39 protein-coding genes and 1 pseudogene (1 of these 40 running past the window's edge) are annotated in these 57,671 nt (G+C 55.9%); 21 read left to right on the top strand and 19 right to left on the bottom strand.

The window, feature by feature from the left end; genetic code table 11:
• From FHS27_RS28585 to FHS27_RS28575, 3 genes are all read right to left on the bottom strand, one after another.
• A protein-coding gene (locus tag FHS27_RS28585) for a hypothetical protein (RefSeq protein ID WP_184309480.1) crosses the window boundary here: on the bottom strand, nucleotides 1–350 show its 5' portion. Its footprint begins 901 nt before the window's first position; the window shows 350 of its 1,251 coding nt (coding positions 1–350); its start codon is at nucleotides 348–350; the stop codon falls past the left edge of the window.
• A gap of 288 nt (nucleotides 351–638) precedes the next feature.
• Nucleotides 639–1,397: a phytanoyl-CoA dioxygenase family protein gene (locus FHS27_RS28580; RefSeq protein ID WP_184309478.1), complete on the bottom strand. Its 759-nt coding sequence runs from the start codon at nucleotides 1,395–1,397 to the stop codon at nucleotides 639–641.
• 8 nt (nucleotides 1,398–1,405) lie between these two features.
• On the bottom strand, nucleotides 1,406–4,570 hold the full coding sequence (locus FHS27_RS28575) for an error-prone DNA polymerase (protein WP_184309476.1): 3,165 nt from the start codon (nucleotides 4,568–4,570) through the stop codon (nucleotides 1,406–1,408).
• Between the two features lie 229 nt (nucleotides 4,571–4,799).
• Here FHS27_RS28575 and FHS27_RS28570 point away from each other — a divergent pair, with 229 nt between their 5' ends.
• From FHS27_RS28570 to FHS27_RS28560, 3 genes are all read left to right on the top strand, one after another.
• Nucleotides 4,800–5,255 (top strand): NINE protein, encoded by a 456-nt coding sequence (locus FHS27_RS28570; RefSeq protein ID WP_184309474.1) that lies wholly within the window; start codon nucleotides 4,800–4,802, stop codon nucleotides 5,253–5,255.
• A gap of 159 nt (nucleotides 5,256–5,414) precedes the next feature.
• Nucleotides 5,415–6,200 (top strand): enoyl-CoA hydratase/isomerase family protein, encoded by a 786-nt coding sequence (locus FHS27_RS28565; protein WP_184309472.1) that lies wholly within the window; start codon nucleotides 5,415–5,417, stop codon nucleotides 6,198–6,200.
• A 114-nt stretch (nucleotides 6,201–6,314) separates the two neighbouring features.
• Complete coding sequence (locus tag FHS27_RS28560; protein WP_246421188.1) at nucleotides 6,315–7,400, top strand: extracellular solute-binding protein; 1,086 nt, start codon at nucleotides 6,315–6,317, stop codon at nucleotides 7,398–7,400.
• Between the two features lie 15 nt (nucleotides 7,401–7,415).
• Here the strand turns inward: FHS27_RS28560 and FHS27_RS28555 are convergent, their stop codons facing one another.
• The 4 genes from FHS27_RS28555 to FHS27_RS28540 form a co-directional block, all read right to left on the bottom strand.
• Nucleotides 7,416–7,829 carry a type IV pilus modification PilV family protein gene (locus FHS27_RS28555; RefSeq protein ID WP_009094613.1) on the bottom strand — a complete coding sequence of 138 codons (414 nt, stop codon included), beginning with the start codon at nucleotides 7,827–7,829 and terminating at the stop codon, nucleotides 7,416–7,418.
• Nucleotides 7,830–7,836: 7 nt separating this feature from the next.
• Complete coding sequence (locus FHS27_RS28550) at nucleotides 7,837–9,024, bottom strand: type II secretion system F family protein (RefSeq protein ID WP_246421186.1); 1,188 nt, start codon at nucleotides 9,022–9,024, stop codon at nucleotides 7,837–7,839.
• 56 nt (nucleotides 9,025–9,080) lie between these two features.
• On the bottom strand, nucleotides 9,081–10,850 hold the full coding sequence (locus FHS27_RS28545) for a GspE/PulE family protein (protein WP_184309469.1): 1,770 nt from the start codon (nucleotides 10,848–10,850) through the stop codon (nucleotides 9,081–9,083).
• A 64-nt stretch (nucleotides 10,851–10,914) separates the two neighbouring features.
• Nucleotides 10,915–11,316: a response regulator gene (locus FHS27_RS28540; RefSeq protein WP_184309467.1), complete on the bottom strand. Its 402-nt coding sequence runs from the start codon at nucleotides 11,314–11,316 to the stop codon at nucleotides 10,915–10,917.
• 346 nt (nucleotides 11,317–11,662) lie between these two features.
• Between FHS27_RS28540 and FHS27_RS28535 the strand changes: the two genes are divergently transcribed.
• Nucleotides 11,663–12,763 carry a sensor domain-containing diguanylate cyclase gene (locus FHS27_RS28535; protein WP_184309465.1) on the top strand — a complete coding sequence of 367 codons (1,101 nt, stop codon included), beginning with the start codon at nucleotides 11,663–11,665 and terminating at the stop codon, nucleotides 12,761–12,763.
• 92 nt (nucleotides 12,764–12,855) lie between these two features.
• Here FHS27_RS28535 and FHS27_RS28530 read toward each other — a convergent pair whose 3' ends face one another.
• Nucleotides 12,856–13,560, bottom strand: a complete 705-nt coding sequence (locus tag FHS27_RS28530; RefSeq protein ID WP_246421184.1) for a hypothetical protein — start codon at nucleotides 13,558–13,560, stop codon at nucleotides 12,856–12,858.
• Between the two features lie 106 nt (nucleotides 13,561–13,666).
• Here FHS27_RS28530 and FHS27_RS28525 point away from each other — a divergent pair, with 106 nt between their 5' ends.
• Nucleotides 13,667–14,734, top strand: coding sequence for a glycosyltransferase family 2 protein (locus tag FHS27_RS28525; RefSeq protein ID WP_184309463.1), 1,068 nt, complete (start codon nucleotides 13,667–13,669; stop codon nucleotides 14,732–14,734).
• 193 nt (nucleotides 14,735–14,927) lie between these two features.
• On the opposite strand, the gene FHS27_RS28520 is transcribed toward FHS27_RS28525, so the two are convergent.
• The gene (locus FHS27_RS28520) at nucleotides 14,928–15,803 is read right to left on the bottom strand and encodes a hypothetical protein (RefSeq protein WP_184309461.1); all 876 of its coding nucleotides are present in this window, start codon (nucleotides 15,801–15,803) and stop codon (nucleotides 14,928–14,930) included.
• A gap of 236 nt (nucleotides 15,804–16,039) precedes the next feature.
• On the bottom strand, nucleotides 16,040–16,462 hold the full coding sequence (locus tag FHS27_RS28515; RefSeq protein WP_246421182.1) for a hypothetical protein: 423 nt from the start codon (nucleotides 16,460–16,462) through the stop codon (nucleotides 16,040–16,042).
• Between the two features lie 270 nt (nucleotides 16,463–16,732).
• On the opposite strand from FHS27_RS28515, the gene FHS27_RS28510 reads away from it, so the two are divergent.
• Nucleotides 16,733–17,398, top strand: coding sequence for a hypothetical protein (locus FHS27_RS28510; protein ID WP_184309460.1), 666 nt, complete (start codon nucleotides 16,733–16,735; stop codon nucleotides 17,396–17,398).
• Between the two features lie 168 nt (nucleotides 17,399–17,566).
• A complete protein-coding gene (locus FHS27_RS28505) occupies nucleotides 17,567–18,748 on the top strand; it encodes a S1 family peptidase (protein ID WP_246421180.1) in 1,182 nt (393 codons plus the stop codon).
• A gap of 87 nt (nucleotides 18,749–18,835) precedes the next feature.
• On the opposite strand, the gene argH is transcribed toward FHS27_RS28505, so the two are convergent.
• Nucleotides 18,836–20,212, bottom strand: a complete 1,377-nt coding sequence (gene argH / locus FHS27_RS28500; protein WP_009094598.1) for an argininosuccinate lyase — start codon at nucleotides 20,210–20,212, stop codon at nucleotides 18,836–18,838.
• A gap of 146 nt (nucleotides 20,213–20,358) precedes the next feature.
• On the opposite strand from argH, the gene FHS27_RS28495 reads away from it, so the two are divergent.
• The gene (locus FHS27_RS28495) at nucleotides 20,359–23,265 is read left to right on the top strand and encodes a hypothetical protein (protein ID WP_246421178.1); all 2,907 of its coding nucleotides are present in this window, start codon (nucleotides 20,359–20,361) and stop codon (nucleotides 23,263–23,265) included.
• Nucleotides 23,266–23,297: 32 nt separating this feature from the next.
• Complete coding sequence (locus tag FHS27_RS28490; protein WP_184309453.1) at nucleotides 23,298–24,005, top strand: hypothetical protein; 708 nt, start codon at nucleotides 23,298–23,300, stop codon at nucleotides 24,003–24,005.
• A gap of 89 nt (nucleotides 24,006–24,094) precedes the next feature.
• Here FHS27_RS28490 and FHS27_RS28485 read toward each other — a convergent pair whose 3' ends face one another.
• Nucleotides 24,095–25,222, bottom strand: a complete 1,128-nt coding sequence (locus FHS27_RS28485) for an ABC transporter permease (protein ID WP_184309451.1) — start codon at nucleotides 25,220–25,222, stop codon at nucleotides 24,095–24,097.
• Between the two features lie 78 nt (nucleotides 25,223–25,300).
• Nucleotides 25,301–26,365, bottom strand: a complete 1,065-nt coding sequence (locus tag FHS27_RS28480; RefSeq protein ID WP_315854738.1) for an NAD-dependent epimerase/dehydratase family protein — start codon at nucleotides 26,363–26,365, stop codon at nucleotides 25,301–25,303.
• Nucleotides 26,366–26,859: 494 nt separating this feature from the next.
• Between FHS27_RS28480 and FHS27_RS28475 the strand changes: the two genes are divergently transcribed.
• The 5 genes from FHS27_RS28475 (at nucleotide 26,860) to FHS27_RS28455 (ending at nucleotide 46,435) form a co-directional block, all read left to right on the top strand.
• Nucleotides 26,860–36,798: a type I polyketide synthase gene (locus FHS27_RS28475; protein WP_184309447.1), complete on the top strand. Its 9,939-nt coding sequence runs from the start codon at nucleotides 26,860–26,862 to the stop codon at nucleotides 36,796–36,798.
• Nucleotides 36,795–40,130 carry a type I polyketide synthase gene (locus tag FHS27_RS28470; protein ID WP_184309445.1) on the top strand — a complete coding sequence of 1,112 codons (3,336 nt, stop codon included), beginning with the start codon at nucleotides 36,795–36,797 and terminating at the stop codon, nucleotides 40,128–40,130. Before FHS27_RS28475 ends, FHS27_RS28470 begins: the two co-directional genes overlap by 4 nt.
• Nucleotides 40,127–43,576, top strand: a complete 3,450-nt coding sequence (locus FHS27_RS28465; RefSeq protein WP_184309443.1) for a non-ribosomal peptide synthetase — start codon at nucleotides 40,127–40,129, stop codon at nucleotides 43,574–43,576. Before FHS27_RS28470 ends, FHS27_RS28465 begins: the two co-directional genes overlap by 4 nt.
• Nucleotides 43,573–45,636, top strand: coding sequence for a 3-oxoacyl-[acyl-carrier-protein] synthase III C-terminal domain-containing protein (locus tag FHS27_RS28460; protein WP_184309441.1), 2,064 nt, complete (start codon nucleotides 43,573–43,575; stop codon nucleotides 45,634–45,636). The genes FHS27_RS28465 and FHS27_RS28460 overlap by 4 nt, the downstream gene beginning before the upstream one ends.
• Before the next feature lie 94 nt (nucleotides 45,637–45,730).
• Entirely contained in the window at nucleotides 45,731–46,435 is a 705-nt protein-coding gene (locus tag FHS27_RS28455) for an ABC transporter ATP-binding protein (RefSeq protein ID WP_009094588.1), read from the top strand.
• A gap of 10 nt (nucleotides 46,436–46,445) precedes the next feature.
• On the opposite strand, the gene FHS27_RS28450 is transcribed toward FHS27_RS28455, so the two are convergent.
• The 5 genes from FHS27_RS28450 to FHS27_RS28430 all read right to left on the bottom strand — a co-directional run bounded on the left by FHS27_RS28450 (nucleotide 46,446) and on the right by FHS27_RS28430 (nucleotide 52,875).
• Nucleotides 46,446–47,519: a fatty acid desaturase family protein gene (locus tag FHS27_RS28450; RefSeq protein WP_184309439.1), complete on the bottom strand. Its 1,074-nt coding sequence runs from the start codon at nucleotides 47,517–47,519 to the stop codon at nucleotides 46,446–46,448.
• Nucleotides 47,520–47,570: 51 nt separating this feature from the next.
• Complete coding sequence (gene dusB, locus FHS27_RS28445; protein ID WP_044251394.1) at nucleotides 47,571–48,602, bottom strand: tRNA dihydrouridine synthase DusB; 1,032 nt, start codon at nucleotides 48,600–48,602, stop codon at nucleotides 47,571–47,573.
• Between the two features lie 23 nt (nucleotides 48,603–48,625).
• On the bottom strand, nucleotides 48,626–49,930 hold the full coding sequence (locus FHS27_RS28440) for a cytochrome-c peroxidase (protein WP_184309437.1): 1,305 nt from the start codon (nucleotides 49,928–49,930) through the stop codon (nucleotides 48,626–48,628).
• Between the two features lie 140 nt (nucleotides 49,931–50,070).
• A complete protein-coding gene (locus FHS27_RS28435) occupies nucleotides 50,071–51,084 on the bottom strand; it encodes a PP2C family protein-serine/threonine phosphatase (protein WP_184309435.1) in 1,014 nt (337 codons plus the stop codon).
• Nucleotides 51,085–51,609: 525 nt separating this feature from the next.
• Entirely contained in the window at nucleotides 51,610–52,875 is a 1,266-nt protein-coding gene (locus FHS27_RS28430) for a radical SAM protein (protein ID WP_184309494.1), read from the bottom strand.
• 272 nt (nucleotides 52,876–53,147) lie between these two features.
• Between FHS27_RS28430 and FHS27_RS28425 the strand changes: the two genes are divergently transcribed.
• The 7 genes from FHS27_RS28425 (at nucleotide 53,148) to FHS27_RS28400 (ending at nucleotide 57,191) form a co-directional block, all read left to right on the top strand.
• Nucleotides 53,148–54,545, top strand: a complete 1,398-nt coding sequence (locus FHS27_RS28425; RefSeq protein WP_184309433.1) for a Gfo/Idh/MocA family protein — start codon at nucleotides 53,148–53,150, stop codon at nucleotides 54,543–54,545.
• Between the two features lie 135 nt (nucleotides 54,546–54,680).
• Complete coding sequence (gene rplM, locus FHS27_RS28420; RefSeq protein ID WP_009094580.1) at nucleotides 54,681–55,136, top strand: 50S ribosomal protein L13; 456 nt, start codon at nucleotides 54,681–54,683, stop codon at nucleotides 55,134–55,136.
• Nucleotides 55,133–55,546, top strand: a complete 414-nt coding sequence (gene rpsI / locus FHS27_RS28415; protein WP_184309431.1) for a 30S ribosomal protein S9 — start codon at nucleotides 55,133–55,135, stop codon at nucleotides 55,544–55,546. The genes rplM and rpsI overlap by 4 nt, the downstream gene beginning before the upstream one ends.
• Nucleotides 55,547–55,559: 13 nt before the next feature.
• On the top strand, nucleotides 55,560–55,781 hold the full coding sequence (gene infA / locus FHS27_RS28410; protein ID WP_008681989.1) for a translation initiation factor IF-1: 222 nt from the start codon (nucleotides 55,560–55,562) through the stop codon (nucleotides 55,779–55,781).
• A 65-nt stretch (nucleotides 55,782–55,846) separates the two neighbouring features.
• Complete coding sequence (locus FHS27_RS31745) at nucleotides 55,847–55,945, top strand: 50S ribosomal protein bL37 (RefSeq protein ID WP_372894368.1); 99 nt, start codon at nucleotides 55,847–55,849, stop codon at nucleotides 55,943–55,945.
• A 6-nt stretch (nucleotides 55,946–55,951) separates the two neighbouring features.
• The gene (locus FHS27_RS28405; RefSeq protein WP_184309429.1) at nucleotides 55,952–56,488 is read left to right on the top strand and encodes a 3-hydroxyacyl-ACP dehydratase FabZ family protein; all 537 of its coding nucleotides are present in this window, start codon (nucleotides 55,952–55,954) and stop codon (nucleotides 56,486–56,488) included.
• A gap of 163 nt (nucleotides 56,489–56,651) precedes the next feature.
• Nucleotides 56,652–57,191 (top strand): GspH/FimT family pseudopilin, encoded by a 540-nt coding sequence (locus tag FHS27_RS28400; RefSeq protein WP_184309427.1) that lies wholly within the window; start codon nucleotides 56,652–56,654, stop codon nucleotides 57,189–57,191.
• Nucleotides 57,192–57,413: 222 nt separating this feature from the next.
• On the opposite strand, the pseudogene FHS27_RS28395 reads toward FHS27_RS28400, so the two are convergent.
• Nucleotides 57,414–57,671 (bottom strand): annotated as a pseudogene (locus FHS27_RS28395) (IS630 family transposase); the annotation flags it as partial.

Below are 57,671 nucleotides of genomic sequence, written 5' to 3'. Positions count from 1 at the left end.
GAAAGATCTCCGTAGACGGACTCCGTTTCACCGAACGAAGATGCGTCTACCTGTGCGTCATCAACCGTCTGCCACCGGACGGTGTCATCCATTTCATCGTCATCCATCTGATCCGACGAGTCACCCGATACAGGCAATGGCAACGGAGGAAGGTTCGACAACGTTCGCGATACGAGATCGCTCGGAGGCATCTCGTCGGGTTCATCGGCCTCTTCAAGCCGTTCGAGCAAACGTTCCAATTCCGCCAACTCACGCCGTGCGTCAGCGTCCTCTCGCAACCACTGCTCGACCCGACGCATCTCGTCAGGCTCGAGAGCTCCGAGCAAATAGCCGAGTAAATCTTCTTGCATCGGCAAGTCAACCTTTCAGCGGCGGGACAAAATCGGAAACTGCGGTAGGAACGTCATACCCATGATACCCGGACCTGTACGGCGATTCTCTCAAACCGGTTCGCTCGACAACGTTTTTCGCTCAAACCGACGTCCGCCGACATTTTCAATTCCCGCAAACGTGGTTGCCGACGGTCGGTGACACGGCGCCGACAGGGTGCTTTTCACCTGATAGAACCGAAGATTCCGATTCGCAAACACACTGACTTCTCCGCGGTTTAGGCGAAATATAAGGGTGGTCCGCCGCGTCTAACGACCCTCGTCGAGATTCAGCGACTTTGCCGAGTGCCACCGATACGGGGCAGGGAGGACGTCCTCGGGGGCGATTTCCAGGTGCAAAACCCTCCGGCGAAGCTGTGTGTGCGGATCTGTCGCATGCGACCCATGGCTCAGCAGCGGGCGCATCGCGAAAACATCACCCGCCCGGCAAAAAATCGTCTGGGGTTCTTCAGGAATAACCGGTTCCTCCGCGAGTTGCCTCGCCAAGTCCTCGTCCGCGATCGAGGCGGTCAGATGTGATCGTGGCACCACGAACAAGGCCCCGTTATCCGCCTTCATCGGATCCAAGTGCAGACGCAGCGTCAGCATTCGTGTCAACACTTCATCGGTCGCCTCGACATGCGACACTCCGGCTTTTCGAGTCGGTTTGGAAAACGGAGCAGGCGGATTGTGATGCTCTCGCACCGCAATCGTCCGGTCGCGGTGCAGCGCCAACGCCCAACCTTGCCCGGGAGGTTTGTCGAAAAAAAGAACACGTACGACACACGCGTTCGTTCCTACGTACTCGCGAATCATTTGAGTGATGCGTCGATCTGCTATCCAACGTTTCCACAACGATTCGTGCTCGATCAAGTTTCGTCCGCCCACGACGCCACCCTCGCGATTCTCGATCCGGTCCGTCGCGTTGGCCTGCAGAATGGATGCGATGTCGCTGCCGATCATTTCACAATCGTTTTCAGTGATGACATCACGAAGGATTCGGTAGCCATAACGTTCAATCAACTTCATGGATTTCCCTATCGAAAATCTCGAGTCTTGGTCGGCAGGTCTTGCATCATTTCGGTGAGGTCTTCGACGCGACCAACGATAACGTGAATCACTCCTTTTCGATTCTCCAGTTTGCCGTCGACGATCCATGCGTTGCTAGCACGAGCGATCTTAAAAAAGCGTTTCCATACAGCAGCAAACATTACCAAATTCATCGCACCTGTTTCGTCTTCAATGGTCACAAAGGTGATTCCTTTGGCGGTCGCCGGCCGTTGACGCATCAAAACGATGCCAGCCACACGAACATGTTGACCATCTCGGATCGCCGGCAAATCACTCGCGGCGCGACACCGAAGTTCATTGAGTTGCCTGCGAATAAACGAAACCGGATGTGCTTTTAGGCTCAGTCCCGTTGTCTGGTAGTCTCGATGAACCTCCTCCATCGGCGACATCGCAACGAGTTCGTCGGGAACGCTGTTGTCCGGTTCGAGCATTTGCAACAACGGCATTGACGTGGACGCTTCATCCGTCGCGAGAGACTGCCATACCGCCGCCCGGCGATCATTCGCGATCGACGCCAACGCATCTGCGTCCGCCAGCGTCGCGATGAACGAACGTGTCAATTCCGCACGTCGCGTCAAATCATTCAAATCGCGAAATGCACCTCCAGCCTCCCGAACCTGACAAATCCGCTCGGCCGTCGCCGAAGGCAGCCCGCGAATCATTTGCAGGCCTAACCGGATCGCAGGTCCCGGACGATTCGGGTCCTCAACCAATCGTGTTTTCACATTGCTGTGATTCACGTCCACACCGAGAACTCGCACCCCATGTTTCTTTGCATCACCGATTAATTGCGCCGGCGCATAGAAGCCCATCGGCTGGCTGTCCAGAATCGCAGCGCAAAAGGCCGCTGGATAATGACATTTCACATAACAGGACGCGTAAACCAACAACGCGAAGCTAGCCGCATGTGATTCGGGAAAGCCATACTCACCGAAGCCACGTATTTGGTGAAACACCTGTTCGGCGAATTCATCATTGAGACCGTTCGCTCGCATCCCCTCGAGCAACTTGACTCGGAACTTGTCAATCACTCCCGGCCTCCGCCACGCCGCCATCGCCCGTCGCAATTGATCCGCCTCGCCGGGTGTGAATCCTGCCGCGACAACGGCTAGACGCATCGCCTGTTCCTGGAAAATCGGGACACCCAATGTTTTTTCCAGCACCCGCCGCACCGCGTCGTTGGGATAGACGGCCGCGTCGGGATTTTCGCGAGCGGCGAGAAACGGGTGAACCATGTTCCCCTGAATCGGCCCCGGACGAACGATCGCGACTTCAATAACGAGGTCATAGAAACAGCGAGGTCGCAACCGTGGCAGCATGCTCATCTGAGCACGGCTTTCGATTTGAAAAACGCCCATCGTGTCGGCCGCACAAATCATGTCGTACGTCGCCTGATCATCCGCAGGCAAAGTCGACAACGTCAACTCGCGTCCATGATGCTCTCGCAACAGTTCAAAACATCGACGCAGGGCAGATAACATCCCCAACGCGAGAACATCGACTTTGAGAATTCCGAGTTCGTCAAGATCGTCCTTGTCCCACTGGATCACGCTGCGACCGGGCATTGCCGCGTTCTCGGTCACGCACAATTCGCACAAATTCCCGGCCGTCATCACCATCCCACCAACATGCTGCGACAGATGCCTGGGAAATCCGATTAGAGTTTCGGTAAGGAACAGGAATCTTTTTCCTAGTGGCGTGCCAGTGTCCATTCCTGCGTCACGGCACCGGGAAGGCAACTCTGGATCACGATCAAAACTGCCAGCGAGTTTGGCGACCGCGTCGATGATATCAGGTGATACGCCGAGTGCCTTGCCGACTTCGCGGATCGCACTCTTGGCTCGATACGTCGTGACCGTCGCGGTCATGCCTGCTCGATCGCGGCCGTACTTTTCGTAGAGGTATTGAAGGACTTCTTCGCGACGTTGGTGCTCGAAATCGACATCGATATCAGGTGCTTCGTTTCGCTCGCGACTAATGAATCGCTCGAACAACAGATCCGTTTGCGTCGGATCCACCGCTGTGATGCCGAGACAATAACAAACCGCTGAATTGGCTGCCGATCCGCGGCCCTGGCATAGGATGTTACGCGAACGTGCAAAACGAACCATGTCCCACACCGTCAGGAAATAGGCCTCGTAGTGCAACTCTTCAATCAAGGTGACCTCGTGCCGTAGCATGTCGATCACTCGCTGCGAAACTCCCTCAGGCCATCGCTGTTGAGCCCCCTCCCAGGTGAGCCGTTTGAGATGTTCGATTGGTGTCATGCCTTCAGGGGCAATTTCAACCGGGTACTCGTAGCGGAGATCATCGAGACTGAATTGGCAGCGAGATGCGATCTCCACGGTTCTCGCGATCGCGTCGGGAACGTCTCGATACAGTTCGCCGATCTCGTCGAGGGTACGCAAATGATGTTGGCTGTTTCGGAGCCGTTCGCCGGCGATCTCGTCAATCGTGCTGCCCGATGCAATTGCGGTCACACAATCATGCAACAGCATCCGTTGCGCGGTGTGATACCGCACGTCGCCACTGGCCACCAACGGGACATCGCACGCGAGCGAAAGGTCACGCAGCCACGCCGCCTTGCCACAATCGTCGACGCCACGATGAAACGACGCGAGCACGTAATTGCGACCATCGAAAACTTCGCGAAACGGTCCTCTCAGAAACGCACGGGTTTGGTTGATCACCCCGCCCCCACGTGTGTGGCCTGGAGGCCGAGACGACAAAGCAGAAGGCATCTGGTCGAGCCCCGAATCCACAATCGCCCCTGCCAAGATCCCTTCCGAAAATTGCGAAATGTCATCGAAAGTCAGCTCGCACCGGCCTTTCTCACATCGCATTCGCCCCGTCGACAACAACCGGCACATTCGTCCATACGCCGCCCGATCCGTCGGCCACAAAACCATCGGCGGCGCATCGACCGGGTGCACCTCGGTTCCAACGATATACTGCAAACCGGCTTCTTTGGCCGGTGCATGTCCCCGCACGACACCCGCGATCGACTCACGGTCCGTGATTGCGATTCCGGAATACCCCAACTCCGCAGCTCGCTGCACCAACTCATCTGGGTGCGATGCGGCTTCAAGAAAAGAGAAATTGCTGCGGCAGTGAAGTTCGACATATTGCATGAATGGCCGACATTATCCTCCCGGAACTGCCAAGATTGAAGGCGGGGGAGCGAATCCCACATGAGACGAAACGGCAACCAAATTATCACGAATTGACAAGAATTCGGCATACAAACTGCATCAATCCCCTCAACCGATGCAAAAACTGCCGCCCTGGTTCGCCTGATTTCTCGCCTGTCAGATAGACGATCTGCACGAACCACTCAATTTCGAATCATTTTTGAATCCAATGGCAACCTACGAATCCATGCACGCCGACCCCTACGCCAATCCGAGTCATTTCCACAATGATCCGTTCTTAGATCGCACGGAACCAACGCACCCCGCGCTTCTGGGTTACCTTTTTTGGGTAATCGGATTTACCGGGGCACACCGGTTTTACTTTGGGAAACCACTGACCGGTGCACTGTGGTTCTTTACCGGTGGGGTCTTCTTGATCGGATGGATCATCGACTTTTTCTTCATCCCCGCGATGTCAGAAGAAGCCGAACGGCGCTACCGACCACGAGCCACTGATTACAGCGTCGCTTGGGTGCTGCTGATTTTCCTCGGCATCTTTGGCGTTCACCGGTTTTACATGGGCAAAATTTTCACCGGGGTGATCTACCTGCTCACCGGCGGTCTGTTTGGCATCGGCTATATCTACGATATCTGCACACTCAACGAGCAGATCGACGCCGGCTGATCAACGCGATCGGAAGACCCTGTGATCGGACGGCTTTGTGATCGCGAAATGCTCACGAGAAGTCATACAAAGTGACGAGAAGTGCCTACGAGGCGTGATCGGGCAGCAAGCGTTAGAATGTGCGTTTTCTGCCCGACTCCCCACTGACGCACCTTCGACATGCAACATCTCGAATTGAAAACCGAGGGTTCCCTCGCAACGTTAGTCATCGACCGCCCCGAGAAACATGGTGCTCTGAATCCTCGTTTGATCGCCGATCTCCACGAGGGCCTCGACGAACTGCACCAAGAACCGCGAGTCCGAGCGGTCGTATTGGCTTCGGCCGGGCCGAGTTTCTGCAGCGGCGTGGACTTGTCTGTCTTGCAAGAGATTCGCAGCCTGCCCGAGCAAGAGCAACTGCAACAGTGGTTCGAGTATTGGCGACGCTTCTCTGAGCTGTGCGAGACCCTACTACGATTCCCCAAACCATTGATCGCGGCAGTCGGCGGGCCTGCGATGGGCGCGGGCTTCGCCCTCTCACTCTCCTGTGACATGATTGTTGCCTCCGAAGAGGCTACTTTCTCTGCCGGCGCAGTACGCCATGGACTCGTCGGAGGCATTACCTCGGCACTCCTCTCGTTTCGAGCAGGCACGTCGCTTTCGGCGAGAATAAGCCTAGCCGGGCATGCGATAACCGCCGACGATGCCAACCGTGTCGGGCTGCTGTGCCAACCGCCCGTTGCTCCCGATCAACTCGATTCCGCTGCGACATACTGGGCCAACGAATCCTCGCAAGGGTCTCCGCAGGCGATCCAGGCGACCAAACGTTTGATCAACGAAAGCATCGGCGAAACCATGCTGACGCAACTCGCCGCCGCTGCGGCCGACAGCGCCACCGCGTGCACGACGGAGTCCGCTGGCGAAGGAATCGACGCCTTCCTGAATAAAACAAACCCGACATGGTAGCCGCAACAGCGAACTTCAGTCGCCTGGCAAGCCGTAGGCGAGTAGTGAACTGCCAATGCGTGACATACCAAACCAAAAAACATCTCTGCCCCCTTCCGAATCAAACAAACCAACATGATGCTCATTCGATTCAATTCCAATCCATGCCCGACGGAAAGTCGCGTGGCGACACAGACGAGCGTCGGCTTCTGCCTCGGCGTGCTAGCGTCGGTCGTGATGATCGGTGGATGCGTTCCGCGAACGGAGGAGGATGTGGTCGTCTATTCGGCACTCGATGAAGAGTTCGCCTATCCGATCCTTGAGGCATTCGAACGTTCCGTCGACTACGAAACCTCGGTCGTTAGTAAGTTCGATGTTGAATCAACCAAAACCGTGGGACTGGTTAACCAAATTCTCGCTGAACAAAACACACCCCGTTGTGACGTGTTTTGGAACAACGAAATCTTGCATACCGTGCGTCTGCAAAAGCAGGGCTTACTCGCTCGACACGACTGGCCGGTACCGACCGACTGGCCACGTGACATGATCTCGAGTGATTCGACTTGGTGCGGATTTGCTGCTCGCGCTCGAGTCCTGCTCGTTAATACCAAACTGCTTGAGTCCGCCGATCAGTATCCTCAGAGTGTTGAAGAGTTGCTCGATCCAAAATGGAAAGACAATTGCGCGATGGCACGACCTCTCTTCGGAACCACCGCGACGCATTGGGCCGTCCTACGTGATCGAATCGGTCACGACGTCGCCCTCGAACAACTGCAAGCGATCGCGGACAACTCTCTGATTTTATCCGGCAACAAACAAGTCGCGCAGGCGGTTTCTGCGGGCCGTGTTGCCTGGGGTCTGACCGACACCGACGACGCCATGATCGAGAAAGAACTCGGTTATCCCGTCGAGATCGTTTTCCCCGATCAACAACCCGACCAACCGGGAACGCTCCGTATCCCCAACACCCTCGCAATTCTGAAAAACGCACCGCATCCCGTTGCCGCCCATCGGCTAGCGAATTACCTGATGACACCGCAGACCGAAGACCGCCTCGCCATGGGCCCCAGCAGCCAGATGCCGATCAGCAAAGAAAGCAAATTCCCACCCGCCGTCCTCCCCGACAAACCCATCCGCTGGATGCGAGTCGACTTCGAAACAGCCGCAGAAAACTGGGACACCTGGGCCGCCGAAGTCGCCCAGATCTATTCGCAAAAATGACTGCTGATTTGCAGTTCAACTGCCTGGGTGGTATTTGCAGATGACGTTGGTTCCGTCCCAGCGATAGTTTGTTTGAGTGTCGACGCTGTCATGCTTCGGGCATTGAGGCAATTGGGTGCCGCCGTAGTTGCCGTTTCGGATGGCTTCGAGTTTGGCGTCGGGTGCGCGTCCGGTTTCGCGGGCGTAAAGTTCGGCGTCTTGTTGCAATCGAGCCCGATGAGCCAAGCATGTGCGTTCAGCGGAAGTTTGGCCGTGATCCCGTACGAACATCAATCCCGTCATCGCGATCATGGATGAAAGGATGACCGCGGCGAGAACTTCGAGAAGACTCATGCCGCAACGAACCGACACGAAGACGCTGTCCGTGTTGGCTCGCCGCCGGTGTCGCGATCGACGAAGCTGCGTGTTTGACTGTTGATCAGGTCGCATCGTGGGTCTACTCCAAGACTTCGAACATGTGAAACATCGGCGTGTAAATCGACAGCACCATGCCACCGATCATTGCGGCGAGCGAAATGGTGAGGATCGGTTCGAGCATTCCCACCGTGGCGTCAATACGACTTTCGAGCCGTTCTCGGAGGTGATGACAGGTGCCTTCGAGCGACCGAGAAAACTCGCCGGACTGTTCTCCGACGCCGATCAGTTGGCATAGCGTCGCGGGAAAGAACTGCTCGTAACGGCCGAGCTCAACGCTGAGTTTTTCACCTCGCCGAACGCCTTGGTTGATCTCGTTAATTGCTTGGCGGACGCAGCGATTCCGCACGCAGGCAGCCGACACTTCGATTGCATCGACGGGCTTGTAACCGCACTGCACCATCGCTGCGGTCGCTTCGACAAACTGCAAGACAGCGGCGTCACGCAGCCAAGGACCGACAACGGGCAGCATCAACATCACCGCGTCCATCTTCGTTGCAACTTTCGGACGACGACGGCCCGCAATCCACAGGGCGCCAAATACGGCAACCAATGGAAACGCGATCCATCCCCAGTGCAACAGCACGCGACTCGTTCCGGTGACAAACTGAGTCACCGGCGGCAGGTCAACTCCGCTGCTGCTGTAGACCGTTTCAAATTCAGGCACGACAACGAGGCACATGAAGATCATCAATCCGAAACCGGCAACGGTGATCAGCATCGGATAACTGATTTTTTTGATAATCCGTTTACGAAGCGCCACCTTTCGTTCCATTTGTTCGCAGACGCGAGACATCGCCGTTTCGAGAGAACCGCTACGTTCACCCAAACGAATCTGTTGCACTTGCATGGACGAGAACGTGCGTGGGTATCGAGCCATGGCGTCACTGATCGTGCCCCCGGCGACAATGGTTCCACGCATCTTCAGCAGCACATGGCTGTACTTCCGGTTGGACCGATCCATCGCGAGCGAACCGAGTGCCTTGGGAAGGCTCAGTCCGTTTTGCAGCAACATCAACAACAAACGCAGCAATTGAGCAAGGGGAACCGGCCCGATCCGTGTCGGTTCGCACCCCTTGGACAGTTTGCGCGACGGACCACCGACTTCGATCGAGTTGAGCTTTTGCAAGAAAGCGGAAAGCTTGCTGGTACCCGATTGCGGTCGATTCGACGTGCCAGAATGTGGCAATGCGGTGGGTGAGTATGTCATGATGAGATCGTACTAATGGGGTTCTTCAATTCTTTATCCAGCGATTTTGCACTGGCTTAGCCGGCCGCCGACTCGACATGAACGGTAGGATCGTTGTCTCGACGCCCACCGAGTTTCGGGGTAGATGACACAGTGCGACGATCACCACTGGTTTTGAAGTACACCTCTTCGAGCGATGTTTTCCCGGCAAGAGCGGCTTCGAGACCGGCTTTTTGCAGTGGCAGCATTCCAGCAGCGAGAGCCATTTCCTCGAGTTTCGAATGCGGAACCCCGGCTTCAATCGCGGCGGTGATTTCAGAGTTAACGGGCATGATTTCGAAGATCGGCATTCGGCCAGCAAACCCGCTACCGAGACATCGCTTGCAACCTTCTCCTCGATAGAATTTTGTATCGCGAGGCACGCTGCCTTCGGGGTCGAGGATGTCCAGCAAGTTCGAGTTCGCGGGGATCTCGCGTTTGCAGTTTTCGCAGACGCATCGAAGCAACCGCTGAGCGACACTGCCCAAAAGCGAACCGGCGATCTTAAAGTGGTCCACACCGAGGTCGGCAAGTCGTTGGACAGCACCGACTGCGTCATTGGTGTGCAACGTGCTGATCACCATGTGCCCCGTCAGTGCGGCCTGCACAGCGGTCGTGGCGGTCTCGCAATCGCGAATTTCACCGAGCATGATCACGTCTGGATCCTGCCGCATGATGTATTTGAGTGCATTGGCAAAGCCCATTCCGAATTCATTGTCACTCTGGACTTGATTGATTCCAGGCAATCGATATTCGACGGGGTCTTCTACCGTAACGATGTTTCGATCGTCATTGTTGAGGTGTTCCAGCGCGGCATACAACGTCGTGCTCTTTCCGCTACCGGTCGGCCCGGTTACCACAAACATGCCGTGTGGTTTGTCGAGAATTCCTCGAATCGATTCGTAGTCCCGAGGCGGCATCCCGATTCCAGCGAGATCAAATGTTTGTCCCCCTTCGTCGAGCAACCGAAGCACGAGTTTCTGACCGTCTACGGTTGGGATGCCACTGACGCGGAAGCCGACACGTTTACCGTTTTCGTACACCGTGAGGTGACCGTCCTGAGGGCGTCGACTTTCCGTCGTATCCATGTCTCCCATCACCTTGATACGGCTAATGACGGGATCTTCGATGTGATTGGGGATCGTCATGGCGACTTGCAGTTCACCGTCAACGCGATAACGGACCCGCATTTCCGGTTTGTGCGGTTCGAGGTGAATATCGCTGGCCCCCGCGGTGACGGCACCCGACAGAATCGCCTGCACGAGTTTGACCACCGGCGCGTCTTCCTGTCCGACGCTTGTCATCGCGAATTCGTCTTCTTCGCTCGTCTCGCCGACCTCTCGCAGTTCGGCAAATTTCATGTCGACAATCGTTTGACGGGCGAACGCACGGTCGTCATAGACCCGGTTGAGCAGATTCATGACGTCATCGGCCAATGCGACGACCGGCCGAATTTGATACCCCGTCATGAGTTCCGCTTCGGCAATAGTCTCAATATCGTCGGGCGCGACCATCGCCATCGTCAAAACACGTCCACCGATCGCGATCGCGGCGGATTCGCGTGCCCGGGCAAAGTCTTCGGGCATCAACCGAGCGACTTGGGGGTTCACGCTCGAGAAATCGATATCGACGTACTCAACACCAAACTGCTCGGCGAGCGCACCACCGAGCTGGAGGTTGCTGATCAACGCTTGTTTGACCAACCAATCACCGAGCATGACGCCACGTGGTTTGGACGTGAATGCAGCATCGATCTGCTCTGGTGTGAGCACTCGTTGATCAATGAGGATATCGCCGAGACGTCGCATGGCCGGGAATCAGAATAAAAGGAAACGGGAAAACGTGGCGTGACAATTGCGTCGGTGATCGTGGTCAGACCGCCATCAAACCACCGGACGTGCTGAGCAGAATTTGGACTTTGGTTTCGAGAACCGTTGGGTCAAAGGGTGTCACCAAATAATCTTGTGCACCGGCCAAAAACGCCCTTCTCACGGTTTCAAGGCTCGGGTCGAGCGAAAACATCAACACAGGCAGATCTTCGGCTTTCGTTTCCAATCGCAATTCGGTTAGCCATTCGATTCCGTCGCCTTCAGGCAATTTTGTGTCGACGATCATCAAATCAAAACGCCCGCGACGAAGCCGATCTTTGGCCTGCCCGCCTTCGGAAACCGTCTCGATTCCATAGCCGAGCAGTTCCAAACGAAACGCTGTCAAATCAGCCAAAATCGTTTCGGGTTCGACGAGCAACAGTTGTGGGATACTGGAATCGGACATGTTCTGAATCGAGCAATGATCTCGGACACTGAATGGGTTTGATGCAGCCGGACTCCACGCTTGGGTTGGTCTGAGAATGCGTTGAAGGCTAGGTCACCGTTATGTGCACCAACGGGAGTTAGAAGGTCACATTCCGTACATCTGAACGGCAGACGACCTTGGCATCGGCACAACCTGAATAACCGGCACAGGCAAAACACCCTGCCATCTATCTGATCACAAACACGCTCACTCAATGTCAGATGCTCGACCTATAGGAGCGTCATTGCCCATGTTTCTTTTGGGGGGAGTAATGTTCGCAGTCGCGCCGGAATCCGCCGGCCATCACTCCTGAAAATCTGACTTCATGATTCGCTCAACGATTGATTCGCCAACAAAACGGAGTTGGCTCTCGTGGCTCTCTGGATGGATGCTGCCGAAGCGATTCGTGGCAGTACCGGTTGAGCTCGGAGAGGTGCTGGATCGATTCCCGGAAGGCTTTTTCATTATCGACGGACGGTTTCATATCCTGTTCGCCAATGAAGCGATTTGCCAAATCCTGGGCATTTCCCACGGTCATCTCGAAGGCCGCAGCGTGGACTCACTGAAATGGTGCAGTTCGATGCCACGCAACCGTCCTTGGCACGACGCTCTCCGGACCGCTCGGTCGGAACGAACCAACCCACAAGGCGTTCCGATTGCCGTCGGCGATGAGCAATTGATGCTCTATGAACGCAGTGACCAGTCTCGTCGACTATTGGCAATTACGGTCCGCGAAATCACCGGGCTCTCGATTCCAGACGTGATGGTGATTTCAGTTCGTGACGCGACAGTCGTTGAAACCTACCGCGCCGAAATGGAGGACTTGCTGGCACGGGTACGCCGCAGCCGCGAAGAGGCTCACCAATCTAATGAGCATCTCAGGCAACTCGTGACACAAGATGCATTAACGGGATGCAACAATCGCCGCTCGCTCGACGAACAAGCCGACGTATTGTGGAAGGACAGCACCGAAGACGGAAAGCCACTATCCTGCATGATGTTTGATATCGATCACTTCAAATCAGTCAATGACGAGTACGGTCACGCAACCGGAGATGAAGTCTTGCGGTGCGTGGGCACGTCACTACTCCACACCTTTGAAAATGTCGGACAAGTCTACCGCTACGGGGGAGAGGAGTTCTGCGTGATGTTGCCTGACCATGATTTAAATGCAGCACGCAGCATCGGGGAAAAAGTTCGCAGTACGGTGTCTCACCTTTCCGTCCATTCGGCGACCACCAATGAGGTCATTCAGGTCACCGTTAGCATTGGCGTCGTCGACCGCAATGCTGGCGCCAACAGCGTGTCCGAAATGATCGATCAAGCCGACAAATGCCTCTACATGGCAAAACGAAATGGGCGTAACTGCGTCGTGGGTTACGGGCCGGAGGTCGCGTCCGCCAAATTTCGAAGCAGTGATCGCTGAGCACCAAGTCCACCCAGACGTAAACGATGCACCGACTCAATAATCAATCGACATCGTTAATCGTCTAAGAAATAGCGATCTAGAGATTCGATTTACTCACGAATCAACGCGATGAATTCACCACCTAGGAAGGTAACCGTTTGCTCGTCGGAACTGACCACATCTCCGCTGGCAATTCGGGCGGTGATGGTTCCCTCGTCAGCGCTGAATTCGTTGAAGGTCACCACGACATGGCCTCCCGGTTTGGTCATCACGATCGGCCCGCTTTCAGTCGCCTGAAAATAGAGGTCACATTCAATACTTTTGCCCGCGAGAGATTGTGCCGATTCTACTTCCGTCGGCCCCTGCAACATCACGGCGGGTAGCGTCATCGGCTGTTGCTCGGGATCGTAACTGAGAACCTGAACCACATTCGGGCGACCATCCCCAATTGAAATCACCTCCAGACTCGCTTTCGATGTCTTCTCGATCGGCAGACTTCCTCGCACCGTGATGCTGCCTGATTCAGGAAGGGTTTCCTCGATCGCGGTCACGGTCGATGACACCGCCGTATCCACTTTCTGCTTAGTCGATGTCGCAATGTCTTCAGTCTTTGATTTGGCATCATCGTAAGCCTTTTTGAGCTCTTCCTTGGAGCAACCACCCCAAACGAGCGTCATCAAAGCAATGACCAAAATTAACGAATTGGGTAAAGTGGCTCTTATCGACGAGCCTCCGTTACGATCAAATTTCGCATCAATATTCATAATAACGACATCAAAATAAGGGAAACTGCGTCCGCTGGAGTACCATCGCATTGACAGCGTTGATCTTGGTCGCTCTTTGTGCGCCAGTCAACTGTTTCTAATCGTCGGTATTCGGTCACTGGTTAACCGTCCTTCCAGATTTGTTTCGAGACACTCAATGATGCCTTCAATCCCATCGCCACTAGAACAGCAGAGCGGATGGCCCTGGGAAGGGAAGGCAGACCACCCCGCAGGTGGCGACAGCAATTTAAAATCCCAGCAAGCAAGCACGAAGCAGTGTCCCCGAATTACGGTGATCACACCGAGTTTCAATCAAGGACAGTATCTCGAAGAAACGATACGGTCGGTGCTATTGCAAGGCTATCCAAATCTGGAGTACATCGTTGTCGACGGAGGGAGCAATGACTGCAGCGGTGAGATACTCGATCGATACGCTGATTGCATCACTCACGTCATACGCGAAAAGGATGACGGTCAATCGGACGCGATTTGCAAAGGCCTGAACATTGCGACCGGGGAAATTTTCAACTGGATCAATTCCGATGATCGACTGGAACCGGGCACGCTTTGGGAATTAGCTAAGAGGTTTCCACGTTCTGCAGATATGTATGCGTTTGAAGTATGCGTGGAAGACGCCAATGGCAATCCGCCAGTGGACTCCAATCACCGAATGTACAACCGCAATCTCACCGCATTAGCGATGTTACGTTGTGACCGATACTCTTTCAGCCAACCGGGGCTCTGGTTTCGCGTCGATGCGTTGTCCGCGTGCGGTGGGATCGACCGTTCTCTCAACTATGGATTTGACTGGGATTTGATCGTACGCTACTTGGCCGATCACCCGCGGGTTATCTATTCTCAATCCACCGGCGCGATGTTTCGATTGCACGATCAATCTAAAACGATTGTCGAAACAAACAAGTTCGATGCAGCGGACAACAAGTTCAAGCGTGAAAACATTCGCATTCGCGACAAACTTGAACGCAGTCTCACACCTCGACTCGCTGCCGCATCAAGAATGGGTCGACGCAGAGAACCATGGAATCAACACCTGATTGAAATACTCGACGATTTCGAGGCATCACCGACGACGTCTTCTGTAAAAATCATACTTGATGCGATGAAAGATCCGACCGCAAGATTATCGCCGCGTACTTTCGGTTCGATTGCCCGTTTGATGTCGCGTTACGTGCGACGCATGCCTAAGCCGAATGCGTCTGCCTAAAACCATCTAGTGCTGCCACGTTCCTCAATCGTAGCGATCTGACCAGACCGTATCAGGTAACCGGCAATTGACGGAGATTCCTCGACACTTGGTTCTCTCGGATCAGCTGAGCTGATCTTGAAAAGAGATGTTTTGGAAACGCGTCGCTTGCCCATCGACTGGCTCGCATTTCGGCCGGTTTTGAGGTCACAAATCATCCTTCGCTCGCGACATCAGCCGACGTCTCGGTGTTGAGTTGCTGCCACGCGTTCTGTAATGCGTCGGCGGATTCTTCGGTTACCGCAGACGATGTTGTGTCGTTCACGCTCGCTTGCTCGGCAGGTTGAGCAGTCAGCGGCTGAGTCGTTTCGAGTTGCTGAGTGGACGTGGTATCCACCGAGACACTCTGAGAGACTTGTTCCTGAGACGGCACGACTTCGGTGGTGACGCTCGACTGAACTTCAAGGAACGGCAGCGTCGAAGCACAGTAGGCTTTGATATTGTTGGCTTCGTCGGTTTCGACAAACTCATCAAAACTATCGATCGCGATGACGAGCCGTTGGAATCCGATTACCTGTCCATTGCGGTTGCCCATCGCGAGAGCTTCGATCGGTAGAGTCAACTCGACCTGCAACGATTCGTTCGGATGGATTTTTTCGACCTTCACCGTCGTGCAAGGACTGAAGCAGTGAATTCGTCCCAACGTGCCGACCGCGGTCACGGAAAAACCTTCAACACAACGCGTGCTACAGTTCGAAATAACGACAGCGAACTTGGGACCGCAGCCGTCATCGATTTCGGCGATTTGGTGAACACTGACGATGGAAAGGTCGCCCGTTTCGCATGCGGGAATGAATACCGGACCGTATGCGGACGGCGCGACGAATTGCCCGTCGCCAGCGGTATCGCATGTCTGGTTAACGCCATGACGATGAATCAGGTCGATCACATGCGAACAATCTGATGAACAGCTCAGCAGGTCACTGCGTGAGAGGTCTTGGCCGTTACAAACGACCATACTGATGGCGAGTGAGGCGATAAACAGAATCGCAACATTGAGTAATTTGACGGTGGACGTTGATTGGCGCATCGGATGGTACTCGTGATTGGGTTGTGTTGGACAGGAGGTTGTTTGTGTTGGATAGGAGCACAGTGAGGCTCTAAAAAAAGCCCGGACTCCCCGATCGATCGGTTGGTCCGGGCTCTGTGGTCGTGAGGGCCGATCATTGAACTTTCAGCCCAACATGCTCTCCCCGCAGTCGGGGAGAGATTCATCGGAAGGCAGAGCTTGCTTTTCGACACTCGCCTGATTGGAAACGGCCTGGCTTACCAGCATCCCCAGTAGCTCGTGTAGACAGGGGTGTAGTAGCTGTACGTTACGGGCGTGTAGTAGTAGCTCGGGGTGTAGTGGTAGTGCGTGCGATAGGTCGGGGTGTAGTAGCTCGAGTACCGGTAGGAAGAGTATCCGTAGCTGCGATAGCCGTAGCTGCGTCCGAATCGACGGTAGCACGCTGCGATCGCTTCTTCGCTGTCCGTCGCTTCTTCACCTTCGCCGAGCAACGCGTCGACGTCAGCCTGCCCCAAGTCCGCATCGTCGATGTCCCCACCCGGTTCGACTTGAGCCGAGGTATCGAGCTCGGACGAGGCCAAACGTGACAACAGATCGTCGTTGGCTCCGGCGGTCATGCTCATCATGAGGCCAGCGAACAGGAACATTGGGAGAGCAGCAAGAAGGTTTCGTTTCGACATGGTTCTTTCTCCGTGAAAGGAAATTGGTGTGCGGCGGTCTGAAAGTTCGGCAACGGGCGTTTGCCGCGGTGTTGTTCGTTGCCGTGTGTCTTGTGACTAAGAGGCCAAGCGTCGGTGTTTCAGAGGTGTTACCGAGAAAACTCAAAAACATTTCTGAAACTCCGCCGATCCCGTAACGCCCCGCGTTTCTCGACGCTAGGTGAGACATAGAAGACGCGCATGTGCGTACGTGCGCGACCCGATCCACGCACCTGCCCACTGAGAAATCCCATGAGATCCCGCACCGCGATCCTGATCATTACTTTCCAATGCTCACTTTGTTTGTTTCCTGGAACCTCCGCCCGAGCGGGCGACGAGCTGTTTTCGAAAGTCGCGATGGACGCCGTGTTCACCGACACGAAGCCCCAGTCGAGCCAAACCAAGAAAGCCGTTCCGCTCAGTACAGCCGAACGCGAGCGAGCCGCGAGAATCGCAGCTCTGTTCGCTTCTCCAGAACCGTCCATCTCCATAAATGAAACGGCCACGTCGCAGCCAACCGGCTCCAAACCCGTCGAGTCATCGTCCAAAGCGATCAAAAACACTCCCGAACCCGTCGCCGTGCCTCAACCGCCCACGCCACAATCCGCCGAACCGAACCGAAAAGCAGCCACAAACTCGCAAACGACGTCCTTTTCTCTGGTGGGGCAATGGGCGGCGACGGCAACCAACGGTGATGTTTTCGCGATCGCGTTCACCTCGGCGAAGCAATTCCTGCTCGTGCATCTGCGAAGCGGAAAGTCTTCCGTATCCAAAGGCACATTCGAAACCGACGGAAATCGTCTGGTCTTCAGCGGAGAGAACACCGCTGCGTTGACGGCCGACATCGCCTGGTCTGATTCAGAAAACGTCACGATGTCGCTCGGCACCGTTAAGCTGAATTTTCAACGCAAAAATTAGGCGGATTTTGCTGTAACAAATGAGTTCGCAATCCGCTTGGAAAACTTGCAGTCACAGACTCCGCACCGTACCAACGTCTCACACTCAACCGCCCAAGGTGAAATCATGCTCCGTCGCAAGAACCCAATTCGTGCAATTCGCTATGGCATACATCGATTCTTCTCTCGAATGTTCCCTGTCATCGCCGTCGCGATCACGAGCCTAACGCTCGCCGCACCTTCGGTCCTGGCCGACGACTCGACCGACAGTGCCACCAACAATTACATGAAGGTCCTGCCTTCGACCGTTTGGATTATCACCGCCAACAGTAACAACGAAACCAGCACTGGCACCGGCGTGTTTGTCGATGCCAAACGACGACTCGTGTTGACCAACGCCCACGTTGTCGGCGACAGTCGTTCGGCAGTTGTGTTTTTCCCTGACATTAAGAATGGACAACCTGCCGTCAAACGAAAGGGCTACCTCGACCAAGTTCTCAAGCTGGCCAAGCCGGGAAAGATTGTTGCGGTTGATCGCAAACGCGATCTCGCATTGATCGAATTGAGCGAGGTTCCCGAACGTGCCAAAGCCATCGATTTAGCCACGCAATCCATCCTGCCCGGCGACAAAGTGGACTTGATCGGTAACCCGGGTGGTTCAGACGTGCTGTGGGTCTACACCAGCGGCACGGTTCGATCGGTTTACGAAAAGAAGTTCAACTCAGATCACGGCAAACATGAGTTCAAAGTCGTGGAGACTCAGACACCGATCAAACCAGGTGACAGCGGCGGCCCCGTCGTCAACGCCCAAGGCAAACTCGTCGCGATCGCACAATCGTTCTCGCCCAATTTCAATTTAGTTAGCTACTGCGTCGACATTTCCGAAATCAAAGCGTTCATGGACAGTTCATGGAAGCCCGCGCCGTTGGCAACCGGAACGCTGCTGAAAAACGCCGACCTCGAACACACGGTTCACTCCACCGGCCACTATCAAGTCGAGCGAAAACTGAAATCGGGGAAAACCCAAACGGTTTTCGTTGCCAAAGACACGGAATACTTCGAACGGGCGGACGTACGAAAAGTTTGGTCGCTGGTATCGGTATCCAAAGACGAACCCACCGGCGAACTGATGATGCGTTTGATGCGTCAAAGTTCGGCGACCAAGATCGGTGGATGGGCGGTCGAGAAGAACAACTCCGACGAATACCTTATCCTCTACGTCGCCAAGCTCGACGCGACCGCATCCGACGAAGCTCTTTCGGGGACGATTGAATACGTCGCGAGAATCGCCGGTGCGATGAACGGCCAGCTCAAACCGAAAGAGGAAAAAACATCTTCCTCGGAAACACTCGCCGCATGGCTTTCGAAGTAAGCAACGCAATCGAAGCACACGGCATGGACGCATGCAGTACCGAAGCACGCCGCGTCATCAAAACGGCATTAGGGACATCAGCCGAGTTTACGCCAAGCGTTCTTTCCAAACCGCGATCTGCTCGCGAACTCGTTCAGGTGCGGTCGAGCCTTCACTGCAGAAGGCGGCGACCGCATTCTTCGTTCCCAGCACATCGAACACGCTCTCGTCGATCTCGGGGCTGAGCCCCTTGAGAGTTTCGATCGACAGGTCTGCGAGCGGGACGCCTTTCTCCATAGCCGCACCAACAATCGCGCCGACGAGGTGGTGAGCGGTTCGCTGAGGCATGCCTTTGCGGATCATCCATTCCATTAAGGTCGTCGCGTCGAGGTAGCCTTTCTCAATCCTAGCGGCGATCGACTCGCGTTTGAGTTTCGCACCGGCGACAATCGGCGTCGCGAGTTCTAACATCGCACGTGTCGTGTCGAACGCGTCAAACAAAGGCGGTTTGTCTTCTTGAAGGTCGCGGTTGTACGCCAACGGCAAGTTTTTGACGAGCAACATCAGCGTCTGCAAACTCCCCATCACGCGAGCCGATTTACCGCGAGTCAGCTCGAGCGTGTCCGGGTTAACCTTCTGCGGCATGATGCTGCTCCCGGTGCAGAATTGTTGCGGGATGGCGATAAAGTCAAATTCCACGGTGCTCCACAAAATCCATTCCTCGGCCCATCCGCTCAAGTGCGATGCGATCATCGACAACACGAACGACGACTCGAGTGCGAAGTCGCGATCACTGCTCGTGTCGAGACTGTTGGCCGTGACGCCATCGAAACCCAACGCGGCTGCCGTCTGCTGGCGATCGATCGGCAGTGTCGTGCCGGCGACTGCGGCGATGCCGAGCGGCGACTGATTCACGCGAGCCCGGCAATCAGCAACCCTTCCACGATCCCGCTCGAGCTTCTCGATGTAGGCCAGCCAGTAGTGCGGGGCGAGAACCGGTTGAGCCCGCTGGAGGTGGGTGTAGGCGGGCAAAATGACATCAAAGTCATCGTCACAGCGACTCAGAAACGCACGCTGCAGACCGAGCAACAATTCGTCGATCGTGTCGAGCGACTCACGGATCCACATCCGAATATCCGTGCTGACCTGATCGTTTCGGCTACGGGCCGTGTGCAGTTTTCGGCCCACGTCACCGGTCGCGTCGATCAAGGCTTGCTCGACGTGCATGTGGATGTCTTCGAGTTCAAATCGCAGCGGCAGTTCACCTCGATCGAGCCGTCCGCGGATCACCTCCAATTCATCGCGAATTTGGACAAATTCCTCCTCAGTGATCAAACCCACACTGCGGAGCATATCGGCGTGAGCGATCGAGCCACGAATGTCCTGCTGGTACAAACGCGAATCGAAAGTAATGCTTTCGGCGTAGGCTTCGAGTCGTTGGTCGGTTTCGGCGGCGAACACGCCGCTGCGGGAGGGACTGGCCACGGTTGACTTTCAAACGGGTGTGGGTCGAAATGAAGGCGATTGCCTGTAGTTGGGTTAAGATGGCTCAATCCGCTTTCGCTGAAAACCGGACGTTTGCCTATCCGAGCCCGCCCGTCACCAAATTTCTCCCTCAGAACTTTGCTCCCATGTTATTTCAACGCTGGCCAACGGCGCCCAAGTTTTCTTCGATTGCCTTCGCCTCCTGGGGATCGTTGGCGATGCTGCTCGCGACGGCCGTTTCTGCCACGGGACAGAACATCACATTTGCACCGCCGGCACGGGCGACCACGTTGGTGAATGCCGCCTCAGGCGCCCCGTACGGGATCGCGTCGATCGAGATCCCGCTCCGCAACCCGGTCCTGGGTAACGGTCCGCCGCCGCTGGGCCTAGCCGCATCGCCTTCACCAACCTTTTTCGTCGTCAGCGAGAATGTGCAGTCGAGAGCTGCGAGAATGCCGTCGGAGATGCCTCTTCCCCGGTTGGGCCAGGGCCGGTTACTCGGACGTGTCGGTAATCTGATCCGCGAAATTGCCGGCGGGGACGAAGACCGAATGGAAACCGTTGCCCGCCGAATCACGTTCCTCTTCGAAGGCGACCAGCCCTTCTCGGTGCAAGTCGTTGACCGAAACGGAGTGGTCGGCACGTTCGACATTCAGCCCGTTAACGACGCAAATCTTCGCCAGGGACTGCTGACCGAGTGGTGGACCGATTTTACAAACCAGGCGAAAGAACAAATCGACGCCACCGACACACCGCCATGGGTACAGACTTATTTAGTTGGGATGCTATCCGGACGGACCGGACTGCCATTGCCAAATTGGTACGGAAAGTCTGACGACGACGAAAACGACGATCCGCTATTGATGACATTGAACTGGATCGGGGGAGCCGCCAAGGTTTCCGATCGTGTCTTCGCGTCTGCTGCCGCAGGACGTGACCTCGACGCCATCACGGCGAACGGGTCGACCGACGTTGCCGCGTTACCATTGCCGGCCCCGATCGCGTGGCAGCCGACGACACATCCCATCGATCCGGCAGCGCCGCAACCGGAAATCGAACCACTCGCCGATCACATTCCACCGGAATGTTTCTACATCCGCTATGGCAAATTCGAAAACTATTTGTGGTTCCAAGATCTCACCGACGAACACGGCGGCGACATCTCGCGAATGATCACGCTCAGCGGCTTGTCTAACGATGGGTCAGCTCGTTTGACGAAACAACTCGGAATTCAAATGACAGCGATGGGCCGGATGTTGGGCCCAACCATCATCACCGACCAAGCCATCATTGGACGTGACCTGTATCTTCAAGACGGTGCGGCGATGGGCGTTGTCTTTCAGCCGACCAACACGTTCCTCTTGCGATCGAGTTTGAACAATGACCGCATGACGCTGGCGAATTCATCCGACGAGATCACACTGAAGAATGTCAAGTTGGAAAACGGCGAAGGAACGTTGATGCGTTCGACCGACAACTCGATCCGCTCTTTCATGGTCGAACGAGATGATTTCATCTGCATCACCAACAGTGAGACAATCGCGGAACGTTTTCTCGAAGTCGGAAGTACGGGCGAGTCACTCGGCAAGACCGATGCGTTCCGATTAGCCCGAACACTTCACCCGCTCAGTCTCGATGACACGATCTTTGCGTACTTCTCGCCTGAAATGTTGCAGGGATTGCTTTCGCCTCAATACCTCATCGAACTTCGTCGGCGGATGCAGTCCGAAGCGGACATCGCAATGGTCCATCTGGCACGCGTGGCGGCGGCATCTCGGTCGATCGGTCAGAATGAAACGGCACCAGGAAGCGACACTCCCATCCAAGATATCGAACCTCTCGTCGCCGCCGGTTACCTCCCGGTAGGATTTGGCGAGCGGCCCGACGGCAGCGGAGTATTCACGATCGGCGATCGCGTGCTCGACACGCGGCGAGGTGCGCGAGGTTCCTTTCTGCCGATTCCGGACAGCCCGGTGGAGTCTGTCACGGCGACCGAGGCTCGATGGTTCGAAGAGATTTCAGAAGCGTACGGGCAACAATTCCGCAGCTTTGATCCCATCTTCGTTGGCGTCAAACGCGAACTCATTGAGCCGCTCGCTGGCGCCGATGGTTCACCGGGCGTGCAAGAGACCGAACTCCGCGAGCGGCTCATCGTGCACGCAGAAATCGCACCGTGGCAACCAGAGAACTACGGATCGTGGGCCAAACAGCTAGGTCCGCCCACACCGGTCGCAATTCGATTCGCACCCGATGACATTGTCGCCTTGCAGGCTCACGTGGCGAGCGACACGCTCGGACCGCCGACCCATCTTTTTGCTGCGATCAAGGATTCCAATCCCCCACAACCGGAGGCGTTCGATGGAATCCTCGGCAGCTACCAAGCTCTCAAAACACTGCCCGGCTATCTCGGCGCCTGGCCATATCCCGGAACGCTCGACCGTCTGCCTCTCGGTCTCGGTCGCGGACAACCTATCGGCCCGAACATGAGCCGTTTGCTCGGCGGTATTTTTCGTTACACCGGAGGTGAATTCAGTATCCTGTCGTTCCAACCTGAAATCCTAAACCAGACGGTGCCTCAAATCGCTGCCGAAGAAGTCAGTGACTCGGCACAAGTACGCGCCCACATTGGCAACCTTCGTGGCAGCGAACTCGAAGGTTGGGTCAATGAATATCTCTATCAACGCGCATCGGCGACCAGCGCCGCCGGTGCTGACTTCCTGGCATCACTGAGTAATCTGCTCGGCTGCGCACCAGAGAACGCCATCGAGCAAGCCAACCTGATACTTGGCGGTGAAGTTCAATGTGCACTCGGGGGAACCTATCAAGCTCTCCCGCATATTGCGGGGTCATCCGCCGGACCGCATTGGGTTAGCACGGCGTGGGGCGAAGGTAATCGAGTGCCACCGTCCATGCCTCCGCTGAGTTACCAGGCTCCGATCATGCAGTGGTTCCGGGGCGCTGACGCGACCGTGACCCAGTATGCCAATCGCCTCGTAGCGGATGCTGTCATTGAAATCGCTCGCGTGCGTCCCAAACCGTCCGCAGGCCTGTGAAATCGCATCCCAATGACGGAAACTCATTTCGCATGCGAATGCGTCTTTTTCCGCTCATCTTCGTTTTCATGACCTGTCTCTTTTTCTTCGGGTTCGTAACGCTGTTGGCGTTTTCGCCCGAACCTGAGGTCGCGATCGTGATCGGAATGATCATGGTCCCGCCAGGCCTCTTTCTCTTTTTGCTCGGCATCACGATGACGATGCAGTTCGTTGCCGTTGATGGGGCAACGAATCCGCCTCGTGTGTCGTTCCGCCTGCCCAAATCAGGTTCAGCCCCCCTGGCGCCGATGATGCTTAACCACCGCACGATGGATGCGGACGCGATCTCCCGCGTTGACGTCGTGCTGCGTCCGAATTCTGCCGCCATTGGTGGATGCGAGCGACTCTATCATCTGCGAACCAATGACGGCGACTACTATTTCAATTCAGTTTGGTTTCCCAATTGGAGCCTGTTCGACGAATTCCTAGTCCGACAGGAAATCGAAACACGTGTCGGCAGCCCTGATGCAATCATGGATACAGTCGATATTGCGAACGAGAAAAGATCTTTTCTCGAATCAGAGATAAGAGGTTGCGGGCGTGTGATGAAATGGGTTTTAGTCTTCATCGCCTTCACGGGTCTCACCGTCGCATTGTTCGGAAACGCGGGAGACCGTCGTGGCGGATTGATCGCTGTCGCAATTGCAACGAGTGCACTCGGCGTCGTCCCGATGATCCGCAACTACCGTCGATTGAAATAGATCGTTTAAGACGACACGAACGGAGATGAAAGCCAACGAAAAAACTCTCCGCGATCAATCCGTCTTCTTACGATTCACGGCACCAATCTCTAGTGCCGAAGTGCCTCGCTCGGCGACAATTTCGACGCAGCGAACGCGGGCAGCAAGCCGCCAAGGAAACCGACGACCAACGCGATGACGAGCCCCTGCATCACCACTGCAGGCTGAATCCGACCTTCGATCAGTCCGTTCACCGCAGGCATTTGCGTCAGCAGCGAAACCAAGAAGAAAGAGACGGCAATCCCGATCGCGGCACCAATTGCGCTGAGTAGGATCGACTCGATCAGAATCATGGAAATGATGCGAACGCGTGTCCATCCGATCGCACGCAGCAATCCGATCTCGAGCGTTCGTTCCTGAATCGACATGAACATCGTATTGAGAACGCCGATCGATCCAATCACGATCGCAACGGCCGAGGTCAGCCACGCCATCGCGACGGCGAGCTGGATTTCCGACAACGACTCCACATGCTCACGTGTCGGACGCACTTTCACTTCTGATTCCATCGCTTCGACTTGTTTCGAAATGCGATCCAACATCGCTTTGTCACTCGCATCGGACGTGATGATACTGAATCCCGAAACTTCACCTTCCCGGCCCATCAGTCGTTGCAATTCCGCAACCGAAACCACCAGCGAACCGTTCTGCAGCACGTTAAAACTCTCGAAGATTCCAACAATCTCATAGGGTTCTTCTTCAACGACTTCGATTTGATCGCCGACCTTTTTACCCAAACTGTCGGCCAGCGTAATACCGATCATGACACCGCGTTCATCGGTTTTCAGCAACCGTCGACCGCTGACCGGCTCCATTGCATCGAACACCTGCGTTTCGGGGATCAACCCACTAACCGGAACGACGTACAACCCTTCATCGGGAAACGAGACGACGTCGGCGAGGCCAGGAATGACCTCAACCACTCCGTCGAGCGCCGCGATCTTGTCGCCGAGTGATTCCTCGAGCGTACTAGTCAACCGTCGGGCACTTCCCGAACGCACAACCAGCAGATCGACTCCGGCACCTTGGTAAAAATCCATGAACGTCGCTTTGAAACCGTTCGCGATCCCGACCAGCGATACCACCGCACACACAGCCAATGCCACCGCGACGAGTGTCAAGCCGCTGCGTAATGGGCGACGCATCACATTGCGATACGTCATTGTTATGAAATTCATCGGAATGGCCGAACGATGTGAGAGGACAGAAGTAAAACGTCAGGAAGGATAATGAAACGCGAGTGACAGCGAATCTGCTCAGGATAGCCAATTCGATTGATGATAATCGATGGTGGTTTCAATGATGCGTGTTGCCAAGTCGGCTGACGGTCGGAACGATAACTCTTGTTCGGCACGTGATCCATTGCACACCCAACTGCCGCTGACGCCCTCACGAACTTTATCAAGATTTAGAAAAACGCGCCCGCCAAATCCGCGCATCACGATTTCACCACACCCACCAGCAAACCATCCGGCGGCACGAGGGATGCGGACGTGACGCAGCGGTCGTCGTCGTGAAATCGCAAATTCATCGAGAGACGCCGCTATCATTTCTGCTAATTCGACAAAGGTCACCGCTTGCGGGTCGGTCAGATAGTAGATCCCACGACCAGATCGACCTGCAGCGGTCAACGTCTCGAGACGCACACCGCGTTCACACGCCGCCAAAATTCCTGGCACTAGATCAGTAACACTGATATAGGAATATCGGAACGATTTGGACAACACGATATTCCATCCCGATCTGACGGTCTTATAAAGAGCCAACAGATTGCGGTCACCAGGGCCAATAACGCACGGAGGACGCACGATCGTGATCGGCAGTTGACCTGCCAACCCGTGAAGAACTCCTTCCGCTTTGAGTTTGGTGCGACCGTAATGCGAAACCGGGTGACATTCATCGGTCTCGGTAACCCCGGTCTCCACCGACGCACCGGCCCCCTCGCCCCCGGAACGATCACTCGGAATCGGGCCCGCCACTGCGAGCGAAGAGACGTACGCAAAGGACGGCGGATCGGGTAGCGATGCAGCGGCACTCGCGACAACGCGTGTTCCCTCCACGTTAATGCTTTCCGAGAGCGCGAACGAGCGCGTCGCTACCGACGCGGCAAGATGAATAACGCAATCCACTGATTTCATCGCCTCGGCCACCTTCGACGCGTCACGAACGTCGCCTGCGATTTTCCGCAGTTGGCCTCCTTGATCGCTCGCGTCCGCCTGCGACCTGCTCATTGCAACCACCTCATTCCCGTCAGCCAATAGGGAATCGACCACGTGACGACCGATGAATCCATTCGCTCCGGTAACCAAAAATCGCGTCACAAAGTTGACCTCATGAGTTTTTACGCAGACTAACGCGAGATTTTGTATCAAAAACGTGCCCCCACCGCTTGGGTGATAGGGAGGCTGCTGATGACCCAAAATATTCGGTGAAACCTTGAATTTCGCGTGAACCGTAACACCCGCACAGTTATCGACACCACCACAACCGCAACTGATCCCCCACACAGGGTGTATTATTTTCCCCTTTCCGCCTAAATTGTCGCAAAGGTGGGGCTAGCGTTTGGCGTGCGCGATTTTCAGGGTGAGGCAACGATCGTCTCCTCACCCGAAAAAGGCTGACGTCAGCCGATCCGCGTGCCGCCTTTGAGCTGTCGCACGTTATCTATTTCTCTGGCAGCCCAAGCAGGCAAGCACATCAAAAATTCAAATTTAATATGAATGCCTGACCGAACTCCCTTCGGAACAGGCATAGACGAGAAAAAGCAGCCTCCGCTCACGATCATGATCGGAGCAGCCTCTCCCGAAACAATGTTATGAGAAAATTGTTCCTGCCATCGAAAGACACGCATTCGGTCGTCGATCTGCTTCGGACATGGGCGGACGTTCAACCGGACAAAATGTTGTATCGGTTTTTGAGGGCGGGAGAAAAAGGCGGATCAACGTTCGCGCCGATCGCGGATCCGGATTCGATCCCCGAATCGGAAGGTTACACGTATGGGGCAATGGACCGACAAGCTCGCAGGATCGCTGTTTGGCTGCGGCAGCGAGTACAACCTGGCGAATGCGTGGTACTCGCATTTCCGCCCGGTCCGGAATACCTCGCTGCATATTTTGGATGCCTCTATGCGGGCGTGATCGCAGTGCCCGCCTATCCACCACGACGCAACCAACGCGATGCACGATTGCGTGCGATCATCGCCGACGCCGAAGTCAAAATCGGATTGACGTCAGCTTCCCTGGTCGAGTCAATCCAAGCGGCCGAATCTATCGGCGAATCGGACGACCAATCTGAGAGTTGGTCCGTTGTCACGTGGCATTCGATCGACTCGATGGATCCGAATTCCGCCGACGACTGGGTGCGCCCTGATCTCGATCGAGCGACAACCGCGTTCTTGCAATATACATCCGGTTCAACCGGTTCGCCCAAGGGCGTGATGGTGACGCACGGAAACTTGTTGCACAACCAACATTTGATTCAGTCGAGCTTCCGCTCGACCCGCGACGACACGCTCGTCGGATGGTTGCCATTGCATCATGACATGGGTCTGATCGGCAATTCACTGCACCCACTGTACCTCGGTGGCGACCTCGTCTTCATGTCGCCGATCGACTTCCTGCAAAAGCCGTCTCGATGGCTGCGTGCGATTTCGCAATTCAATGGCACCGTCGCGGGCGGACCAAATTTTGCTTATCGCATATGTGCCGACGAAATCACCGACGCTGAACTCGACGGTGTGGATCTCTCTTCCTGGCGAGTCGCGTTCAACGGCGCCGAACCGATCGATTCGCGTGTGCTGCGTCAATTCGCGGAACGATTTGCGGGTTACGGATTCACACACGACCAATTCTGTCCGTGCTACGGCATGGCGGAGACGACACTCTTGGTCAGCAGCAGCGTTCGCGAGGAACCAGTTCGCGAAATCCCACGGCGAGGAACCACCGAAGAAACGGACGAGTCGCGTTCACACTGGATCGGTTGTGGTGTGCCCGATGACAGCATGGATGTTCGAATCGTCGACCCGGAAACCAAGATCGAAAAACCGGCAGGTGAGATCGGTGAGATTTGGATCGCCGGGCCCTCCGTCGCCGCAGGCTATTGGAAAAACGCAAAGAAGACTCACGAAACCTTCGAAGCGACCATCGCCGGTAACGACAAATGTTACCTGCGTACCGGTGACCTCGGGCTGATCGACGATGAAACGTTTCCCGGCGAATTATTCGTTACCGGGCGGTGCAAGGACCTGATCATCGTTCACGGGGTCAACCATTATCCACAAGACATCGAGAGAACCGCAGAAGCAGCGCACGCGGCCAACGCGATCGGCGGCGGTGCCGCATTCTCGATCAACACCGACGATGGTGAACGAGTCGTGATCGCTCAAGAGTTGCGGCGATCTCAACGGCGCGACGCCAACCCGGATGAAGTCATTGACGCGATCCGGACCGCCGTGATGCAAGAGCATCAGTTGGTACCGACCTCCATTTTGCTGATCCGTCCCGGCGGCGTTCCCAAGACCACGAGTGGGAAAGTCCAACGTTCTGAAGCTCGTCGGCGTTTCGAAAACAACGAATACCGCGTCCTGCACCGCTGGGATTTGCCGACCCCAACTGCCACGCAACCGACAACACAAACGCCTCATTCGACCTCGCACGAGGCCGCCACGATTACATCGTGGTTGATCGAGAAAATTGCCGCTCGTGTGAAGTTGCCCGCCGAAGCGATCGAAGTCAGCGAGCCTGTCTCCCGCTACGGCCTCGACAGTGTCGGCGCGGTTCGCCTTGCCGGTGAACTGTCCGATTGGCTCGACCGCGACATTCCCGCAACGCTCGCCTACGAGTATCCAACGATCGCGAGCCTTGCGAACCATCTGGCGGGCAACGACTCATCGTTGCTGGCGTCTGACGAACCCCGTCGACGCAAATCGAAATCAAACGACCGCCATAGCGAACATCATGCGGGATCAAGTGGCCCGGTGGCGATCGTCGGAATCGGATGCCGTTTTCCATCCGCATCCAACCCGAAAGAATTCTGGAACGTGTTGTTCAACGGAGTGGACGCCACGGGTGAGTGTTTGCATCGCGGCGATTGGCCCGGCGAACAATCCCTCAATGGAAACCAATCCGACCCACCGATCCCGACACGAGGCGGTTATCTGAAAGACGTCGCGGGTTTCGACGCCCCGTTTTTTGGAATCAGTCCACGCGAAGCCGACGCGATCGATCCGCAACATCGTTTGTTGCTGGAACTCACCCACGAAGCGTTCGAGGACGCCGGCATTCCGATTGCCAGTATGTCTCAACACGACCCGACCCTCGAAGGTAATGAGCGTGTCGGTGTTTTCGTCGGCGTTGGCAATAACGACTATTTGCAGGTCAGTTCACCTGCCAATCCGGGCGGTGAAGTCACGGCTTACACGGCCACCGGCAACTCGATGGCGATGGCAGCGAACCGAATATCCTACACGTTTGATTTCCGTGGGCCGAGCCTCACGATCGACACGGCCTGCTCGTCCTCTTTGGTCGCCACCCACCAAGCCGTCCGGGCGCTCGGAGCGGGAGATTGCGATTACGCAATTGCCGCCGGTGTGAACCTGATCCTTTCCACCGACGCCACGCAATCGTTTACCAAAGCCGGGATGCTGTCACCGTCGGGTGTCTGCCGAGCATTCGACGAGGCCGCAGACGGATTTGTACGGGGCGAGGGTGGCGGTGCCGTTCTGCTGCGACCGCTCAGCGACGCACTGGCGGACGGCAACCGGATCTACGCAGTGATCCAGGGTTCTGCGGTTAACCAAGACGGGCGCAGCAACGGTTTGACGGCCCCGAGTCGCATCGCTCAGGCGGCCCTGATCCGCGAAGCACTTGACGATGCCGGGGTCACCAGCAATTCGATCGATTACGTCGAAGCACATGGAACCGGAACTCCATTGGGCGACCCTATCGAAGCACGCGCGATTCGCCAATCATTGATCGACACACCGGAGAACGCCGCTGATCCGAACGCCTCGCTAAAGATTGGATCCGTCAAATCAAACATCGGTCACTTGGAAGCCGCCGCCGGCATTGCGGGTCTGATCAAGGTCGCACTATCGGTCCAAAACGAAATCCTACCGAGACAGGTCAACTTCACCCAACCGACTCCGCATGTGGACTGGAGTTCGGGACTCTGCGTCGTCACAGAATCGACGCCATGGCTACGAAGCATCGATCGACCACGACGCGCCGGCATCAGTTCATTCGGCTTCGGTGGCACGAACGCACACGTCATCATTGAAGAGCCACCTGAAGTACCAACCACTGGACAGGAGACAGCCGCCTTTTCACCAGGCCTGTTAGTGTGTTCGGCTAAATCAGACACCGCGTTATCGTCAATGGTCGATGCGGTCGAATCCGTCGCCCCGACCGAGGACTTCTCGTCACTGGCTTACACATTGGCGGTAGGCAAAAGCCACTACCGGCACCGTGCCGCGTGGGTCGGAGATGCCTCAAGCTCGCGTCCTGAAAACTCGTCGGCATGGATCCAAGGGGTGGCCCGCCGTGAAGCGTCAGTCGACTGGTATTTCAGTGGGCAGGGGGGATGCCATCTCGGCGCGGGTAGCAAACTTTACAATGAAAACGCTGCGTTTCGGCATGAGTTCGACGTTGTCGCCGAAGCCTTCGCCGCCCAAACCGGCCACGACCTGAAACAACGGCTATGGAGCACGAAAGAACATTGGCTGGAAGTCTGGATCCAGCCCGCGTTGTATTGCCTGCAGGTCGCGACGGCTCGTTTTTGGTCCTCGATCGGGGTGCGACCTCAACGTGTCGTCGGTCACAGTTTGGGTGAGTTCGCAGCAGCCTGCATGGCTGGCGTTTTCGAATTCGAAGATGGCCTGACACTCGTCACTCGTCGCGCTGAATTGACCGGACGAATCAAACAACGCGGTGGCATGCTGGCTGTATTCTCGGACGAAACCACGCTACGACGAACCATCGCCGATTTCGAGGGACGTTGCGAAATAGCGGCCGTTAACGGTCCCAAGCAAACCGTCATCGCATCGCTCCCCGATACACTCGACGCATTGACCGATTTTCTGAAGGGACGCGGAATCGTCTCTCGCCCGATGTCAACGACCCACGGGTTCCATAGCTGGTTGATTGATCCGATCTTGGACGAGTTCGAACAAGCGGTAGCAATGACTGCGATGATGCCGCCGTCGTTGCCATTTTTGTCCTCGCAAACCGGTCAAATCACCGAAGATAAAATCGCAACCGCAGCTTATTGGCGAAACAACTTGCGTGGCGCGGTCCGATTTGACCTCGTACTGAATGAGATGTCCAAAGTGACGTCTCCTTCCGGTGACGCAGCACTGGACGTCCCCACGCTCGGCATGGAAATCGGAGCCGGCAATACACTCGCCGCACTCGCGCGGTCCGCAAAAGTTGGTTTAACCGTCCTACCAGGTTTGCTCGCTGATACCGACGCCCCAGCCAAAAAGCCGGGTTCGTACTGGGACACGCTCGCCAACCTCTACGTCTACGGCGTGGACTTCGATTGGCAATCAGCCCTCGGTGGGACCGCACCGATCATTTCATTGCCAACCTACCCGTTTGATCGTCAACGCCACTGGGTCCACCGCAACGATGCGATCAATACTGCGCAGACACACTCGGCATCGATACCAATCGTTGCACCCGAGCCAGGTACGACAGCGACCGGCACGCGGCTAGACATCGCCAGCGACGACGCGGTGTTTGAAACACGTTTTGATGCCAACTCCTATTTGGCTGACCACCGCGTCGGTGAATCCGTGGTCTTCCCCGCGGCAGGCTTCATGCGTTGGGCGATCGCAGCGGGACAGGCCGTCCAGAATGAAAGCGAAGACGTATCCGGCCCGCATGACGCGCGTTTGCGTGTGACCGAATTTCAAATTCTCCACGCGATGACGCTTGAGAACGATGCTCCTAAGCGATGCCAATTGGTGCTATCACGCTCGAGCGATTCCGACGCGGTCTGGAATGGCCGCATTCTTAGCCGGACGTCGAGCGACCGTTCTTCAGCGTCATGGCGACTGCACTCAACCTTCACCCTCACTCGTGTAGCCTCCGATGATTTGGCTTCCGATGAATCGGCGTCCCCAATCACGTTCAGTGATTCAACTAACGCGAGCCTAGCAAATCGGGATGTCGACGCGCATTACGAGCAACTCGAAGAAGCCGGAATGCACTACGGTCCTGCGTTTCGACTGATTCAGGAATTGAGATCAGCCGGAAAGATCGCAACAGCCATCATTGGCGTACCGCAAAACGGGCACGCCGCCGACTCGCATCACATCGGAACGCTCGACGCCTGTTTGCAAGTGATCGCCGCCTGCGGTGTCCGATGGGGTAAACGGGCTTGGGTTCCCGTCGGTACTGACAGGATCGAAACAACCTCCAATTTCCTATCGCAACTCGGCGACGATCGATTGCGGGTTACGGCCCGTCTGCTCGATCACAGCGCAGAAACCGCCGCCGCTGATTTGGTTATCGAACCGGAGACGAAAACGGATCTCCATTCGGAATCACAGATTGTCATCCGCGGACTACAACTCCGTGCCACGACTCCCGTCGATACCACCGAATTGATCCTGGCTGACGAATGGTTGCCGACCATTCGTGACTGCGAGCCCGCACACGCGCGACTCGCCAAACTCTCTACGCCGATACTCCGTGTGCAGCACGATGGACACGGCCCCGAGATACTGCGAGAGATCAGCGAATCACTCGAAACCGCCGCCGGTGAATGGACCCTTGAGATTTTGACTCGGCTCGGCGTCGATTGGCAAATCGGGAACACCTATTCTCTGCAATCTTTCACCGAATCGTCCGGTGTTTTGCCCGAGCATTCTCGGCTGCTCGTTCGATTGTTGCGAATCGCGGAAGAGATGCACGTACTGCGATGCGAACGTGTCGAGAACGCAAACCGATGGACTGTTATTGCCTGTCCGTCGGCAAACGCGTCTGACGGAACAGGACATCCACACGCAGCCAACGAATTTGCATTGCTGAACCGTTGTGCCGAAGCGACGGCAGACTTAATGCGTACGGGAAGCGATCCGCTACCGCTGCTGTTTCCTGCCGATGGCAAAATATCGGCCGCCGACGTTTATCGCGATTCCGTTGGTGGCAATCGACTGAACCAATTGGCATCCGGCGTCATTTCGAACGTAGTCAACGAATTGGCCCCCGGTCGTGGATTGCGAGTTTTGGAAATCGGAGCTGGAACCGGCGCCACGACGCGGGCGGTGCTCGATCAATTACCAGCGCATCGCTGCGAATACGTTTACACGGACGTCGCACCTGGATTCTTATCAGCGGCAAAACGAAATTTCGCCCAGTACGATTTCATTGACTACCGGGTCCTCGACATTGAACGCGATCCAGCTTCGCAAGGATTCGACGATTGCCTTGGAAAATTCGACCTCGTCATTGCTGCGAACGTTTTGCACGCGACCGCGGATTTGTCCGTCGCGATGAAGCACGTCCGAACACTGATACATCCTCAGGGCCAACTCGTGGTACTCGAGGGCACCCAACCCGCACGGTGGCTAGATCTAACGTTTGGGTTAACTCCAGGTTGGTGGCGTTTTACCGATACCGATCGCCGTCCCGAATACCCGCTCATTTCGACGGATGACTGGGCCGACTTGCTGTCCGAGGAAAGTTTTGACCTACCCGATTTTGTCGACCCCGCGTCGGGAGAACTGGATGGGGAAACAGCATCGACGGTTTCATCACCGAGTAAGATGATCGTCGCTACCCCCAAACCTGTCGCGACCGAAAATCGACGTTGGCTGGTCATCGACCACGGTTCGTCAACGATCACATCGTCCTTCGTCAAACAAATCCAAAATCTGGGAAGCCTAGCGGACACCATCACGGCCGACGATCCGGTAAGGCTTCGTGACGAAATCGGAAACAGTTGCTACACACTGACCCCGACCGACATCATCATCGTGTCGTGTAATGAATCGTCGGAAGATGCAAATCCGGCCGAGAGTCTGAGGCGTGCGAGTGAGAACTTACTCGCAACATTCCAATCGCTATTGAGCTGGCAGGCATCCAATCCGACCGCAGTATCGAATTTACGTTTGCGATGGGTTACCCGGGGTGCTCTGCCGGTCAATGCAGCATGCTCAAACGAGAACGGCATCTCGGCAGCGTCTTGTGTTGACCTGGTCGGCGGATCGTTGTGGGGCATGTGGCGGACGTTGACGCTCGAACAACCACAGTGGTCGTGTTCGGGAATTGATCTTGATCGATCCAATCCGGTCGATGTGAACACGAACGTCTTGATGGACGAATGCGGTTCAATCGAGATTCGAAATGAGGAGGTCTCGCTGCGTGGTGACCAACGTTTCGTTCGACAATGGAAATATCAATCGACGACCGATCCAACTGATCGCGGCCGCGTTTTGAGCGTCGGCGAACGAGGCTCACTCCACGGCCTCACGACGGAATCCCGCGTTCGTCGCGAACCGGGCGCGAACGAAATCGAGATCGCCCCCATTGCGGCAGGATTGAATTTCCGTGATGTGCTCAATGTGCTCGGTGCCTACCCAGGCAATCCTCCACTCGGTGCCGAGTGCGTGGGAGAAGTCATTCGAATCGGGACCGACGTCGAGAAAATTGACGTTGGTGACCGTGTCGTGGCGATCGCCGCCGACTCGATCGCCGATTACACGACCGTTCCTGTTTCATCGGTTTGTCGACTGCACGATTCGATTTCCTTCAACGACGCCGCCACCGTTCCAGTCGCGTTCCTAACTGCTGCGACTGCGATCGAAGAGATTGCTAACCTGAAAGCCGGCGAGTCGATCTTGATCCATTCTGCCGCCGGTGGTGTCGGAATGGCAGCGGTCCAAATCGCCCGCCACATTGGCGCGAATGTCTTTGCAACAGCCAGCGTGGACAAACACGATACGCTCAAAGACATGGGTGTCACCCAAGTCTTTGATTCGAGAAAGCCTGGATACGCTGAGGGAATTTCCGCCGCCACGGACGGGCTCGGTGTGGACGTGATCTTGAATTCACTCGGCGAAACATTCATTGACGAAAACCTCGCGGCCGCTTCACCCGCGTGTCGTTATGTCGATATCGCCTTGGCGAACTCCGCCGTGACGTCGCGAATCGCTGCGGTGAAACCCAACGTTCGGTACACGCAGTTGGACCTGTCGCAACGTTTGGCCGATTCTCCCGATTCGATCGCAGAACGTCTCGAACGCATTCTTCAGCAAGTCGAAAACGGGAACTATCACACCTTGCCGGTTCGCCCGTTTGCGTTTGACAACGCATCCGACGCGATGCAGTGGTTGCAAAGCGGACGGAACATCGGCAAAGCCGTCATCGAGTGCGTTCGTGAGAATTCTACCACTTCGGTAGCCGAACCGATCGCACGCGACCGCATTACCGGCCTACAACTGATTACCGGCGGGCTCGGTGGGTTGGGACTCCTGACGGCCGAACACTTGATTCAACAGGGAGCGACTCAGATCGCCTTGCTGACCCGACGTGAGGCGACCTCCGAAGAAAAATTGCTAATCGATCAATGGTGTGATCTCGGTGCAAACGTTCGTGTTGAGCAAGTGCAACTCCACGACATGATGTCCGTCGAACAAACGTTAACCCGACTGCGTGACCAGTGCGGTGCAGTCACTGGTGTTTACCATCTCGCGGGTGTTCTCGATGACGCCGTGATGGAACATCAAACATCCGACTCAATGAAACGTGTATTGACGGCAAAGGTCGACGGAGCGTGGAACCTGCACACCGCAACGCAGTCCGACCCGATCGCTGACTTTGTCCTGTACTCCTCGTTCTCGGCGTGGTTGGGGTCACCTGGCCAAGCCAACCATGCCGTCGCCAACGCGTTTTTAGATTCGTTAGCGGTACTTCGCCGTGAATCGGGATTGCCGGCGACTTCGATCGCTTGGGGACCGTGGGGACGCATCGGTGCGGCAGCGAAACGAGATCGGCTCGGGCGTGGCGACCTCGCGGGCATTGGCATGTTGATGCCCGACGAAGGCATCGAAGTGTTGAAGCGATTGCAACAATTGTCCGCGTCAGCACAGTCGTCGGATACGACAAATCCCGCGGCGGTAGCGGTCGTCCGTTTGCATTTAGATCGATTGCCCGCTCATTTGCAATCACACCGTTTGTTTGCAGGATTGATTCGCAGCCTAGACCGATCAGAAAACGCGGGGGGGCAGCAAGATTGGATAGAGGAATTAAAGCAACTTTCTGCCGACGATCGTCTGAAAATGGTGACACAACACATTCGTGACTCGATCGCGTCCTCCCTCGCTCTCAGCGGTGGCGATGCGGTGCCAATGGACCAACCCTTGTTCGACCTCGGGATGGACTCGCTGACGTCGTTGGAATTGGTAAATACCCTGCAATCGACGCTGGGCGTGCGAATCAGCACGATCGACCTATTTAATTTCCCTGACGTGCGCGCCCTCGCGGGCCGAATGGTCGAATTGCTGTCTGACACCATGGTAGAAACACCATATACAGAAAAGCAGGTCTGCCGAAACGCTGACACCAATCCTGAACTAGAATTAGGGGTTAGTCGGTCAGAGTCTCAGGCGAGTGATCCAACCGTATCGGAGGTCACAAGCGGCATGGCAGACGCTTCGGAAACCGAGATGCCGGTCGCGGAAGTGACGGATTTGCTTCGCGAAATTGGTGATTTGTCCGAACAATTTGAACGCTGGGGAGCCGATCAATGATCCAACTACCGAATTCCGATGACGCTGCCGATCAAGATCCGTCGCGTTCAGGTCGTGGTCCCCGCAATCCCGCCGCCGGTGAAAACACATCGGCCGCCGGAAACGTCAACATGGCGAGCGTGTTAGAAGCTCTCCGCAAAACAAAAGCGGGGATGCAGCGATTAGGTGACCGGCTGAGCGAACCGCTCGCCGTTGTCGGAATCGGTTGCCGATTCCCCGCGGCCCCATCCCCCGACGCGTTTTGGAATTTGTTGCAAAATGGTGATGCCGCCGACACACATGCAGGCGACCGCTGGAGCAGTGAACTCGCATCGGGACAAGAAAAACAACCCGGCCGCATCACCGCGAATCGTGTCGGATGGCTAGACCAAATTGATCAGTTCGACGCCGCTTTCTTTGGCATCTCCGGTCGTGAGGCGGTTTCGCTCGATCCCCAACAACGGTTGTTGTTAGAGGTTGCGTGGGAAACGCTCGAGAATGCCGGCATCGCACCCCAATCGTGTCGCGGCCGGCGGGTCGGCGCGTTCGTTGGCATGTGCAGCAACGATTACCTTTATCGGCTGACTCGTCGCGATCCCGAAGCGATCGACACGTACATGAGTACCGGCAATGCGCACGGTGCAGCGGCCGGACGTTTGAGTTACGTGATGGATTGGCGTGGCCCTAGTGTGGCCGTCGACACCGCGTGCTCGTCATCTCTCACCGCGGTGCACTTGGCCGCTCGCAGTTTGCGATACGGCGATTGTGACATGGCCATTGCGATGGGCGTCAACGTCATCCTGGCACCCGAACTGAGCATCAGCTTGAGCCAAGCCGGAATGCTCTCACCGACTGGACGTTGTCATGCGTTTTCGTCCGATGCCGATGGCTTCGTTCGTGGTGAAGGCTGCGGCGCCGTCTTGCTCAAACGACTCAGTGACGCGGTCAAGGATAACGATCCGATCTACTGTGTCGTCCGCGGCAGCGCGACCAACCAAGACGGACGCAGCGTCGGTCTCACCGCACCCAACGGTCATGCCCAACAGGCCGTCATCCGTGCCGCGATTGCAGACGCACGGTTATCCGCTGAACAAATCGACTACTTGGAAACCCACGGTACCGGCACACCTTTGGGCGACCCGATCGAGATCGACGCACTGCGTCAGGTGTTCGCACCATCGCGTGAGCCATCACGGCCCCTTCGCATCGGCTCGGTGAAAACCAACGTCGGACACCTCGAAGGCGCCGCGGGGATCGCCGGGATCATCAAGGTCATTCTGTCACTCAAGAACCGCTGCCTGCCCCCGCATCTGCACTGCGATCGATTGAGCGAAGCAATCGACTGGAATTGGCCTGTCGAAGTCACACGTGACAAACAGTCTTGGGAATCGCCACAACCGCGCGTTGCCGGTATCAGCTCGTTCGGTTTCGGTGGCAGTAACGCCCACGTCATTCTGTCCGATGCGCCCGCCGTCCATCCTCTCTCGCCCGCCGCATCGCCGGAAGGCACGGTGGTCGCTCGACCGGTCGCCTCAGGTCTCGAATTGGAATCAGGTCTCGAACCGATCAACAATGCAGGACCATCACTCTTTGTCCTATCGGCAAAGAGTTCTCTCGCCCTGCGGCAGTACGCGGCGAAATTTGTCGACGCGTTGTCCACTCAACCGCAATCTCTCAGTGACGTCTGCTTCTCGGTCGCCACGACCCGCGATTGTTTCGAACACCGGATGGGCATCGTAGCGGAGTCGTTAGAAGAGCTTATCGACGAGTTGCGACGGTTCGCCGACGGGAACCCATCTTCTCGAGTCATCAGTGAAGTTTCGGCATCAGAAAACCGATTGATCGGCGACGACCGTGTCTGCCTCCTCCGTGGCGTGGCGATGTCGTTTCTGCGAGGCGAAACGATCGAATGGAAAGATCATTTCCCCCCCACAGCAAAACGCGTCACGTTGCCAACGTATCCGTTCCAACGCAGCCGACGGTGGCTCGACGACGCACCGGTATGTTTGCCAATGTCAGCAATCTGCCCTTCGGAAATTGCCTCGATCGACAAATCCTTAACGCAACGAGATAACAACGCAGGCGACCCGAAATCCGTTGCCGCCTCGGCGACCAACGACACGCTCCTCAGCTCGCTCTTACAGCGAAAACTGAACTTGGCCGGTGATGAAACGATCTTCGAGACCGATCTCAGCTCGTTCTCTTACCTGCACGATCACGTTGTTCGCGGCATGACGCTGTTTCCTGCAGCGGGATTGGTGGAGTTAGCGTTGGCCGCAGGCAAAGCCGTTTCGCCAGCACTCAACGCGATCGAATCGCTGCAGATCGCTCGCCCACTTCCGATCCGTTCCGATGGACCAACGTGGGTGCAAGTCATCGTGTCACCGGGAGAACAGAACCGACGGCTTCGCGTCGCAACGTTGGATGCATCCAACGGTGGATCGTGGCGCACCGTGGCGGAATGTCAGTTGAAGACACAAACGCCGCAGACCGGTGTCAACCGAACTGCCGCAATCACTGACGACATCGAATTCTCTCGCGATGAACTCGCCGCGGACCATGAGATCACCAACCACGAACATTATCAGATCATGCGTGACGCCGGTTTGAATTACGGCGACACGTTCCGGGGTCTCCGCTCGCGGCGCGACGCCGTGGTCGGCCAACGTATAGTTTCGATCGGTGAAACCGGTCTACCGGAGACGCTCGATTCACATGGTTATCAAATGCACCCCGCGTGGCTGGACGCGTGTTTGCAGGTTGCCGCCGGGCTAATCCCTGAGTCGCAAAATGCATGGATTCCCGTCGGATTCGATCGAATCTCGGCGCACCGAATTCCGGCTCAAAACCAGCCATTACGAGTGATGGCGACGCGTCAAGGCAGCGACGACCTCTCGGCGATTGATGATTCGTTGTCGATCGACCTAACGATCAACGACGGTTCGGGGCAACTCGTGATGACGATCGAGGGACTCACACTCACCCCGATCGCGATTCTGCCAACAGGAAACAAACCGACCGCTGATGATATCTGCGAAACCACCGCTGGCACGTCACCGGAACGATCACCGGCTGAAATCCGTGAACATCTCCATGAACGAATCGCGGAAATCATGGGATTGGAACTCGACGAAGTTCCGCTCGCACAGTCACTCGACGCGTTGGGCCTCGACAGCCTGATGGCGTTCGAACTACGCGATGAAATGCAACAAGATTTCGGCATCGAAGTACCTCTCGATCTCTTTTTTGAAGCTAGCACGTTGGACACCTTTTTGAATCAAGTGATCGAACGAATTGCAACCGTCGATCCTCCTGTAGCAAACGAAGATGGATGGGTGGAGGGCGCACTATGAATACCTCGGACATGACCGCAGAAAAACTCTACCAAGAACTCGTAGACCGTCGCGTTGAGCTTTGGTGCCAAGGCAAGATGCTCCGCTTTCGCGCGCCCGACGATGCACTCGATCCCGAGATGATGACACTGCTTCGTCGATTCAAGAAAGATCTCATCGCGATCCTTCAACGCGAATCCACTCCGGAAGAAGACTCCAGCCGCGTTGAACCGACGACCGTTGGCCAGCAAGCACTCTACTTCCTTCATCTCTCGGCCCCGTACAGCCCCGCCTACAACGTCGCATCAGCCTGTCGCATCTGCACTCCCGTCGATGCCGCCTCTGTCAAAACGTCGATCGACCTATTGGTCCAGCGTCACGAATCGCTACGCACGACGCTCGAGATGCAATCGGGCAAACTACTCCGGCGGGTTCACCAAACCGGCAAGACTGATTTCGCCACAATCGATGTCGCTGGACAAACCGACGAGAGCATCTCGGCGATTGTTAAATCCGAATACGAAAGACCTTTCGATCTCGAGACCGGACCGCTCTTACGAGTGCGATGGCTACGCCGCGCGGACGACGAACAGATCCTCTTGATCGTATTGCACCACGTCGTTTTTGATGCGTGGTCCCTATGGATTCTTCAAGACGAATTGTTTCAGATTTTGGCGCAGGTTTCCGGTGGCGACATCGCGAAATTGCAATCGCCTCCTGCAACGTTCTCGGATTTCGTTACCGAACAAAAAGCGTGGGTCGAAGGCCCCGAAGGCGAAAAAGACTGGCTCTACTGGGAAGACGAACTCAGCGGCAAGCTTCCTAACTTGGATCTCGCAACCGATTTCCGTCGTCCCGCCCGTGCCGAATTTCGCGGCGCGACGCTACGATTCAATTTGCCCGAAGACCTTTCGACAGACCTGCGTAACCTTGCCAAATCGCTCCGCCTGACGCCGTTCGCGTTAACGCTTTCGATCTTCAAAACACTGCTGCATCGCGTTGCGGACCAAGATGACGTTATCGTCGGAACGACCACATCGGGACGATCGCGCAGCGAGTTCAATCATGTCATCGGCTACTTCGTCAACTCGCTCGCGGTTCGCTCAAACTCAAGCGACGATCCCACATTTTCAGATTTTGCCACTCAAGTAAAATCAAAAGTCCTCGGTGCGATCAAACATCAAGGCTATCCGTTCGCATCCATCGTCGACCGAATCGGTCGGCAACGAAACGGAAGCGGGAACCCCATTTTCAACGTCATGTTTGGTTTACAAAAACCTCGCTTCTGCGAAGTGGCGACATTGCTTGGCAATGATACCGCAGAAGTCGAATTGGGCGGACTTCGCGTTCGTCCGTACAAGATGCGTCAACAAGAAGGTCAATGCGACCTGACGATGGAATTGTTCGAAACGGAACACTCGTTCGTCGGAACTCTTAAATACGATACGGATCTATTCTCGGAAACGACCGCGCAGCGACTGAGCGATCAATTCATTCATCTGTGCCGCGAAGTCGTCAACGATCCACAGAAGCGACTATCGGAATACGATTTGGTTTCGCCGAACGAACGGCAGGAAATCATGTCGCTCTCAACCGCCGATACCTCATCATCGTGGGACGGCACACTGGCGCACCAATGGGTTCGCCGACATGCCGCGTCACGCCCCGACGCAATCGCCTGGATCTGCGAATCGGATCAACAAACCTACGAACATCTTGACCGGGCGAGTGATCGAATTTCGGCAGAACTGACCGAAAGCGGTGTTACGAACGGTTCGTTGGTGGCGTGTTGCTTCTCACGCTGTTTCGAAACGGCATCGATCATCCTGGGGATTATGAAAGCCGGGGCGGTCTACGTTCCGCTCGATTGCGAAAGCCCTGGACCGCGAATTCTTAGCTTGCTCAGTTCGTGCGGCGCCGAAACACTGATTACCGATCAACCGGAATTGATGTCGACATTGGAATCGAGCCCTATTCGCGTCATCCCCATTTCACGTGCGGTTGACCTAGTAACGGCCAATGACGAACTGAAACTCACCAACCGGACCGAGCCCTCGTCATCGAACGCAGCCTACATTCTGCACACGTCAGGATCGACCGGCAGCGCCAAGGGAGTCACCGTATCTCATGACGCGTTTGCTCGGCACATCGTTTCCATCAGCGAAGTCTACCAGCTCACCGAAGACGATCGTGTCTTGCAGTTCAGCAACCTCACATTCGACCCGTCGCTCGAACAGATGTTCTCGGCATGGTACGCCGGCGCGATGGTGGTCGCACGCGGGAACGAACTTTGGGCACCGGAAACACTTTGGGGCAACGTCGATCAACACGGGCTCACCGTCATTAACCTTCCGCCTGCCTATTTCCAACATTGTGGTGGCAAAGTCGAAAATGACGAAGACCTCTCGTCGTTGCGACTGATGATCCTCGGCGGCGACGTTTTCCCGAGCGAATCGGTTGCCACATGGCGATCACGAGGAGTGAAAATTCTCAACGCCTATGGTCCTACCGAAGCGGTCATCACCGCGACCACCCATGAAGTCTCACCAAAGCAATCTCCTCGATCCGCAACACCAATCGGCCGCCCACGCCCCGGCAGTCGTACGTACGTCCTCGACCACCAGGGCCGTCTCAGCCCGCTCGGTGCAGTCGGGCGTCTGTTCTTGGCCGGCCCCATGCTGGCCGACGGATATTGGGGAGACGCAGAACTCACTCGCAGCGTCTTTTGCAAAGACGTCTTCGATGAAGACTCCAACCCCGGTGTGATGTACGACACCGGTGACCGTGCTCGCTGGAACGCCGACGGACAACTCGAATTCCTCGGACGCGTCGATCAACAGATCAAGGTTGATGGGATTCGTGCCGATACCTCGGAAGTCGAGTCGGCGATTAACGCGATGCCGGACATCATGCGATGTTGCGTCCGATTGCATTGCGATGGAAATTCGGATCGATCGGGGCAATCCGAATTGATCGCATGGATCCAACCTTCGGACCGTGCAGCATTTATCGACGAAGCAGACCAAGAAACAGCCATCCAAACCAAAGTCATAACGCACCTGCGATCCGTTCTGCCACGATACATGGTGCCTCGGCGTATCGTGGTGGTGGAGTCAATGCCGCTAACCGCCTCTGGGAAAATCGCTCATCGTCAACTCCCACGTCCCGCCAAGAGCGATCGCCGGACGGTTTGCCAATACGTCGAGCCGGACAACCAATGGCAGTCAACGCTCGCGGAGATTTGGGCCGAAGAACTCGGGGTTTCCAAGGTCGGAATCAACGACAACTTCTTCGATTTAGGTGGGGCCTCACTGACCAGCCTGCGAATCATCACCCGAGCCAACGACGCCGGACTCAACCCGAATGACGGCCCAATGAAACCGGAACTGTTATTCGAATACCAGACGATTGCCGAACTTTATGAGCATCTCGGTGCTCCCGAATTGACTCCCTGTGGCCAGCCATGAATATCTTTCACTCAATCCTCGAAAGCGTCGGCACGTACCTGCCATCTCAGGTAGTTACGACGCGTGAGATACTCGATGGTTGCGTGCGTCCTGTGCGAGTCCCGCTAGAACGTCTGACCGGAATCAAGTCACGCCATTTCGCGGGTGAAGATGAATTTGCGATTGATCTCGCTACCAATGCGATCACGGATTGTTTGAAACATTCACGAATTCGCGCCGAACAGTTTGATCTCTTGATCAGTGCCAACATTTCACGTTGGGATGGTCCGAGTCGAGTCGGTTACGAACCATCCACCGCGATCGCGTTGAAGCAGTTGATGGGATTCGACAAGGCCATCGCGTTTGACATCTCTAACGCGTGCGCGAGCATGTGGACGGCAGTCTATGTGGCGGATGCATTCATTCAATCCGGCGCCGTTCGCAGCGCCATGGTCGTCAGTGGCGAATACATTTCGCACCTCACGCGGACCGCCCAGTTGGAGATGGAAGGGTATCTCGATCCGCAACTCGCCTCGCTCACACTTGGTGACGCCGGCGTTGCCGTTGCGATGAGCGCGTCGCCTCGACGAGGTGAAGGGTTCACCAACTTCGACATGTACACGCTAGGCCATTACAGCCGTCTGTGCATCGCCAAACCGAGCGATCAACCGCACGGTGGTGCCGTGATGCATACCGACGCGGTGAAAGTGACCGCAGCGATTGTCCCCCACGCCGCCGCTCACGCAGTCCATGTGTTGAAAGAGTCAGGACATCATGTCAATGACGTCCAACACATCATCCCGCACCAAACGTCGCGGTTGACGATCCGTGGTGCGATCGAAGAAATCGCCAAGCAGTTCCAAACCGACTGCACTGATCAAATGATCGACAACCTCGAGCAGCGAGGCAACACGGCGAGCACGACGCACTTCCTCGCATTCCGTGACAATATCGACAACGGCCGAATCCGAACGGGCGACAAAGTCCTCTTCGCGATCTCGGGCTCCGGCCAAACCAGTGGCACGGCCGTTTACAACTGCAACGATCTCCCCGATCGGATTCGCCGTGCGAGCGAGAACGGCAACGGAGCGTCTACCAACGGACATGCCGATACGCGACCTGACTTCCTTCCCGACGAATCGGTTAACGTCGCGATGTCGACGCCGTTTCGTTTCGAATCAATCGCAACCGCGACGCCTTCCTCTGGCGAACGTGCCGACACGATGAACCTGCTCGCCGAAGCCGCGGAATCGAGCATTCGTGGTGCGGGCGTCGATCGCTCAACGATAGAGCTATTGATCTCAACAGGGATTTACCGAACGGAGTTCTTAACCGAACCGGCACTTGCCGCTCTCTTAGCCGGTGATTTGAAATTAAATGCCGATCAGGCGGCGACCGATCCTGTTAAGTCATTCGCGTTCGACTTGCTGAACGGTTCGATCGGATTTCTTAACGCCTGTCACTTGATTTGCGAGATGGGTCGAGCGGGACGCATCGAACGAGCGATGGTGGTCGCCTCCGAAATCGAAAACAACGCTGACGTTCCCGATCAACCCACGTTGGGAATCACCGAAATGGCGTCCGCGGCGATACTGAGCGAGTCCGAAGACGGTGAAACCGGATTTCACGCATTCCGATTCGACCACTATCCCGAATTCCAGGACGACTACAAAGTCTTCGCGAACATCGAAAACAAAATCGGCAAACCGTTCCTGGAACACAGCATCAAGGACGATTGGAAGAACAGCCTTCTCCCATCGATCAAACAAAGCGTTAACCAATTCTTGAGTGATCAAACTTTGACATTGGAATCGATCGACTGGTGGCTGCCGCCGCAAACGTGCGATGAATTCCTGAAATCTCTTCGCGACGAATTAGGCATCTCCGAAGATCGCATGATCGTCGGCAAGGAACGCGGACCAGACGCGTTTACCTCGTCAACGCCGTTGGCAATGTTGGCCGCGGGAGTATCGGTAGGCGACGGCGGACACGATGGTCCACGACCCGCCACCGGTGATCTCGGATTGATCGTCAACATTGGCTCGGGTCTGCAGGTCGCCTGTGCCCTCTACCGATTCTAAGAACACCCATCGCGGCGCCCCCCATTAATCCCACAACGGATTGCTGTACGATGAGGGGCGTTATTGGCAGACCGCGAGCCCACCAGGATGAACCATGAATCACGATGAATCTGTTTTGCTGGCCGTCGACGACGTTTGCAAAGACTATCCCGACGGGAACGTACACGCCCTCGATCACGTCAGCTTTGAAATCCACTCCGGCGAATACGTCGCGATCATGGGGCCGAGTGGCAGTGGCAAATCCACGCTCCTGAGCATTCTCGGAACGCTCGATCGCCCGACCTCGGGAAAAGTGATCTTTGAGGGAAAGGTCGTTGATTCATCCACCGATCTCGACGAACTGCGATCACGCTCGATCGGTTTTATCTTTCAATCGTTCTACCTGCTGCCAACACTCACGGCGTTGGAAAATGTTCAGGTGCCGATGTTCGGACGCGGAATGACCGGGGCACAGCGAATCGAAAAGGCTCGCGAATTAATCAACGCGGTCGGAATGAACGATCGCGCCAAACACTTGCCCAAACAACTGTCCGTCGGTCAGCGGCAACGAATCGCGATCGCCCGTTCCTTGGCCAATGATCCACGTCTGCTGTTAGCGGACGAACCGACAGGGAACCTCGATACGGTCACTGCCGCGGGTATTTTGGATCTGTTCAACGAACTGCACGACGACCGCAAGATGACTCTCGTCACCGTCACGCACAGCGAAGAGGTCGCCTTGGCAGCCCAACGCGTTTTACGTGTTCGCGACGGTCGAATCGAATCCGACGAGAGAAACAAAACGTTGCAGACTTCGTAGCGATCGACCGTTAGTTCGCCGCGACCTTTTCTGTGTCGGCCTTTTCTGCATCAGCTTCGTTCGCTTCCCGTTGTGATTGCATCAATTCCTGGATCACGCCGGTGTAACCTTTGGTAATGTGAGCCCGCTCTCGAAACTCATCATCCTGCATCAGTTCACGATGCAATTTACTGAGTTGGTACCCCGGAACGGACGGAAATAGATGGTGCTCGAGGTGGTAGTTCACCCCGTACGGAGCGATCAACATCCGCTCAATTAGGTTCGGCAGGACCGTTCGCGTGTCGTTTAATTCGTGGTCACCTCGCGTGCCGAGGTGCTCGGCGGTTGCCCGAATGCGGTTAATCAAATTCAACAACGTCATACCGGCGAACATGTAAACGCCGATCAGGATCAATGTTGTCCGGGCATCGACCTTCAGTGCGATCGCAAAGAAACCATAGACGCATACCGTCGAGAGCACGTAGAGCACGCGACAGCGTGGCGGAAAATCGGGCGAACGAAAGTTATTCCACGGTGCCCAGTGTTTATACAAAATCCAACCACGCAAAAAATTCATTCCGAACACGCTGCGAAACAGGGTCCAGAACAAACCCAAACGGGTCTTGGGCCATTCGAACCACTCGTGTTCTTCTTCCTGCGCCGCGAGATCCTGGTCTTCCTCGGTGTTCGTGTATCGGTGATGACGGAAGTGAGTTTTCCGGTACAGAGTCGTGCTCATCCCGATCGGGAAGGCAACAAACAAATCCGAAACCACGTCGTTTACCAACCGGTTTTTGTAAAGCAAATAGTGGGCACCGTCATGCATCAAAACGCCAAACGCCTGCATACGGCTCGCCAGCACCACCATCGCACCGAGGTAGACCGCCCAATGGTTAACTCGAGCCGCGATGATCATCGTCCCGATCATGATTGCCCACTGCAATCCGATGTAAAGGGTCGAACGAACTCCACTGACCTGGGAAAGTGATCGGACCAACTCGACATGACGCTTTCGTGAAAAACGGTCCAGCTGGCGTTTCGGTTCCGCGTCCGTCGGATTGTTTTGAGATGCAGCCTCCTGCAGAATCTGATCGACGGTTCTCATCGGATAGGCTTCGGCTAGTCTGAAAGGTCGTAAACGTTGGTCACGAACAGTCTACTCCGTCGATTCTACCGTGCTGACAGGAAAATGCTCTTCCACGACGGCATGAAATTCTGCCGCCGTCGAAACCTTGGCGACGTGAGTACGAAAATGCCGAGCCCCCCGTTTGCCCTGGGCATAACAACATGCGTATTTTCGCATGAGAATCGTTGCTTTTTCCTCGCCAAATCGATCCACCACGAGGCGATAGTGATGCAACATCACGTCGCGCTGTTCTTCCAAAGTCGGCTCCGGCGGAACGGGTTCACCGCGGAGGGCCGCCGCAGCCTGGGCGAACAACCATGGCCGTCCCAAACAGGCTCGGGCGATCATCACGGCGTCGACATTGTATTGTTCAAACGCCGCCACCACCTTTTCAGCACTGTCGAGGTCACCGTTTCCGATCAACGGGATGTTCTTCAAGTGAGCCTTGATCTCGCTGATCCGGTCCCAATCCGCGTTACCGCGAAACATGTCCGCAGCGGTGCGTCCGTGAACGGTCAATGCGGCGGCGCCGGCCTCCTCGACCACCTTGGCGATCTCGTTGCAATTGACGTTGTTCGGATGGCAGCCCAGTCGGATCTTTGCCGTTACCGGCGTCGGCGAACACGCACGTACCAGCCTGGAAATGATGGCATGCATCCGTTGCGGTTCACGCAACAGGTAACTCCCGCTGTGAGCCTTCTCGGTGACCTGCCGTACCGGACAGCCAAAATTGATATCGACCACACTGACCCGATACTCTTCGACAAGGCGTTTACCTACTTTCGCCATCGTCTCCGGGTCATTGTCCCAAATCTGAACCGCAAGAGGTCGCGGTTCATCACCGACGCCCCACAACCGATCCGGATGCTCCGCTTCGTTTTCATCCATCCATACGAACCCCCGAGCGTTCACCATCTCGGTTGCGAGCAGCCCGGCACCACCGAACTCACGCACGATTTGGCGAAACGCAGCGTTGGTGAACCCGGCCATCGGCGCCTGCAAGATAGGCGGGTCGATGATCAGGTCGCCAATTTTCAGTGGGGCGATAACAGTAGAAGGCATCGGATCTTTCAAGAATTAAACGGCTATTGATCGGCCGGCAAACGCCCGGTTTCGATCACCGGGAAGTCGCTCGTCAAACCTTCGACCATGAACGCGACCAAGTCGGCTTTTTCACCCTCGGTCAGCTTGAGCACTTTCATCTTATCGCTTAACCAAGGGTTTGGGTGACCTCCCTTGTCGTACCATTCCACAACCTCCTCGAGCGTCTTCTGACTGCCGTCATGCATGTACGGCCCCGAGTCGGCTACGTTCCGCATTGTTGGTGTCTTAAAGGCACCACGGTCTTTTTCCTCGTTGGTGACCACAAAACGTCCAAGGTCAGGATCTTCACTCTCCATACCGACGCCGAGGTTATGAAATTGTTCGTCGGTGAAATTTGCTCCGGCATGACAGGCGGTGCAGTTCGCTTTTCCGAACGTCAGCTCCATCCCTCGAATCGCCGACTCACTCATCGGATTCTTCGCAGCATCCTCCTTGAGCTTCGCATACTGTTCGGCGAGTTCCGGTTCCTCATCGAGATACTCCAGATCATCAGCGAACGTTCGCTCGAACGTCGCCAACGGAGCGTAGTAGTCGTACGGTGCAGGACCGGTAACGACAGACCGTTCAAACGTTGCGATGGCGCGACCGACGTTTTCGATCGTCAATCCGTCTTCGAAAACATGATCGAACTCGAGTTGATAGACAGGAATCGACGAAAGCGTTTGCACACAAACCTCATGGGTGTTCCCCATTTCGATCGGATTCGCGATCGGGCCGACCGCTTGTTCCTCGAGCGTTGCAGCGCGGCCGTCGTGGAATTGATGCCGGCTTAAAATGCGGTTGAACGACACCGGTGAATTCCGGTTTCCGGTTTGACCATCGACGCCGACCCCGAACTGCGTGTTCGCGCCCCAACCTTGCTCGGGCACGTGACACGATGCACAGGAGATCGTGTTGTCCGACGACAACCGCGTGTCGAAATAGAGCTGACGCCCGAGTTCGATCTTGGCCCGCGTCATCGGGTTATCTTCGGGGACGTAGATATTTCCCGTCGCCGCGTCGAGGCCACGTGGCAATCGCACATCCAGGATCGCGTGATTTGCAGGCTGGGCGAGCCATCTTTTTGCTTGCTCGAGTGTGAGCGGTCCGTCACCTGGAATTCCCGCCGTCAACGAGGGATCACCCAAACTGACCGTCGCGGTGGCCGGTCCACCCTGACTCGACTCGGCCGCCACGGCAACCACCGCTGACGAAGCACCGAGCACGAGTGAGCTGAACAGGACAACCCAACGAGATCTGAAAACGGAGGGGACGGAGCAATCAAAATTCAAGCGAGTCTTCATCACGGGTTCTGGTTCGAAATAGGGCGGGAACTACGAGGCAGGACGAGTCTCCTCAACGGAGATTCGCGAGCTCCCATTCTAAACCAATGGCACCGAATTGGCACGTGCTGAAACGAGAACCGACCTGTGAACACAGAGAATCGCTACCCGGGCAGAGTATCCTCGTCCGCGAAATCCTCCGGCATCATTCCGTCTTCGGAGAGCAGTTGCGACAGATCCGACTCATCGTCGTCGTCGAATCGTTGAACCTTCAAACCCGATCCGTCGCGTGGGCGAAAACTCATCGCATGCTTACCGTTCTTAGGCGGTTCGGGACTGCAGACGATCACCGTGATGTTGTCCTCGCCGCCCGCCGCGTTCGCCAACCCCACGAGGCGATGGCAGATCCCCCGGTGGTCACTACATCCCTCTGAAACGACACCCGCCAAAGTTTCCGTCGATAAATACCGGCTCAAACCATCGCTGCACAACAACACCATATCGCCTTCCACCAAATCGGTGCGTCTGACCTCGGCGATCAACTCCTGTTCGCCACTGCCACCGAGCACATTCCACAACACGTTGCTCCACCGACTCTGCTCCTCTTCCTCGGGCAACAGGCCCCCTGATTCGACCAATTGCCGTGCGAGCGTGTGGTCCGTGGTGATTTGCTCACAGTGCCCGTCGCGAATCAAATAACAACGGCTGTCCCCCGCATGAACAACGTACATCCGTGGCCAAACGATGTAAGCCAACGTCAACGTCGTTCCCATGCCTCGTTGAGTATCATCGCCCTCAGCTTCCGAGAGAATTCTCGCGTGAGCCTGGCGAAGCAAGTCCTTCAACGAATCGATGAAATCATCCTCATGATCCCGCTCCAGATGCAAAAACCAGTGCATCCGATTAAGCAGCTCGGTAATCAAATGATCCATCGCCACGCAACTGGCCCGTCGCCCGGCCGCGTGCCCACCCATCCCATCGGCCACGATCAACAATTGCCCGCGTGCACTGCCAAACAACGGAACGTCGTCATCGACCGGAAGACTGGTTGAATGTACCAACATCGACTTCCGCAACTCAGCGATCAGAAACTGATCCTGGTTCTCCGTACGACGACGGCCGATATCGGTAAGTCCACAGGCGTTTTTCGAGCACGACTCGGGAGAGGGTACGCTCATTGGTCTATCCTCTCTACGGAGGGGGCATGCAAGTCGCCTAAGTGTACTCCATCCAATCGAGCGGGTTCAGGTGGAATCAAGCTTCTTTCTGCCTAAAAATGCGATCAAAGTTGTACCAATCTCCCATCGCGAATCAAATTCGATAGGTCGCAAAGCGAATGAGAGCAAAATCAGATGAGGTTGCCGAAATCGCTACTTGCATCCCACTCAAGCGTCACATCGGCTAATAAAAAAGCGAGAACAAGATTGGACACCGCTCGGAACACCTCCGGCTCGGAACACCTCCAGAGATCTGCCGAGGAAACTGCCCTCTGCAAAACCCGCCGCGAACAGTACCGACCAAACCACCTCAAAGGACGCCGGCCGCACTCGGCCGCGGCATGAGAACACGTGACGGCAACCAACTCCGTTGCCACTCACGGCATCTGGCGATAACACTCGGCCAGATCGAACCTCCTAACCGCGATCAATACGATCCACTCGAAGTCCATACGATGACTCACACATCGGCGGTTCACGGCGGCGTCAACGGTTCGTTTCGCCGATTTGGACCAATTCGGGAGCCACCGCTTTGGTATCTGGATCCTGATAACGATTCGCGTCGAAATGCTTGGCGTAGGTTCCAAAATCGTTGAACGCGTACTTCTTAGCCCAACGATAAACAAAACTGCGTTCGGGAATCTCATCACCGGGCTGATATTGGCTTCGTCGCGGTGAAACGTTTTTCAATTCATCGATCACACCACCACGAACGGTCGTGTCTCGGGCGCCGTGTTTTTCGGCCAACTCAACGAGCAGATCGGGACGTTCCATGATGACACAACCGCGTGTTTGCCCCGCGGTCAACTCACGGAAATCTTTTAAGAACGCAGAGTTGTTGAACGTGTCTTTCAGCGGACGGTCGTCATGAATCGACTCCGTCGCCAATTGGATCACCGGACATGGCTCAATATCGCCCCACGGACCGACATGGTGCGTGAACCCGGTCACTGCCGGGCAAAGTGCGTTCCCGGCGTCATCGTGGTAGGCGTCGATGACAACGATCGGTTTCGTCGCCCGCGTGTCAACAACGAACTGCCGAACGCGGCGTTGCTCTTCACTCGAGAGCGCCAATTGCGGGTTCGGTTCGGGACCGACCGGTCGATAAATATGGAACCAGCAATACATGACTCCCATTTCGATCAGGCGATCGACCCATTTCTCGTTGACCAAGTCATCGATATTGGATTTGCAAACACTGGTACAAACGCCGACCAGCAACTTGTTCCGCACCGCTGCTTCGATCCCGGCCATCGTTTGATTCAGCACACCGCCACGACCTCGCCGAGTGTCGCTAATAATTTCACTGCCTTCGACGCTAATTAAGGGCGTCACATTGCCGCAGTCACGCAGTCGTTTTGCGACCTCATCGGTGATGAAATGGCCGTTGGTGAACACTTGAAAGTACACGTCGCGGTGCCTTTCAAAAAGCGTCAACAGATCCTTATGCATGAACGGCTCACCGCCGAGAATTCCGAAGAAACTATTGCCCATCTCTTTGGCTTGCTCGATCGTCCGAGTCGCCGCGTCGAGTTCAATCTTGTGCTGCTTGGCAGCAACATCGACCCAACAACCCTGGCAACGCAAGTTGCAACTGTTGATGACCGACATGTACAGGAATGGCGGGAAAAACTCGCCTTTTTTGAGCCGTCGTTTGTGACGGTGGACGCTCCGAAGTCCTTTGACGCCGAGCATCCAAACGGCTTTGGCGAGCAATCGCTTGTCCGTTTCTAGGGCGAACCGCCGAGCCATACGGAGATACATAAGCGTGAATATTTCCTTCGCGTGATAACGCACTGGGTGAAGACGACGGGAACGCTATCCTAGCAGAATCCGCCCTCAATTCGGATGACTTTATTCAATGAGTCAAATAGTTTCGCGTCCGCCCAAAACACTTTCGAATCGTCTCGGGAAACGCCACGGGTCTGCCGAAATGGCTACTATGTCTCCACGGGTCTCTTTACAATAACACCCCGATCCCGCCCCTCACCTCTCGCCCGTACTTAAAAAAAGAGCGAAACAACATGTCAAAGCCCACACAGAATCCTGATTCGCGAAACGCGAGTCGACTATCAATCGGCCGTCGTCGATTGCTGCAAGCCGCCGGTGCCGCGATGGCAACACCGTATTTTGCTTGGAACCCCCGAACGCTCGCCGACGAGACCACCAGCAAGAATGACCGAATGAGCATCGGTGTGATCGGTGCGGGCGGGATGGCGACAGGAAACATTAATTCAGCGAAACGATGGGTGGACGTCGTCGCCGTTGCCGACGTCGATTCAGGTCGTGCCAACGGATTCAACAAGAAATTCAGTGACGGCAAAGCCGACGTCTACACCGATTACCGAGCCATTCTCGACCGTGACGACATCGACGTCCTGCACATCGCCACACCTGATCACTGGCACACCAAACCGCTGATCGAAGCAATGCTCGCCGGGAAAGACGTGTACTGCGAAAAACCACTCACGTTGACGATTGACGAAGGCAAACTGATCCGCAAGGTTCAAAAAGAGACCGGGCGAATCGTCCAGGTCGGCACCCAACAACGCAGTACCTTCAACCTCTTCGCGAAAGCCATGGCAATCGTGAACGAAGGACGACTGGGCAAACTCCACCGCGTCCAAGCGGCCATCGGTGGCGCTCCAACCAGCCCTGAAATCCCGGTTGCCGAAGTCCCCACGAACCTCAACTGGGACCGCTGGCTCGGCCCGGCCCCTCACGTCGACTATCGTTATCTCAAGTCCGGCAGAGGCCGGGCAAACACCAACTGCCACTACGAATTCCGTTGGTGGTACGAGTATTCCGGCGGCAAACTGACTGACTGGGGTGCCCACCACGTCGACATCTGCAATTGGGCCCTGAAGCTCAACGGACAAACCGAAGGACCGCTCTCGATCAGCGGCAGCGCCACCCACCCGGTTGAATTCAAGGATGGAGTTCCGCAGCAAAACGACCGATACAATACTGCGACCGCGTTCAACTTCAGCGTGATGTACCCTGGCGACACCGAAATGATCATTCGGCATGACACCGACAACGGCGTTTTGCTCGAAGGCGACAAAGGCAGAATCTTCGTTAACCGCGGTAAATTGGTCGGAAAACCGGTCGACGACCTGAAAGACAACCCGTTGCCCGAAGACGCCATTTCGAAGGTGTACAAAGGCCTTCCGATGGAGCATAACGAGCGCACTCAGCACTGGGCCAACTTCCTGCATTGCTCACGCGAAGGGCTCGAGCCGATTTCGGACGTGCATTCGCACATGCAGATGCTCAACGTTTGCCACCTCGCTGGCATCTGCGCTCGCGTCGGCCGTGACCTGAAGTGGGACGATTCGTCCGAGCAAATCGTTGGCGACGAAGAAGCCAACTCGATGCTCGCGCGACCGTATCGCGACGGCTACGCCATCGAAATGGGCTAATTGCCTGCAAAGATCAAGCGGGGCTTCCGAAAAAACCTTATTTCGGTTACTCGGAAGCCCTTGCCTTGCACGGGGTGTGTCGAGTACGCTCTGCGATTCAATTTTTTGATGCCTCCCCCGAGAAAAGTTCCCACCGTGGCTGTTCAGCGAACCTACATGGCCAAACCCGGCGAAGTCGAAAAGCAATGGCATATCGTCGATGCTAGCGACGAAGTGCTGGGCCGATTGGCCAGCGACATCGCCGTCGTTTTGATGGGCAAACATCGCCCCGAATACACACCTCACGTCGATTGCGGTGATTTCGTCATCGTGACCAACGTTGATAAAATTGCGATGACCGGCAACAAAATGCAGGATCGTCACTACACCTGGTACACCGGATATCCCGGACTGCGGCTCGAAAGCTACCAGGACCGTCAAGACCGTAAACCCGAAGATCTTCTGCTGCACGCCGTTCGCCGCATGCTGCCTAAGAACAAATTGGCCCGCCATATGCTCGGCAAGCTGAAGATCTACGCCGGTCCTGACCACCCACATACCGCACAGCAACCAGTCGAATTGGCCCGTACGAGCAAGAAAGTCACGGCATGATCGCAGTAAAGAAAGACAAAATCACCGGCGATGCTCTGGGAACAGGCCGTCGGAAAAGCAGTGTCGCTCGGGTACGAATCCGAGCAGGCAGCGGAAACATCATCATCAATGGCAAGCCATTGAACGAGTATTTTGTAAACGACCAGGATCAACGTGCGATCGTCGAGACTTTGGAAGCAGCCGGTTTGGCTGACAAAGTCGACATGACCGTCCGCGTTTCCGGCGGTGGCATGACCGGGCAAAGCGGTGCAGTTCGCATGGGCTTGGCTCGAGCATTGTGCTCACACGACGAAGCCCTGCACGATCCAATGCGAGAAGGCAGCTTCCTGACGCGGGACTCCCGCATGAAGGAACGGAAAAAACCTGGTCTTCGTGGTGCCCGTCGCGGCGTCCAGTTCAGTAAACGATAACCAGGCCTTAGTCTTGAGCAAGAAAGAAGAAGCGTTCGAAGTCGAGGGGACCGTCACGCAGGCGCTCGCCAATACCCGATTTCGCGTTCAACTCGAAACCGGCAATGACGTGCTCGCACACGTCGCCGGTCGCATGCGTAAACACTTCATTCGGATTGTCCCTGGCGACAAAGTCCGCGTCGAACTGTCTCCCTACGACTTGACCAAAGGTCGAATCGTTTACCGGGAACGCTAGACACCTCGCTCTCGACCTGCGAAGTCGCCCCCTCAAGAAATCACTCTCACCTCAGGTAATCTCTCGTGGCTAAACCACACCACAAACTCAAGAAGGCGAACCACGGGCGACGCCCCGCTAGCGCCAAAGCCCGCAAAGCAAAACGAAAGAAGATCAAGACCTGATCTGCCGTGAAAAGCGAATTCATCATCCAGCCGAGCCTCCTCGACTTTGATAAACCGATTGCGGACATCGAAGACATTCGAAAGTTCAATCCGCAACGGCATGAAATGGAGCAATTGACCGCGATCCTCCACGAGGATCTCGAGTCGCACTCCTGCGCCGCGTACAAACAAATCACAGACAAAGAGTTCTGGGTTCGCGGCCATATGCCCGGCATGCCTCTCATGCCCGGTGTAATGATGCTCGAAGCCGTCGCGCAGCTCTCGAGCTACTACACCCAAAAACACGACCTGCTCGGCGCCGCCATGGTGGGTTTCGGAGGCGTTGACGAAGTCCGCTTTCGCGGGGTCGTAGTCCCAGGCGATCGCCTGATCCTGATGGTTCGCCTCGACAAAACACGCCGTGGCCGAATGATCGTCGCCAGTTTCCAAGGCGTCGTCGGCGAAAACCTCGTCCTAGAAGGCTGTCTACGCGGAATCCCAATTCCGATCGAAGCCGTCACTGGACAACTCGCAGGCGGTTCAAACGCCGCGAGCACGAAATAACTCTGGCCATTCGCGCGAGCTGACGGCGCGAACAAGCTGCGAATCCGCCGAGAAACTCTAGCAGCTAGAGAGCAGCCCGGTCGCCACAACGCGACATCGCACGGCCCAATCATGAGCTAGGTTTGAGCACCTTCTCCGGCCACTTCCTTGCTTCGTTCGCCTCATGACCCTCCTTATCGGCACATTCCGACGCAGCGACAAAACATCGCCAACGCGACACACCCGAACACTTCGACCCAAACTGCTTATCGCAGCAACATTCGGCACCTGCATACTCGCCGGAGCACCTTCGATGATCGGAATGATTCGAAAGGGCCGTGTTCGCTCGCTCGCAAAGGCCCTGCAAAGCGATCTCGAACTCGCCCGACGAACCGCCATGAACCGCGGCCATGACGTGTCAGTAGTCTTCGATTGGAACAGACGCACCTACCGCAGCCCTGACCTACCCGCTGACGCACACAACACGCCCACAGCGTCGACTGACGAACTGGAGCACCACGACCGCCTAGCGAACGCATTCAGCAACGACGTCATGCTAAGCGGGAACTTCCGAGACGAAACCGGGATCCTGTTCGACGCCAGTGGATCAATCCGAATGAAAGATCACGAGGGTGCGGCTCGATCCGTCGCAACAATCACGGTCCAATTAGATGGTTATCAAACCAAACTTCACATACGCCCTGGAATGAGCCTGGTCGAATGAGAAGAACGGTCAAAGCGAGCGAGACACTCACTGACCGCCAGAACCCACACCCCAAAGCACGCGGCACTGCTGCCGACCGAATCCCTACCAATCCCACTCGATTCGAACGCCCCCCCTCATTAGCAGCGACAGGACCAGAGCGATTCAAAGGCAAAGGACAGCCAGAACACGGCCCACTTTCTTGCAACGGGAGCTACAGCAAACGAGAAACATCCTAGTGCATCATCCAGTCTTAATTTGGGGGTAGAGCCGCGCGAGTTTGGTTCTTGCTTCGCCGATCTGCAATTGCCAGTCGACGCCCCGTTGCTTGTCGTTGATGGAGTCGGACCAGGCGGCGATTTCCTCCTGAAGTTCGTGTAGCTCTCCGATCCGACGCCCTGAAAGACACTGTCGCGTCATCGCGCTGAGTTCACATTCGGCAACATTCAGCCAACTACCATGCTTTGGAGTGAACACAAACTCGATTCGCTTCACGTAGGC

Source organism: Aporhodopirellula rubra (assembly GCF_014192335.1).
In the GTDB taxonomy this organism is placed as follows: Bacteria; Planctomycetota; Planctomycetia; order Pirellulales; family Pirellulaceae; genus Rhodopirellula; species Rhodopirellula rubra.
The sequence above is the reverse complement of the archived record's forward strand: the minus strand, read 5'-3'. Positions and strand labels throughout refer to the sequence as shown.

Coding starts and splice junctions, on each gene's coding strand:
- FHS27_RS28460 (WP_184309441.1), top strand. CDS start 43,573: ATGAATATCTTTCACTCAATCCTCGAAAGCGTCGGCACGTACCTGCCA.
- FHS27_RS28430 (WP_184309494.1), bottom strand. CDS start 52,875: ATGGCTCGGCGGTTCGCCCTAGAAACGGACAAGCGATTGCTCGCCAAA.
- FHS27_RS28470 (WP_184309445.1), top strand. CDS start 36,795: ATGATCCAACTACCGAATTCCGATGACGCTGCCGATCAAGATCCGTCG.
- FHS27_RS28575 (WP_184309476.1), bottom strand. CDS start 4,570: ATGCAATATGTCGAACTTCACTGCCGCAGCAATTTCTCTTTTCTTGAA.
- FHS27_RS28525 (WP_184309463.1), top strand. CDS start 13,667: ATGATGCCTTCAATCCCATCGCCACTAGAACAGCAGAGCGGATGGCCC.
- FHS27_RS28535 (WP_184309465.1), top strand. CDS start 11,663: ATGATTCGCTCAACGATTGATTCGCCAACAAAACGGAGTTGGCTCTCG.
- FHS27_RS28425 (WP_184309433.1), top strand. CDS start 53,148: ATGTCAAAGCCCACACAGAATCCTGATTCGCGAAACGCGAGTCGACTA.
- FHS27_RS28520 (WP_184309461.1), bottom strand. CDS start 15,803: ATGCGCCAATCAACGTCCACCGTCAAATTACTCAATGTTGCGATTCTG.
- FHS27_RS28555 (WP_009094613.1), bottom strand. CDS start 7,829: ATGCGACCTGATCAACAGTCAAACACGCAGCTTCGTCGATCGCGACAC.
- FHS27_RS28550 (WP_246421186.1), bottom strand. CDS start 9,024: ATGACATACTCACCCACCGCATTGCCACATTCTGGCACGTCGAATCGA.
- FHS27_RS28565 (WP_184309472.1), top strand. CDS start 5,415: ATGCAACATCTCGAATTGAAAACCGAGGGTTCCCTCGCAACGTTAGTC.
- FHS27_RS28505 (WP_246421180.1), top strand. CDS start 17,567: ATGTTCCCTGTCATCGCCGTCGCGATCACGAGCCTAACGCTCGCCGCA.
- FHS27_RS28490 (WP_184309453.1), top strand. CDS start 23,298: ATGCGAATGCGTCTTTTTCCGCTCATCTTCGTTTTCATGACCTGTCTC.
- FHS27_RS28570 (WP_184309474.1), top strand. CDS start 4,800: ATGGCAACCTACGAATCCATGCACGCCGACCCCTACGCCAATCCGAGT.
- FHS27_RS28560 (WP_246421188.1), top strand. CDS start 6,315: ATGATGCTCATTCGATTCAATTCCAATCCATGCCCGACGGAAAGTCGC.
- FHS27_RS28455 (WP_009094588.1), top strand. CDS start 45,731: ATGAATCACGATGAATCTGTTTTGCTGGCCGTCGACGACGTTTGCAAA.
- FHS27_RS28495 (WP_246421178.1), top strand. CDS start 20,359: ATGTTATTTCAACGCTGGCCAACGGCGCCCAAGTTTTCTTCGATTGCC.
- FHS27_RS28475 (WP_184309447.1), top strand. CDS start 26,860: ATGAGAAAATTGTTCCTGCCATCGAAAGACACGCATTCGGTCGTCGAT.
- FHS27_RS28530 (WP_246421184.1), bottom strand. CDS start 13,560: ATGCGATGGTACTCCAGCGGACGCAGTTTCCCTTATTTTGATGTCGTT.
- FHS27_RS28485 (WP_184309451.1), bottom strand. CDS start 25,222: ATGAATTTCATAACAATGACGTATCGCAATGTGATGCGTCGCCCATTA.
- FHS27_RS28465 (WP_184309443.1), top strand. CDS start 40,127: ATGAATACCTCGGACATGACCGCAGAAAAACTCTACCAAGAACTCGTA.
- FHS27_RS28400 (WP_184309427.1), top strand. CDS start 56,652: ATGACCCTCCTTATCGGCACATTCCGACGCAGCGACAAAACATCGCCA.
- FHS27_RS28540 (WP_184309467.1), bottom strand. CDS start 11,316: ATGTCCGATTCCAGTATCCCACAACTGTTGCTCGTCGAACCCGAAACG.
- FHS27_RS28510 (WP_184309460.1), top strand. CDS start 16,733: ATGAGATCCCGCACCGCGATCCTGATCATTACTTTCCAATGCTCACTT.
- FHS27_RS28580 (WP_184309478.1), bottom strand. CDS start 1,397: ATGAAGTTGATTGAACGTTATGGCTACCGAATCCTTCGTGATGTCATC.
- FHS27_RS28515 (WP_246421182.1), bottom strand. CDS start 16,462: ATGTCGAAACGAAACCTTCTTGCTGCTCTCCCAATGTTCCTGTTCGCT.
- FHS27_RS28450 (WP_184309439.1), bottom strand. CDS start 47,519: ATGAGAACCGTCGATCAGATTCTGCAGGAGGCTGCATCTCAAAACAAT.
- rpsI (WP_184309431.1), top strand. CDS start 55,133: ATGATCGCAGTAAAGAAAGACAAAATCACCGGCGATGCTCTGGGAACA.
- dusB (WP_044251394.1), bottom strand. CDS start 48,602: ATGCCTTCTACTGTTATCGCCCCACTGAAAATTGGCGACCTGATCATC.
- FHS27_RS28545 (WP_184309469.1), bottom strand. CDS start 10,850: ATGCGACGTCTCGGCGATATCCTCATTGATCAACGAGTGCTCACACCA.
- FHS27_RS28435 (WP_184309435.1), bottom strand. CDS start 51,084: ATGAGCGTACCCTCTCCCGAGTCGTGCTCGAAAAACGCCTGTGGACTT.